The 57,671-nt window shown below is 34.0% G+C and carries 46 protein-coding genes and 3 pseudogenes (1 of these 49 only partly in view); 26 read left to right on the top strand and 23 right to left on the bottom strand.

Annotated elements, in window-relative coordinates; translation table 11 throughout:
- Position 1 precedes the first annotated feature (1 nt).
- From SB773_RS15315 to SB773_RS15295, 5 genes are all read left to right on the top strand, one after another.
- A complete protein-coding gene (locus SB773_RS15315; protein ID WP_410590722.1) occupies positions 2–841 on the top strand; it encodes a hypothetical protein in 840 nt (279 codons plus the stop codon).
- Positions 842–2,557 carry a DUF927 domain-containing protein gene (locus SB773_RS15310; protein ID WP_410590720.1) on the top strand — a complete coding sequence of 572 codons (1,716 nt, stop codon included), beginning with the start codon at positions 842–844 and terminating at the stop codon, positions 2,555–2,557.
- A gap of 136 nt (positions 2,558–2,693) precedes the next feature.
- Positions 2,694–4,394 (top strand): recombinase family protein, encoded by a 1,701-nt coding sequence (locus SB773_RS15305; protein WP_410590718.1) that lies wholly within the window; start codon positions 2,694–2,696, stop codon positions 4,392–4,394.
- Positions 4,395–4,468: 74 nt separating this feature from the next.
- The gene (locus SB773_RS15300; protein ID WP_098357644.1) at positions 4,469–4,840 is read left to right on the top strand and encodes a hypothetical protein; all 372 of its coding nucleotides are present in this window, start codon (positions 4,469–4,471) and stop codon (positions 4,838–4,840) included.
- 259 nt (positions 4,841–5,099) lie between these two features.
- On the top strand, positions 5,100–5,978 hold the full coding sequence (locus SB773_RS15295; RefSeq protein ID WP_002016446.1) for a radical SAM/SPASM domain-containing protein: 879 nt from the start codon (positions 5,100–5,102) through the stop codon (positions 5,976–5,978).
- A 36-nt stretch (positions 5,979–6,014) separates the two neighbouring features.
- Here the strand turns inward: SB773_RS15295 and pepF are convergent, their stop codons facing one another.
- Together pepF and guaC are read right to left on the bottom strand one after the other, a co-directional pair.
- Positions 6,015–7,832, bottom strand: coding sequence for an oligoendopeptidase F (pepF, locus tag SB773_RS15290; RefSeq protein ID WP_410590715.1), 1,818 nt, complete (start codon positions 7,830–7,832; stop codon positions 6,015–6,017).
- 138 nt (positions 7,833–7,970) lie between these two features.
- Positions 7,971–8,954: a GMP reductase gene (gene guaC / locus SB773_RS15285; RefSeq protein ID WP_002068771.1), complete on the bottom strand. Its 984-nt coding sequence runs from the start codon at positions 8,952–8,954 to the stop codon at positions 7,971–7,973.
- A gap of 271 nt (positions 8,955–9,225) precedes the next feature.
- Here guaC and SB773_RS15280 point away from each other — a divergent pair.
- Positions 9,226–9,846 (top strand): annotated as a pseudogene (locus SB773_RS15280) (lysozyme inhibitor LprI family protein); the annotation flags it as partial.
- A gap of 182 nt (positions 9,847–10,028) precedes the next feature.
- Positions 10,029–11,474, top strand: a complete 1,446-nt coding sequence (locus tag SB773_RS15275; protein WP_410590712.1) for a DEAD/DEAH box helicase — start codon at positions 10,029–10,031, stop codon at positions 11,472–11,474.
- A gap of 42 nt (positions 11,475–11,516) precedes the next feature.
- Here SB773_RS15275 and SB773_RS15270 read toward each other — a convergent pair whose 3' ends face one another.
- The gene (locus tag SB773_RS15270) at positions 11,517–12,077 is read right to left on the bottom strand and encodes a DUF1836 domain-containing protein (protein WP_410590710.1); all 561 of its coding nucleotides are present in this window, start codon (positions 12,075–12,077) and stop codon (positions 11,517–11,519) included.
- A 164-nt stretch (positions 12,078–12,241) separates the two neighbouring features.
- Here SB773_RS15270 and trhA point away from each other — a divergent pair, with 164 nt between their 5' ends.
- Both trhA and galE read left to right on the top strand, forming a co-directional pair.
- A complete protein-coding gene (gene trhA / locus SB773_RS15265) occupies positions 12,242–12,889 on the top strand; it encodes a PAQR family membrane homeostasis protein TrhA (RefSeq protein ID WP_410590708.1) in 648 nt (215 codons plus the stop codon).
- 182 nt (positions 12,890–13,071) lie between these two features.
- A complete protein-coding gene (gene galE, locus SB773_RS15260) occupies positions 13,072–14,088 on the top strand; it encodes a UDP-glucose 4-epimerase GalE (protein ID WP_410590706.1) in 1,017 nt (338 codons plus the stop codon).
- Between the two features lie 53 nt (positions 14,089–14,141).
- On the opposite strand, the gene pelG is transcribed toward galE, so the two are convergent.
- Genes pelG through SB773_RS15235 form a run of 5 tightly spaced genes read right to left on the bottom strand, consistent with a single transcriptional unit; the run spans position 14,142 to position 20,971 of the window.
- Positions 14,142–15,599 (bottom strand): exopolysaccharide Pel transporter PelG, encoded by a 1,458-nt coding sequence (pelG, locus tag SB773_RS15255; protein ID WP_410590704.1) that lies wholly within the window; start codon positions 15,597–15,599, stop codon positions 14,142–14,144.
- Positions 15,587–17,008, bottom strand: a complete 1,422-nt coding sequence (pelF, locus tag SB773_RS15250; protein WP_410590702.1) for a GT4 family glycosyltransferase PelF — start codon at positions 17,006–17,008, stop codon at positions 15,587–15,589. The genes pelG and pelF overlap by 13 nt, the downstream gene beginning before the upstream one ends.
- A gap of 3 nt (positions 17,009–17,011) precedes the next feature.
- Complete coding sequence (locus SB773_RS15245) at positions 17,012–18,844, bottom strand: DUF2194 domain-containing protein (protein WP_410590700.1); 1,833 nt, start codon at positions 18,842–18,844, stop codon at positions 17,012–17,014.
- Positions 18,828–19,748, bottom strand: a complete 921-nt coding sequence (locus tag SB773_RS15240; protein WP_002035014.1) for a tetratricopeptide repeat protein — start codon at positions 19,746–19,748, stop codon at positions 18,828–18,830. Before SB773_RS15240 ends, SB773_RS15245 begins: the two co-directional genes overlap by 17 nt.
- Positions 19,748–20,971 carry a GAF domain-containing protein gene (locus tag SB773_RS15235; RefSeq protein ID WP_410590698.1) on the bottom strand — a complete coding sequence of 408 codons (1,224 nt, stop codon included), beginning with the start codon at positions 20,969–20,971 and terminating at the stop codon, positions 19,748–19,750. Before SB773_RS15235 ends, SB773_RS15240 begins: the two co-directional genes overlap by 1 nt.
- A gap of 316 nt (positions 20,972–21,287) precedes the next feature.
- Here SB773_RS15235 and SB773_RS15230 point away from each other — a divergent pair, with 316 nt between their 5' ends.
- A complete protein-coding gene (locus SB773_RS15230; RefSeq protein ID WP_410590696.1) occupies positions 21,288–22,106 on the top strand; it encodes a glycoside hydrolase family 191 protein in 819 nt (272 codons plus the stop codon).
- A 115-nt stretch (positions 22,107–22,221) separates the two neighbouring features.
- Here the strand turns inward: SB773_RS15230 and SB773_RS15225 are convergent, their stop codons facing one another.
- On the bottom strand, positions 22,222–22,623 hold the full coding sequence (locus tag SB773_RS15225) for a hypothetical protein (RefSeq protein ID WP_410590694.1): 402 nt from the start codon (positions 22,621–22,623) through the stop codon (positions 22,222–22,224).
- Between the two features lie 523 nt (positions 22,624–23,146).
- On the opposite strand from SB773_RS15225, the gene SB773_RS15220 reads away from it, so the two are divergent.
- Together SB773_RS15220 and SB773_RS15215 are read left to right on the top strand one after the other, a co-directional pair.
- Positions 23,147–23,737, top strand: a complete 591-nt coding sequence (locus tag SB773_RS15220) for an AmiS/UreI family transporter (protein ID WP_002068662.1) — start codon at positions 23,147–23,149, stop codon at positions 23,735–23,737.
- A 100-nt stretch (positions 23,738–23,837) separates the two neighbouring features.
- Positions 23,838–24,725: an NAD-dependent epimerase/dehydratase family protein gene (locus SB773_RS15215; RefSeq protein ID WP_410590692.1), complete on the top strand. Its 888-nt coding sequence runs from the start codon at positions 23,838–23,840 to the stop codon at positions 24,723–24,725.
- Between the two features lie 88 nt (positions 24,726–24,813).
- On the opposite strand, the gene sodA is transcribed toward SB773_RS15215, so the two are convergent.
- Complete coding sequence (gene sodA / locus SB773_RS15210) at positions 24,814–25,440, bottom strand: superoxide dismutase [Mn] (RefSeq protein ID WP_002068665.1); 627 nt, start codon at positions 25,438–25,440, stop codon at positions 24,814–24,816.
- 217 nt (positions 25,441–25,657) lie between these two features.
- Between sodA and SB773_RS15205 the strand changes: the two genes are divergently transcribed.
- Both SB773_RS15205 and SB773_RS15200 read left to right on the top strand, forming a co-directional pair.
- Positions 25,658–26,728 (top strand): nitric oxide synthase oxygenase, encoded by a 1,071-nt coding sequence (locus SB773_RS15205; protein ID WP_410590689.1) that lies wholly within the window; start codon positions 25,658–25,660, stop codon positions 26,726–26,728.
- Positions 26,729–27,089: 361 nt separating this feature from the next.
- Positions 27,090–28,658 (top strand): BCCT family transporter, encoded by a 1,569-nt coding sequence (locus SB773_RS15200; RefSeq protein ID WP_002089904.1) that lies wholly within the window; start codon positions 27,090–27,092, stop codon positions 28,656–28,658.
- A gap of 119 nt (positions 28,659–28,777) precedes the next feature.
- On the opposite strand, the gene SB773_RS15195 is transcribed toward SB773_RS15200, so the two are convergent.
- Positions 28,778–30,076 (bottom strand): MFS transporter, encoded by a 1,299-nt coding sequence (locus SB773_RS15195; protein WP_410590687.1) that lies wholly within the window; start codon positions 30,074–30,076, stop codon positions 28,778–28,780.
- 328 nt (positions 30,077–30,404) lie between these two features.
- Between SB773_RS15195 and lytS the strand changes: the two genes are divergently transcribed.
- From lytS to msrB, 7 genes and pseudogenes are all read left to right on the top strand, one after another.
- Positions 30,405–32,174, top strand: a complete 1,770-nt coding sequence (gene lytS / locus SB773_RS15190; RefSeq protein ID WP_410590685.1) for a two-component system sensor histidine kinase LytS — start codon at positions 30,405–30,407, stop codon at positions 32,172–32,174.
- Positions 32,152–32,892 carry a LytR/AlgR family response regulator transcription factor gene (locus tag SB773_RS15185; protein ID WP_002130151.1) on the top strand — a complete coding sequence of 247 codons (741 nt, stop codon included), beginning with the start codon at positions 32,152–32,154 and terminating at the stop codon, positions 32,890–32,892. The genes lytS and SB773_RS15185 overlap by 23 nt, the downstream gene beginning before the upstream one ends.
- A 133-nt stretch (positions 32,893–33,025) precedes the next feature.
- Entirely contained in the window at positions 33,026–33,457 is a 432-nt protein-coding gene (lrgA, locus tag SB773_RS15180; protein ID WP_410590683.1) for an antiholin-like murein hydrolase modulator LrgA, read from the top strand.
- A gap of 34 nt (positions 33,458–33,491) precedes the next feature.
- Complete coding sequence (gene lrgB, locus SB773_RS15175; RefSeq protein ID WP_000168872.1) at positions 33,492–34,184, top strand: antiholin-like protein LrgB; 693 nt, start codon at positions 33,492–33,494, stop codon at positions 34,182–34,184.
- A 333-nt stretch (positions 34,185–34,517) separates the two neighbouring features.
- Positions 34,518–35,561: an AI-2E family transporter gene (locus SB773_RS15170; RefSeq protein ID WP_002089894.1), complete on the top strand. Its 1,044-nt coding sequence runs from the start codon at positions 34,518–34,520 to the stop codon at positions 35,559–35,561.
- A 91-nt stretch (positions 35,562–35,652) separates the two neighbouring features.
- Positions 35,653–36,120 (top strand): annotated as a pseudogene (gene msrA, locus SB773_RS15165) (peptide-methionine (S)-S-oxide reductase MsrA); the annotation flags it as partial.
- Between the two features lie 45 nt (positions 36,121–36,165).
- A complete protein-coding gene (gene msrB, locus SB773_RS15160) occupies positions 36,166–36,618 on the top strand; it encodes a peptide-methionine (R)-S-oxide reductase MsrB (RefSeq protein ID WP_370458379.1) in 453 nt (150 codons plus the stop codon).
- A gap of 25 nt (positions 36,619–36,643) precedes the next feature.
- On the opposite strand, the gene SB773_RS15155 is transcribed toward msrB, so the two are convergent.
- Positions 36,644–39,760 carry an efflux RND transporter permease subunit gene (locus SB773_RS15155; protein ID WP_410590680.1) on the bottom strand — a complete coding sequence of 1,039 codons (3,117 nt, stop codon included), beginning with the start codon at positions 39,758–39,760 and terminating at the stop codon, positions 36,644–36,646.
- A gap of 299 nt (positions 39,761–40,059) precedes the next feature.
- Here SB773_RS15155 and SB773_RS15150 point away from each other — a divergent pair, with 299 nt between their 5' ends.
- A complete protein-coding gene (locus SB773_RS15150; protein WP_410590678.1) occupies positions 40,060–40,932 on the top strand; it encodes a TetR/AcrR family transcriptional regulator in 873 nt (290 codons plus the stop codon).
- Between the two features lie 55 nt (positions 40,933–40,987).
- Here SB773_RS15150 and SB773_RS15145 read toward each other — a convergent pair whose 3' ends face one another.
- From SB773_RS15145 to SB773_RS15110, 8 genes are all read right to left on the bottom strand, one after another.
- Positions 40,988–42,058: a hypothetical protein gene (locus tag SB773_RS15145; RefSeq protein ID WP_410590676.1), complete on the bottom strand. Its 1,071-nt coding sequence runs from the start codon at positions 42,056–42,058 to the stop codon at positions 40,988–40,990.
- 18 nt (positions 42,059–42,076) lie between these two features.
- The gene (locus SB773_RS15140) at positions 42,077–43,561 is read right to left on the bottom strand and encodes an MBOAT family O-acyltransferase (RefSeq protein ID WP_410590674.1); all 1,485 of its coding nucleotides are present in this window, start codon (positions 43,559–43,561) and stop codon (positions 42,077–42,079) included.
- Positions 43,562–43,678: 117 nt separating this feature from the next.
- Positions 43,679–45,232, bottom strand: a complete 1,554-nt coding sequence (locus tag SB773_RS15135) for an ABC-F family ATP-binding cassette domain-containing protein (protein ID WP_410590672.1) — start codon at positions 45,230–45,232, stop codon at positions 43,679–43,681.
- A gap of 282 nt (positions 45,233–45,514) precedes the next feature.
- On the bottom strand, positions 45,515–46,936 hold the full coding sequence (locus SB773_RS15130) for an oligosaccharide flippase family protein (RefSeq protein ID WP_410590670.1): 1,422 nt from the start codon (positions 46,934–46,936) through the stop codon (positions 45,515–45,517).
- Between the two features lie 93 nt (positions 46,937–47,029).
- Complete coding sequence (locus SB773_RS15125; RefSeq protein ID WP_410590668.1) at positions 47,030–48,010, bottom strand: glycosyltransferase family 2 protein; 981 nt, start codon at positions 48,008–48,010, stop codon at positions 47,030–47,032.
- A gap of 231 nt (positions 48,011–48,241) precedes the next feature.
- On the bottom strand, positions 48,242–48,586 hold the full coding sequence (locus tag SB773_RS15120) for a DUF2304 domain-containing protein (RefSeq protein WP_002143937.1): 345 nt from the start codon (positions 48,584–48,586) through the stop codon (positions 48,242–48,244).
- 6 nt (positions 48,587–48,592) lie between these two features.
- Positions 48,593–49,321, bottom strand: coding sequence for a glycosyltransferase family 2 protein (locus tag SB773_RS15115; RefSeq protein WP_000021472.1), 729 nt, complete (start codon positions 49,319–49,321; stop codon positions 48,593–48,595).
- 218 nt (positions 49,322–49,539) lie between these two features.
- Positions 49,540–50,052 carry an acyl-CoA thioesterase gene (locus SB773_RS15110; RefSeq protein WP_000412118.1) on the bottom strand — a complete coding sequence of 171 codons (513 nt, stop codon included), beginning with the start codon at positions 50,050–50,052 and terminating at the stop codon, positions 49,540–49,542.
- A gap of 366 nt (positions 50,053–50,418) precedes the next feature.
- Between SB773_RS15110 and SB773_RS15105 the strand changes: the two genes are divergently transcribed.
- On the top strand, positions 50,419–51,732 hold the full coding sequence (locus SB773_RS15105; RefSeq protein WP_410590665.1) for an ArnT family glycosyltransferase: 1,314 nt from the start codon (positions 50,419–50,421) through the stop codon (positions 51,730–51,732).
- Positions 51,733–51,823: 91 nt separating this feature from the next.
- Here SB773_RS15105 and SB773_RS15100 read toward each other — a convergent pair whose 3' ends face one another.
- The 3 genes and pseudogenes from SB773_RS15100 to SB773_RS15090 all read right to left on the bottom strand — a co-directional run bounded on the left by SB773_RS15100 (position 51,824) and on the right by SB773_RS15090 (position 53,879).
- A complete protein-coding gene (locus tag SB773_RS15100) occupies positions 51,824–52,630 on the bottom strand; it encodes a methyl-accepting chemotaxis protein (protein WP_410590764.1) in 807 nt (268 codons plus the stop codon).
- A pseudogene (locus tag SB773_RS15095) lies at positions 52,628–53,005 on the bottom strand (protoglobin family protein); the annotation flags it as partial. The gene SB773_RS15100 and the pseudogene SB773_RS15095, both read right to left, overlap by 3 nt.
- A gap of 241 nt (positions 53,006–53,246) precedes the next feature.
- Positions 53,247–53,879, bottom strand: coding sequence for a trimeric intracellular cation channel family protein (locus SB773_RS15090; RefSeq protein ID WP_002016412.1), 633 nt, complete (start codon positions 53,877–53,879; stop codon positions 53,247–53,249).
- Between the two features lie 495 nt (positions 53,880–54,374).
- On the opposite strand from SB773_RS15090, the gene SB773_RS15085 reads away from it, so the two are divergent.
- The 3 genes from SB773_RS15085 to SB773_RS15075 form a co-directional block, all read left to right on the top strand.
- Positions 54,375–55,826, top strand: coding sequence for an O-antigen ligase family protein (locus SB773_RS15085; protein ID WP_044438376.1), 1,452 nt, complete (start codon positions 54,375–54,377; stop codon positions 55,824–55,826).
- Between the two features lie 95 nt (positions 55,827–55,921).
- The gene (locus SB773_RS15080) at positions 55,922–57,031 is read left to right on the top strand and encodes a glycosyltransferase family 4 protein (RefSeq protein ID WP_113733709.1); all 1,110 of its coding nucleotides are present in this window, start codon (positions 55,922–55,924) and stop codon (positions 57,029–57,031) included.
- Between the two features lie 21 nt (positions 57,032–57,052).
- Positions 57,053–57,671, top strand: partial view of a WecB/TagA/CpsF family glycosyltransferase gene (locus tag SB773_RS15075; protein WP_002016406.1) — the 5' portion only. The gene runs 122 nt beyond the window's last position; the window shows 619 of its 741 coding nt (coding positions 1–619); the start codon lies at positions 57,053–57,055; the stop codon falls past the right edge of the window.

The following is a 57,671-nucleotide window of genomic DNA, read 5'->3' as shown; positions in this document are numbered from 1 at the left end:
GATGAAACAAATAAAGAAATATAATCAAAGAAAACTTACAAAAAAATGGGTTGCGAACGATGAGGAAATTCTTTTTGAAGAAGAGAATGGTCTGGGCTTAGAAGATGAAGACCTCGAAGAAGAGAATGACCTTGGGCCAGAAGATGAAGACCTCGAAGAAGAGAACGACCTTGGGCCAGAAGATGAAGACCTCGAAGAAGAGAACGACCTTGGGCCAGAAGATGAAGACCTCGAAGAAGAGGATGACCTAGGGCTAGAAGATGAGGAACTCGAAGAAGAGGATGACCTTGGGCTAGAGGATGAAGAACTCGAAGAAGAAGATGACCTTGGGCTAGAGGATGAAGAACTCGAAGAAGAAGATGCCTATGAGTCAAAGTCAACAAAACAGGTACTTAAAAATGTTGGTCTTACTGTTAGCTCTACAGCCCAAAAGGAATTAGATGAACAGTTAGAAGAATTTTTATCTACAAAAGTAACGTCATTCCCTGATATTGGTAATAAGGGGTCATCTTTTTTAAGCATCGTTAAAGCTGATACGGGTACCAGCATCAGACTTACAAAGGATGCCACTGCAAAATTAAATAATCCAACTCGACTTTCTGTTGGCTTCACAGGAAAAAATTTAGTGCTATGTAATGCAGATGAACTAAATGTTTCCAGTTATAAGGGGAGCTTTAAAAATGGCCGTACAATTGTTTATAATACGGGTCTTGTAGAAGCTATAATTAAACAATTTAATTTGGATTTCTCTAATAAAACTAGTATTTCATTTAGCGAGGGCTACTATAAACAACAAGGTCGAGTAATTCTATATGTCAAATTAGGCCAGAAGGTGGACTAGATGACATTAAACATCGTAACTAAAAACTACCAATGTGATTCGACAGGTGTATACAAGTGGTTTGAAGATAAAAAGGCATGGGTTTGGATAGGTAGAGCAATCTACTTATCCAAATCATACCGAAAAATTGATACAGGTGAGATTTTGTGGGAATTAACATTTTACTGTAATGATGGCTGGCAAAGTGACGTTATAAGTCGAAAAGATGTAACGGAACAAAAATTCAATGTACTTATGGCTAAAGGTGCTGATGTAGCAACTTGGAAAACAAAAGTCATTATTTCTTACTTAATTGAACAAGAATACGAATTATCCATTGATAAAATGCATGAGCAAGTTGGTTGGATGTTAGATGGGAAAAATCATTATTTTAGTCAAAATCAATTAATATCTTCACAAAATCAACCATCCAAGTATGTAGGAGAATATAACGTTTTTCCAAAAGGGACACTTGATGAATGGTTGTTAACGATTAAAAAGTATGTTGTTGGGAATCCATCATTAGAATTAGCGTTAAGCATGGGATTTTCAGCAGTACTGGTTGGGTATATTAATAAATTTTTGAATATTCATTCGGATTCGTTGATTTTTCACATTTGCGGTAATAGCACAACAGGTAAAACAACGGCGGCGATGGTAGCAGTTTCTGGATTTGGTGATCCTAAAGAAGGTCCTAGATCCCTTATCCAAAGCTTCAATGGTACAAATAATGCCTTAACTAAAGTAATTGCGAATAATAATGGTATGCCTATCGTTTGTGATGAAACCTCATTAACAACAATGGGTGCAAAAAAGCTTGTAAATGTCCTTTACACATGGGCAAAAAATTTAGAAAAGGCACGTTTAAATAAAGATAGCGTCCAGAGAGAGAGAGCATCATGGGCAACTACAATTATTACAACTGGAGAAGGTTCTTTAATTGATCAAATCAATCAGAATGAAGGAATTCGTGCGAGAGTGTTTGAATTCCAAAACATTCAGTGGACAAATGATGCAGCTCAAGCCAAAGCTATTAATCATGGCTTATCTAATAACTATGGACAGGCATCAGAAATATTTGTGAAAAAACTTTTAGGTTATACAAAAACATTTATTCAAAAATCATGGGAATATGAAACAGAGCAAATGTCATTAATTTTACCTAGTTCTAAGTTTAATGATCGAATTGGTAAAAAGTTTGCATTGATTATTATGGCTGCTAAATTAATTAACGAAGTATTTGAAATTAACTTAGACATTGAAGCAATTCGTGAGCTATTAGTTCTTCAAGAAAAAGAATCTCTAGAAGAACGTTTAATTGGTCCAAAGGCTCATGAGATGATGCGAGAGTGGTTATTAAAAAATCAAAAGCACTTCTATATTAATAAAGAGGGAAATCCCGAAAACCAAACAATTTGGGGACGAATTGATATTGATAAGAAAAATAAGAAAACACAAGCCTACATTTTGTCCAGTGATTTTAAAAGGATGCTAGTTGAAAATGGTTTTAGTGATGTAAAGGTTGTATTAAGGGAACTCGATGCAATGGGTGTGCTTATTAAAGAAAAAGATTCAAAACAAAATAAGTATCATACCCGTAGAGTAATCAAAGGTGAAGAAAACACTAAAAATGGTGTGCAAGTATATGGTATTGAATTTGATGGTTGGTTTATTTATCAAACATCAACACCCTTTGAAGTTTCTAAAATATCACGGAAAGGTATAAAGAATCCGTGAGTGAACACTAGATAATTAATATTTACTAAGGACAGTTAGCAGAAATTGTGAGGTATGAATATGACATTCATTGAAATATTAGCAGAGATGTGTGAGTGCTACATTACTAAGGAACTTACAGAAGGAGTAGGAGAAGATGATAAACCAACAGACACTAGAAACAACGAAAAATGATGTAGTTCAAAATGCAATGATTTCCTCAACCGTCCAAATTAAAAAAGTAGCAATTTATGCTCGTGTATCAACAACAGAACAAGCAGAAGAAGGTTATTCAATAGATGAACAAGAGCGATTGTTGTCTGATTGGTGCACGAATAATGGATACATCATTCATCAAGTGTATGCTGATCGTGGAATTAGTGGTAAGTCGATTGAGAAGAGACCAGCATTAAAGCAAATGTTGAATGATGCAAGAAACCAGCTTTTTGATATTGTGTTGGTTTGGAAAACTAATCGATTAGCCAGAAATATTTTAGACTTACTAAAAATCGTTGAAGTGTTCAATCAAAATTACATTAGTTTCCGATCATTTACAGAAAATCATGAAACGGAAACGTCATCAGGTAAACTTCAATTTCATATGATGGCGGCTATTGCAGAATTTGAACGTAACACAATTTCTGAAAATGTAAAAATGGGTATGTTAGCAAGGGCAAGAGAAGGTAAGTGGAATGGTGGACAAGTTCTAGGTTACAATTTAGAAGAAACAGCAGACCATGGTAATAAGCGAAAACATACAAAATTAGTTATTAATGAAAAAGAGGCACAAACAGTCCGGCAAATTTTCGAACTATATATAAGTGGAAATGGTTACAAAGCAATTGCTAACCGTATTAACAAAGAAGGGCATCGTGGTAAAAAAGGTAAGCCCTTCTCAATTAATACCATTAAGACTATTTTAGAAAACCCAGTATATATTGGAGTAATTCGATACAATGTTAGACGTAACTGGACTGATAAACGTAGAGGTGATATTAACCCTAATCCCGTTTTTCAAAAAGGTGAACACGATGCTATCATTTCGCAGGTGACTTGGGAGAAGGCGCAACAAATCCTAAAGCAAAGATCACACAAACCAAATCGTGTCCATGGGGGGGCGTTCCCCTTTACAGGTGTACTACGATGCCCAAAATGTGGAGCTGGGATGGTTGTGAGTCGCACGGTCAATAAGCTGAAGGACGGAACAAGGAAAACTATTGAGTATTATGCTTGTGGTGCATGGAAGAACAAAGGGATATCAGTTTGCAATTCTAATACCATTCGTGTAGATAAGGCAGAGGCATACATTTTTGAGCGACTACAGCAACTTGCTACAAATGAGCAACTGATTCAAGACATTGTTGAGACTGTAAATGGTAAAAGGTCTAATAACGATGAACCGATAAAGCGCGAATTTGCAACACTAGCCAAAGAACTCGAACAGCTTCAACGCAAGAAAGAAAGAGCCATGGAGATGTTTGAAGATGATCTCATTACAAAAGTAGAGTTGCAGCAACGCTTGAATAAAACCAATGAATTAATCGACCAAGTAGAACTTCGCTTACAACCAATTAAACTACAAATGCAATCGTTAAAGACACATACAATTGATGAAACATTGATTAAAGAAGTTATGGGCAATTTTCATAAAGCATTTAAACAGTCAATTACGCAAGAACAGCAAAAGCATTTGGTAACATTGCTAATAAAGGAAATAACAATTAATGAAGAACGAGAGATTGATAGTATCCAAATTCAATTTAATAATGCGGTACTGAACTACTTTACTGAAAAAGGTGCGGATAAGTCATTAGGTGATGACTTATCTGCGCCTTTTTTAATTACATTTACTATATAATAAGTAAAGGTGCTTTAAAATAAGGGTGGATTAATTGTAATATGATGGAATGATGCATTTTAGGAGGAATGAAGATGAAAAAGAAAGAATTTAAAGCGAATTTTAAGGATCTTTTTTCCGAGGAAGTTGAAGATTATACAAATTCGGAGAAAATTTCTTTAATCAAATCATATTTAGTAGAGATTGAAAAAGAACAAAAGTATGATGAAATTAATAAAGGTAAACCATGGTCTGATGAAGAATTACGAGTAATTTTCTCATTTGCACCTAATAAGGAAAATATCATAAAATTAGCAAAAGCATTTAAACGTGGTTCTGGAAGTATTGAGCAAATTTATCGTTGGGCCGCTACACCTTATAAGAAACTAGAAGAAAAAGGTAAACAAGATAATGAATTCATTTTACAACTAAAAAGGATTTCTAAGGAATGTGGTTGGATAGTATAGTGAAATATAATTAATAAGACGATATATTTTAATCATAAACCGCACTTAGACATACTACGGTGAACCGTATCATAAATAAATTTTTCATTTGTATATAAAGAGTAAAAAAGACCATTGGACAAAAATCACCGATGGTCTTTTAAACATTAATAGATGGTATGTAGATTTCCTAAAATAAGTATGTTTCTATTTCTAAAAAAATATGCTGTAATATGAAGAGGGAAAAAGTATAAGTAGTCATAGAAGTGAGGAATTAAAGGTGAAGAAGTTTAAGAAGTTTTACTTGGAGATTACGAGTGTATGTAATCTTGCGTGCAGCTTTTGTCCGCCGACGGAAAGGCAGAAGCAATTCATTTCTGTAGAGGATTTTGCTAAAAGATTAGACCAAATTAAACCTCACACAGACTACATTTATTTGCACGTGAAGGGTGAGCCGTTGCTCCATCCGAAAATAGATCAACTATTAGATTTAAGCCATGAAAAAGGGTTTAAAGTTAATATTACAACGAACGGAACGTTAATTAATAAGAGAAGGCATAGACTGTTAAATAAGCCTGCGTTAAGACAAATGAATTTTTCACTGCACAGTTTTGATGGACACCCAGGTTCGCAAGATAAAGAGGGCTATGTAAGGAGTATACTTTCTTTCATTAGAGAGGCAACAAGTCAATCGGACTTAATCGTTTCACTAAGATTATGGAATTTAACTCAGGATAATAAAACAAATGCTGAAATCCAAAAAAATAGGGATTTATTATCTATAATTGAAAATGAGTTTGATCTATCTTATCAAATTGAAGAGAAGCTTACACCGGGAAAAGGTATAAAAATTGCGGAACGTGTCTTTATTAATCAAGACTATGAATTCCAGTGGCCGGCATTGCATGAAGAAGAGGATGATGGAAAAGGGTTCTGTCATGGTCTTCGAAATCAGGCTGGAATCTTAGCGAACGGAACGGTTATTCCTTGTTGTCTAGATGGTGAGGGAATTATTAATCTTGGAAATATTAATAATGATTCATTCTCTAATATTATTGAAGGTGAAAGAGCGAACAATATTGTGGATGGATTTTCAAAAAGGGTTGCAGTAGAAGAACTATGCAGAAAGTGCGGATACCGCAAAAGATTTGGAAAGTAAATATAGAATAAGCCCTCATAAAGCGAGGGCTTATTTTTATTCTTGATAAGAACGTCCTAATTCATCAATTAAGGAACCGACGTAAGAAACGGCTTTACGGATTGCATCTGGTTTTGACATGTCTACTCCAGCGTGTTTCATTAATTCAAGTGGTTTCATTGTACCGCCTGCACGGAGTACATCAAGCCAGCGATCAACAGCAGGTTGACCCTCTTCTTTAATCATTTGAGCTACAGCGGTAGAAGCAGTTAGTCCCGCAGAATATGTGTAAGAATATAAGCCCATATAATAGTGAGGTTGACGCATCCATGTTAAACCGGCGCCTTCATCAATTTCTACGGAATCTCCCCAGAATGTCGAAAGGACCTTCGTTTTTATTTCAGTTAAAGTTGTAGCTGTGAGTGCTTGCCCTTCTTCTGCTAGAGCGTATACTCTTCTTTGATATTCTCCCTCAAGTAGATGGGTAACGAAGTTGTGGTAATATGTGCCGAGTAGTTGCAGAATAACCCATCTGCGCATTCTCTTATCTTCAGTAGTCGCAAGTAAATGCTGGGCTAATAGTAATTCATTCATCGTTGATGGAGCTTCAACGAAGTACATAGATGGACGCACATTCATAATACGCTGATTTTTATTAGCTAAATAAAAATGACCAGCATGTCCAAATTCATGAGCTAATGTGAAACACCCGCGCATCGTACCCTGCCATGTAATTAAAATATAAGGGTGAGAACCGTATGGGCTAGAGCAGAAGGCACCTGTTGATTTTCCTACGTTATCTGCAAGGTCTACCCATCTTTCTTTGAAGCCCTTTTCGATAATGGAACTATATTCATTTCCTAATACTTTTAAAGAATCTTGAATGAGTTTGCCAGCTTCTTCGTAAGTGATTGTTGGATTAAATTCAGGATCTAACGGTGCATGTAAGTCACAGAAAAGCATTTGATCAAGCCCTAATACATTCTTTTTTAAATCTGCAAAACGGCGCATATGAGGCGCTAATTCGTTATAAATAATATCTAGTTGGTTGTTATACATTTCAAGTGGAACTTTTTGAGGTTCTAAAAGCATATGGGTAACGGACTCGTACTTGCGCAAACGAGAAAGCGCCACTTGTTTTTTTACTTCAGTAGCATATGTTGTTGCAACTGTATTTTTATATCGTTTCAATGTGGAAACAAATGATGAATATGCTTTTTTACGTATATATGCGCTTGGAGAAAACTCATATTTGCTTTCGAATAATGCAAACGATACAGGCAAATCATTTCCCTGTTCATCTTGTATAGAAGGGAAATCCATATCGGCTAATTTAGTCATGCCGTAAATTTTGTAGGGTGAACTATGAACTTCGCCGAGTGCAGCAAGAGCTTCTTCTGTTTCAGGAGAGAGAGTGTGCTGCCTCTTTTTGAGTATCTCTAGTAATGATTTACGGAAAGGTTCAAGTTTTATTTCCTCAGTTAAATATTTTTCAATTGTTCCCTCCTCAAATGAGAGAATTTCGTTATGAATAAAGGATAGTGCGGTATGTACATTCGTTCCTAGAGCGGAAATTTTGGAAGAGTTCGCTTGAATAACTGAATCTGTACGATCAGCGGATTCTTTTAAATTTGCATATGCGCCGAGTTTTGTTAGCTTCATTAAAAGCTCTTCTTCTAAAAGTAGGCAATTTAATAAGGTAGCGGGGCTAGTGTGTAATTGTCCTTTAAATGCATCAAGTTTTTTTATATCGTCTGTTAATACATGTAATGCAGTTTCCCACTCTTTATCAGATTCGTATAAATCAGAAAGGTCCCATGTCAATTCAGTAGAGACTTCCGCGCGAATAAGGCGTTTCTCAATTACATTTTTCATTTGTTATATCCCCCTTATTATAAGTATCTAAAAACATGATACTAGAAAATTCAGTGAAATTAAAATATTTTACATTTTTATACATGAAAAAGAAGGACAAGCATAAAAAATGCTTGTCCTTCTAGTTAAATTTATAAATTAATATACTTTGTCACCGTTGAAAATAGAGTTTTTCACGACTACATAATCTACAGTACGAATTGCGTCTAATTTTGTTCCACCAGCGTAAGAGATAGAAGATTGAAGATCTTGTTCCATTTCGATTAAAGTGTCTTCTAAAGAACCTTTATGCTCAACGAACATTTTCTTACCTTCAACGTTTTTCTTCTCACCTTTTTGGAATTCAGAAGCTGAACCGAAGTACTCTTTATAAAGTTTGCCATCTTTTTCGATTGTTTCCCCTGGAGACTCTTCATGACCTGCGAATAGAGAACCGACCATAACCATAGTTGCTCCAAATCGAATTGATTTAGCTACGTCGCCATGTGTACGAATACCACCGTCAGCGATAATTGGCTTACTTGCAGCTTTTGCACACCAGCGAAGTGCAGCTAGCTGCCAACCGCCAGTTCCAAAGCCTGTTTTAATTTTAGTAATACAAACTTTACCAGGTCCAATGCCAACTTTTGTTGCATCAGCACCAGCGTTTTCTAATTCTCTTACCGCTTCTGGAGTTCCAACGTTTCCAGCGATAACGAAGCTTTCTGGTAAATGTTTTTTAATATGTTGAATCATATTGATCACAGCGTTAGAGTGACCATGTGCGATATCGATTGTAATGTATTCAGGTGAAAGTTGCTCAGCAGCTAATTGTTGTACGAATTCGTACTCGTCTTCTTTAACACCAACGCTGATTGAAGCAATTAATCCACGTGATTGCATATCTCTAATGAATGAAATTCGTTTCTCTGGTTGGAAACGATGCATGATATAGAAGTAATTATTTTCAGCTAAATAAGTTGCGATTCTTTCATCAATAATCGTTTGCATATTTGCAGGTACGACAGGTAATTTAAATTTATGTTTTCCTAAAGTGACAGTTGTATCACATTCAGATCGGCTATTTACAATGCATTTTGCAGGAATTAATTGAATATCTTCATAGTCAAATACGTTTTCCATCATTTACACCCCTAAAATACGAATATTTTATTTTTATTGATTGAAAATGTTCGTCCATAGGATAATTTACATCATTTTCAGTAAGAAGTCAAAGATTTTCTTAACGTTTTTTTGAAAAGAAGCCAATATATTTTAAAAATAACGTTAAAAACGAATTTAAATAGATTTCTTATGAATAATGTTCGTTTATAAAAAAGTAAGGGAAGTTGCGATAATTGCATAAGATTGTATGTATGCCTCTTATTTTGAGCGAGGGGGCTGAGGAAATACTATGAAAAAGTTAATACTAATAATAGGAATAAATTTTTTGGTTACTGCCGGATGTAGCAATAATGATGCATTTGATAAGGCAGAGAAACAAGGAGATTTAGCATTGGAAAATAAAGAATACGATAGAGCAGTCGCATCTTTTGAATTAGCATTAAAAGAAAAGAAGGATGATCGGGAAATAAGGCTGAAGGTGAATCAAACAAATAAAATGATTGAAGCATTACAGGAAAGTAATATAGACCGAGCAATTTCGTTATTGAGGGAAATTGAAAATGATTCTGCTAGTTCAGTTATATTAGCCAAACAAGCAAAAGAAAAACGAGAAGTTTTAGCTAATCAAAAAGATGAGGAAGAAAAATATAAGCAAATGCTAGTTAAAGTAGAGGAGGTGAAAAACGAGCAGAAGTTTGCGGATGTAAAAGAGCAACTTAACGTAATTATTAGGGAAACGAAAGGGAAAGAACAGTTTAAAATATATTATCAAAATGCGAATGAACAAATTATACAGAGTGTGCCGAGGGCAGTAGATGTAGATAAAACAAAAGATGAGAACCGTAAGGAAGAAAAAGTAATAGAAGAGAAGCCGAAGAAAGAAAGTTTTATTACCGGTCAGAAGGCAGAATAATATTTTCAAAAAGTTTTTAAAATAGAAGATCCTTTTGTTTAGTCAGGCGAATCACGAATGATTCGCCTTTTTATGTGAGCTTTCAAGTATAATGAATAAGGTGATAATAAGGTATATGATGATTCATTGATAGAAAAAGCGAAAAAAGAAAATAATACAGAATAAAAAGAGGTTAATATATGAGTAAAAAAAGTTTTGCTGATTATGCATTAAGTAAAGAAATTGTAAGAGCACTTACTGGTTTAGGATATGAACATCCAACGGAAGTGCAAGGAGAGGTTATTCCAGTTGCCTTGCAAAAGAAAGACCTTGTCGTGAAATCACAGACTGGAAGTGGAAAAACCGCTTCATTTGGCATACCACTTTGTGAAGTGGTGGAGTGGGAAGAGAATAAGCCACAAGCTTTAGTTTTAACACCGACGAGAGAGCTTGCGGTGCAAGTAAAAGAAGACATTACGAATATAGGTCGTTTCAAAAGAATTAAGGCCGCTGCAGTTTATGGTAAATCTCCATTTGCACGTCAAAAATTAGAGTTAAAGCAAAAAACACATATTGTAGTTGGGACTCCTGGCCGTGTGTTAGATCATATTGAAAAAGGTACCCTTTCTTTAGGGTGTTTGAAGTATTTAGTTATTGATGAAGCGGATGAAATGCTGAATATGGGTTTTATCGATCAAGTAGAGGCAATTATTGACGAATTACCTAAAAAACGAATGACAATGCTATTTTCAGCAACACTTCCAAAAGATGTTGAAAAGTTATCTCGTACGTATATGGATTCGCCAACGCATATTGAAATTAAGGCTACCGGGATTACAACAGATAAAATTGAACATACACTTTTTGAGATGAGAGAAGAGGAGAAGCTTTCACTTCTTAAAGATGTAACAACGATTGAGAATCCAGATAGTTGTATTATTTTTTGCCGTACGCAAGAAAATGTAGATCACGTATTTCAGCAGTTAAAGCGGGTTAACTATCCTTGTGACAAAATACATGGTGGTATGGTACAAGAAGATCGTTTTGAAGTTATGGACGATTTTAGAAAAGGAAAGTTCCGTTATTTAGTAGCGACAGACGTAGCTGCTAGAGGAATTGATATTGATAATATTACACATGTTATTAACTATGATATTCCATTAGAAAAAGAAAGTTATGTACATCGTACGGGAAGAACGGGACGAGCTGGTAATAACGGGAAAGCTATTACATTCATGACGCCGTATGAAAATAGATTTTTAGAAGAGATTGAGGAGTACATTGGCTTTGAAATTCCAAAGGCACTTGCACCTTCAAAAGAAGAAGTTATGAAAGGGAAAGCAGTATTTGAGGAAAAGATACATGCTAAACCAATTATAAAGAAAGATAAAAATGCAGACCTAAACAAAGGAATTATGAAATTGTACTTTAATGGCGGGAAGAAAAAGAAAATTAGGGCGGTAGATTTCGTCGGTACAATTGCTAAAATTAAAGGTGTTACAGCAGAAGATATAGGAATTATTACAATACAAGACAATGTTTCTTACGTTGAAATATTAAATGGAAAAGGACCACTTGTTTTAAAAATCATGAAAAACACAACGATTAAAGGGAAACAATTAAAGGTTCATGAAGCAATTAAATAAACAAAAAAACTATCCACTTCAAAGAGGTGGATAGTTTTTTGTTTAAGATTTTTTGAGATCATCAACTAATTTTTCTGCTAAACGTCTATACATATTACTCATAGTCACGAAGGATGTTAGCAATAAAAACTTTTCTAGTGTTGGATCTTCTAAGGAAGAAACTGCGTTTACTTCCGTAACACGCTTACTTACGTCTTGTTTAAAGCTTTCCACATTGGTGTCAGTAAGAGAAAGATAATCTTTATATAGAGTATTTAATTCGAATGTATCATCGTTTATTAACGGTTCATTTATATTTTCTAAGGAGCTTTTTATATCATTAATGGAAAGGGCCCCTTTTAATTGATAAATTAAGCTGATTAAAATCATATGCTCTTTTGAGTACTTTTTATTTTTGATAGGGATGAATAATTTCCCTTTTGCGTAATTGTTGATCATTGTTTTTGTTAGTACTTTTTCATCATCAGTTCTCGTTGTATCCGCATAAGTATTCTCAAATAGTTGGACGACTTGGTCTACATATAAGTCGACATTTGGGATATCCTCAAGTTTAATATTTTTTTCTAAATGTAATGATTCAAGTAATTTATTTATATTTTCCACGTAGAACCCCTCACTTTTATAACTTAGTGGAACTTAATGTTTAGTATATCTTTAAATATGGTATTACGAAACAAATGAAATGTAAATGTTGACCCGTATGAATAATATATATATAATTACAAGTAGTTATTAAAACTACATGTAATTATATGAGGGGTGTTTATATGAATACTTATGTAAGAGAACCGGTTAATGCATTTACTCACTTAGGAGGAGCTGTATTATCATTTATTGCATTATTAGCTATGATTGTGAAAGTTTCTGTTAAGATGCCATCTTTTGCTGCAATTACAGCTGTTATTTTATTTGGTATCGGGATGATGGTCCTTTATATGGCGTCAGCTGTGTATCATAGTGTCGTAGCCAGTGAACGTGTTATTTATTTCTTTAGGAAGCTAGATCATTCTATGATTTTTATATTAATTGCAGGTACATATGCACCCTTTTGCTTAATTACATTAAATTCGGCAAATGGTTTACTATTATTTTGTTTAGTTTATGCAACGGCAATTTGTGGTATTGTTTTTAAAATGTTTTGGTTTAATTGTCCAAGATGGTTATCGACAGCAATTTATCTTCTGATGGGTTGGTTAATTGTTCTATTCTTTGCACCGCTAGCTGATAATTTAAGTACAGGAGGTATTATTTTCTTAGTACTTGGAGGCATTTTTTATACAATTGGTGGGTTTATTTACGGCGCGAAGCCAAAATGGTTGGAGTTTAAATATATGGGACACCATGAAATTTTTCATGTTTTTGTATTGTTAGGTAGTCTTGCGCATTTTCTAAGTGTATATTGTTACGTAATTTGATAAAAAAACGCCACGCGATGCTGTTATGTGGCGTTTTTTTATTACCTGATTGGAATCTTGTATTGTACAAAAAATCATGGGATAAAATGTAAGTTTCTGTGTTCACATAATAAACATATGATAAGAAATATGTGCTATACTTTGAGAAGTTTATAATGAATGAAATATGGAGGACTATAATTATGGCAATACTTGTAACAGGTGGAGCAGGATATATTGGTAGTCATACATGCGTAGAATTACTAAAAAACGGTTACGAAATTATAGTAGTAGATAATCTTTCGAATAGCTCAGTAGAGTCTATAAATCGAGTGACAGAGATAACAGGAAAACAGTTTAAATTTTATAAAGAAGATATTTTAAATCGAGAAGCACTTGATACGATTTTTGAAGAAAATACAATTGAAGCTGTTATTCACTTTGCAGGCTTTAAGGCTGTAGGGGAATCAGTAGAAATTCCGTTAACGTATTATCATAACAACATTACAAGCACATTAGTGCTATGTGAAGTGATGCAGAAGCATGATGTGAAGAAGATGATCTTCAGTTCGTCTGCAACAGTGTATGGTATTCCAGAAACATCACCAATTACGGAGGAGTTTCCATTAAGTGCAACGAATCCATATGGTCAAACGAAATTAATGATTGAACAAATTATGCGTGACGTAGCATTTGCGGATGCAGAATGGAGTATCGCATTACTTCGTTACTTCAACCCATTTGGTGCACATGAAAGTGGACGTATTGGAGAAGATCCAAACGGAATTCCAAATAACTTAATGCCATATGTAACACAAGTAGCAGTAGGGAAGTTAAAGGAATTAAGTGTATTTGGAAATGATTATCCAACAAAAGATGGCACGGGTGTCCGTGATTATATTCATGTTGTAGATTTAGCAAATGGCCATGTAAAGGCGCTTGAAAAGGTACTTGGCACTACTGGGATAGATGCATACAATCTCGGTACAGGTATTGGTTATAGTGTGTTGGAAATGGTTGAAGCATTTGAAAAGGTTTCGGGCAAAGAAGTTCCTTATAAAATTACGGAGCGTCGACCTGGTGATGTGGCAGTATGTTTTGCAGATGCATCGAAAGCGAAGCGTGAATTAGGATGGGAAGCAAAACGCGGATTAGAAGAGATGTGTGCAGACTCTTGGAGATGGCAATCAAATAACAAAAATGGCTATCTAGAAGTTTAATAAACAGATAAAAAAATGACCTTTTGCGGGAGCAAAAGGTCATTTTTATTTATTTATTTATTTCCATTAAGTTTATTAGCAAATTTAGTAAAGAAAGTTCGCCATTTTATAGGAGTATTTGACTGACAAAACGTATAGTAATCAATATCTTTAATGTAAGTAAAGAGTCTAGAAATAGCATATAAGAATGTAATAGAAGATCCAAGTACAAAACTAATACCGTAACCATTGAACCCAAATGGAAGTAGAAGAAGACTTAATAACAAATTTGCAGAAAAGAACAGGGCTGATGTTCGAAATGCCCCTTTACGATCTTCAAAATATAAGAGTAGTAACGTGATAACAAGGACCATCCCGTTTGCATAAGCACCAATTATAGTCAGCTGCAAAATAGAGTATTCAAGTGTTACGTTCCCAGATTGTGAACTAAACATCCATATTATAAAAATAATAAGTAAAGAAAAAATACCTTGATTACGAAGTATTCGTTCCATTTCTTGCTTTAGGACAAAGTTCATTGATTCTTTTAATTGTAAAATTGTATTTAATGTCGCCCCATTGTTAACTGAACCGAAGAACTTCTTATACCGTTCATAAAACCTTGTTTCAATGGATACTACGAAGAAAATATAGGTTGGGATAATGCTTAAATAAGCCCAGAAAACAGATGTATCATAAATTTGATGATAAATAAACGTGTTTTCAATATTTCCTCGCCCTTCTCCGAACCAAATAACAAAGTTACATACCCAAATGCCAATATTGTAAAGTAAGCTTGACCAAAATAGTTCTGGATATTTATCTAAATAAGAAAGAAAGGTAAATTGTTCAGTAGCATCACTATTTGGAAACATTCGTACAATAACTATACTTAACCACACTAATGTAATGAAAGTCCCGATTGTAAAAGAAATTAAAAGTAATAGGGCCAATCCGTGTTCTATTCCAAGTGTTGGATGCCAGTAAGCGATAAGCGCAATTCCAGATAAGGAGAAAATGGAACCAATTAAAAATGCAAGAGCGATGGACTGATAATCTTTAGCTGCTGTTAAATAAATGGATTGAATCCAAATGATGTTTAAAGCTAAAAATAAAAATAGCATCACGATTTTATAATACAAGGCTAATGGCGTAAAAATTGCAAACAAAAGCCATAAGATAATAGCTAAAAAAAGTGTGATTTTCGTCATTCCTAAAAAGGAAGAAAATACTTTATCAGCTTTTTGCTCGTATAAAAGGTCGGCCACATATCTAGTTACGATGGGCTGCAAGGCACCATATATGATTTGAGAAAAAATGAAGCAGTATGAAATTGAAATTGTAAAAAGGCGCTGTTCCTCAATTGAAATAGAATGGAACAAACTTAAAATGTATCGAATAGCTGTTACTGCTAAAATAACGACTAACCAAGGACCAGCTGTAACAAATAATGAAAATCCGTACGCTTTTATTCTGGAAGAATAGTAGTCTTCTTGGAATAATTTTTGTAAACGAAATCCTATCCCTGCCATGTTTTTTTACCTCTTTCTAAGTAAAGCTTACGATAACTATCAACGACACCTGATAATTGATAGTGCGCTTCAATACGATTGCGCCCGTTATCCCCAAATTGTTGAATGGATTCAGGGTGACGATAATACCACTCTAAATGAATGGCAACTTGTTCAGGAGATACAGGTGGTACAACAAATCCACATTGTCCGTAAGGATCTTCATCTTGTCCGTAAATTAATTCCTTACAAGAGCCGACATCTGTAACAACCCATGGTAATCCTGCTGCCATTCCTTCTAACATAGCTAATGGTTGTCCTTCAGATATACTTGTTAATACGAGAATATCTGTTTGTTTTAAGTAATCTTTAATATTTACTTTGCCGGTCATTATTACATGCTCTTCTAATCCTAATTGTTGAATTAAATCACGACATTCCTGAGCATATTCTGCTTCTTCTGTATCAGGACCTAGTAAGTAAAATATAAATGGAATATCTTTTTCTAATAATAATTTAGCTGCATAAATCATTGTTTTTACATCTTTAATTGGCACAACTCGTATAATAGCGGAAATGATGAGTTTATCCGAATTGTATTTTGGTTTACGTAACCCTTTATAGTCAGATAAAGTAACGCCATTTGGAACGATTTTTAGTTTATGGGCCGGAGCACCTAATTCTTTTTGATATGCACTATTTCGGCCGAACAACGTAATTACATCAGCGGCTTGTTCATATGCTTGATGAGACAAGTGATGAAAGAAAGAAACCCATCTTTTTTTATATTCAATTGGTATCCAAGTAGATTGTAGTATTTCTTCTTCGCGCTCCCGAGAATAAATACCGTGTTCAGTTAGAATAAATGGTATATCGGACTTGGCACTAATTGCAGCACCAAGCAATCCACCATACCCTGTCGATACAGAATGAATAAGATCTAATTCAGGAAAATCAATTTGTAAAATTTGAATGATTGGTGTGAACATAGATCTCCACATCCAAAAGTAATTTAAGAAGGATCCACTACTTTCTTCATATAAATAGCTTTCTTTAACAATTGCATAAAACTCACGGCTTTCGAAGAAGGAATGGAGTGTTCCTAGCTTTTGTTTATTTCCTAATATTTGTAATGCTGTTGTATCGTTAGCTTGAAATGTAAACCATTTTTGAAGTGTCTGTACTTCTTGTTTAGTTAAATTAGTTTTTATATGTTTTGCTTCATTTTCTGATTGCAAAGGAATCAGAATGATGTCTTTTACATTGCTTGGAATTTCATATTGATATTCATCTTCTGTTTTTACTTGAGGGACTATCGCGAAAATCTTAAATTCATGTTCTTTAAACTGCTGGATAATCATTTGAACCCAGCTTGCTACCCCTCCACTTACAAAGGGATAGCTGCCTTCAACGACCAAACCTATTCTCATCTGTTATGCTCCTTTAATTGGAATCGTAGCGCTGGCTTTCGTTAACGTAACGCTATAAATTTGGGAATCAAGCTTTTTAACCGTACCGTAAGAGAATGAGCCAGGTTGTATTTTCTTACCTTCTTCTACATGTATAATTGTTGAAGTATGGTTTGGTAACCCTTTATATGCAATGTGAACAGCATCATCTTCATAAGAAACATCTAGGTCACCAGTTTGATAAATTTTCATAGAAGCAGTTGCTTCACTTTGGGTCATACTTTTCATATAAGGATATCTTTCTCGTATTTCTTTAATTGTCTTTTTATAAGCTTTAAATAATTCTTCCCATGTTAAATTACCTGAGCGTTTTTCATCAAGGATATCATCTGGATGGACGAAATGTGAGATAACCCCTAAATTTGCGGTAACATCAGTTAAGATAAATTGCTCTTCATCTGTGATAGCATAGCCGCTCGTAATGCGCGGGAAGTGATAAATGTTTTTATTATGTTCATCTGGTCCAAATTCTTGAATTAAACTACCGTTACTTTTACTTCCCACATATAGAGAAGCAACTGTTTCCATAGTTGGAACCGCGTCGTTTAATGCACTTAATCCAGCTGTATTTATAATATTGGATGGTGGTACATAGGTTTTTAATTTTTCGTTTGGAAAGAAGTTATACACGAGTTTTTGCAGAGCATCTAAGGAGCTTTCCATATCCTCTTTTGAATTCCATGGAACATATTCAAGTGCTTTATCTACTGGATCTGGTGGTAATAATAAAGGTTGATGGTTATAGCCATGAATGCCTATTTCCCCGCCGTGACTTAATAATTCTCTCCCAAATAATAAATAGGTATTTCTATTTTTACCTGTGAAATCTTCAAAGGGTGGCGTTACTTTATTTTGGTACGTCCCAATTGCAACACCCGTATATTTAATATCAAGATCTTCAGAGATATCCTTCATATTTTTCCACCAATGTTTTTTATAAAATTCTTCAACAGAAATTTTTTCTGTTGTTAAGTTTTTTAGTTCTCCACTTGGAATCGGAGATGGGAAGTCATCGATATACATAATCTCCGCTCCAAGTTGTGCTGAAGCGAAAGTCGGGAAAATAGTACCCAGTGATTGAACGAACATACCTCTACCTAATTTATCGTTCAATGCTGTTGTATTCCAATATAAGACTTTTCCTTCACCGTAGTCATTGGTCCAAAGGATGGGAGTATCCTCCGCTGTAATCCAAGTATTAGTTGTATTCTCATCTAGCGTAATATTCATTGAGCTATGAGTAAACAATGGAGAAGAACTTGAGAGATCTGGATAACCAGGGAATAAAACTTCTTCAAAGGTTAATCCTTTCGCATCTTTGAAACCTTCTTTTTGGGTAATACCAAATAATGTGTTCCAGGAAGGATCTGAATCAAGTCGGTTTGCGATAATAATTCTTCCGCCCATTTGTACAAAATTTTGAATATCAGCTTGTGGAAGTTGCTCCATTATTTCACCTGTAATAATAATCCCTGTATAGGGAGAGGGAGTAAGTCCCTTAATTTCATTAGCTGTAATATCTTTATAGTGTAGGTGTGCGTAATCCATTGCCTTCTTCGTATTAAATTCGACTTGTTGCCCTAATGTATTATCCGTTTTTAAAACGTATAATTGCATTTTTTGTCCATTTTGAGCTACATCTTTTGCTTTGAGCGTTTTAACAGTATCTGTTTCTTTAGTTTTAGGAACAGAAAACTTTTGATAAAAATTTTCTGTTCGATATATAAGGATGGATAAAATTAAGAGAAATAAAATGATACTAATAATCCCGATATATATATTAATCCCCTTTTTCAATGTGTGCGCCTCCAAACTGCCTTACAAATAATTGATATTTACGCGGTAATATATGAACTCTTTTTGCATCTGTTAGATTATTGATTAAGTTATAGAGCTCGTCCCATAACTGTTGCTCATAATATATTTCAAGTAAACCAACGTAACCGTAATATGATTCAGGATAGAAATGAATAAGATTTAAAAATTGTTCTTCAGACTTTGCATATTGTTTTGTGTGTAGAAACAGATTTCCAAGATGGAAAGGGTAAAGAGGTTCGTTAGGGAATAGTTCTACACCTTGTGTAATAAAATTCATAAATTCAGCGATTATTTTTTCTTTTTGCTGATTAGAAAGAAGACCACTGTTTATATATCTTAAATAGTTAGAAACCAATTCTTTTGCAATTTCATTTTGTGGATTTTGTAGAAATTGCTTATTTAAGTATTCGATTTGTTTTTCGTACCGTTCATTTAGTAAATTAATAGTAGTTGCTGCGTAATGCACAGTTTCAGGATCTTTATGGTGAATGGCTTCTTTCAATAAGCCTCCTTCATTAGCAATAGAGGAGGAGCTTAACTGTACAATGAGTTGTTTATGTAATTCAGGCTTATCTAGTTCTAATCCAGAAGAAAATGAAATTAAGTCCATATCTTGTTTTGCTGATTCCAAAATATCCTCGTAATTATCAACGTGAAAGGCAACATAATCAGAGTATTGCTGTAACCACTCGGTTTTGGAACGTCTTATATTAAGTAATAACATGATTGCTGATACAATAAGTCCGATAAGCGGGAAAAGAAGAGATAGAATCAAGCAAAATTCAATAATTCCTTTTTTATCTTTAGTAATCAAACTTTTCGTAAATCGAAATAAAAGAAAAACCAAAATAACATAAATAAAATAAAGAAGGAGTAAAATCATTAGACTATCACTCCTTTAGAAGAAAGAGCGTTTTGTATACGAGTTTGAACTTGTATACAAAACTGTTCTTCAGTGCCAGGTAATAAAATCATGATTTTCTGCTCGGTCGCACTATAACCGAATATATCGATATCTCGCAAATGGTCTTTTAAAATAGAATTTATCATTCCTAAATAATCTTGTGGAGCATTGAACTCAAAATAGGAATATGGATAAGATAGTGTTTCGTAACGTTTCTTTTCTATTTTTAGTAAATGTTTAAATTCATCTTCATAATAAATGCTTGTTTTAGGGAATGTGCGATCCTCTTGACTGGATAGCCAAAGATTAGAAGCGTTTTGTAAACGATCACCCATCCAGCGTAAATACCATGTGAAAAGTTCGAATTGCTCAGAAGTTACTTTTGAAAATTCGATTTCGTCTAATATAATGACGTATTGTACATCATCTTGGAATAGGACGGGACCAACTAAAAGTGGAGCGTCTTGAAAATCCTCATCTGTACGGAAAAAAGGTCGATTATGCGCTAGCGCATTTTTGATGACTAAGGAAGCGTTTTTAACGAAAATAGATTGAGATAATGTATTTTTACCAGTTTCAGCTCTTAATTTAATACGAAGCGATTGTTTATTGTTATCAACGTGATAGATACCAATTTTTTTTGCTCCAAAATACATTTTTAATACATTCATTCCTTCATCGAGTACAATTTCAGGATGTGTATGATTTAAAGCTTTAAACATATGATACATTTTAGATAAGTGGTTATTTGACTCAAGTACACGAGAACGTAGTGTAATACGTGTTTCATCCAATTGTTTCACGACATATTTTAATTCTTTATTTTCAGCTTTCAACTCATTATTTATCATATGTACATCTTCATAACGTTCTTTTTGTGCAGTGCTCATCAGTCCACAGCATAAACTAATAACAAGTAAGAAAATCCAACTTATCCAGTAATCTAATGAATAAAAGTACAGTAATACATCATTTTCTTTATATATACCGCTTATGCAAATATAAATCATTGCTTCCAGAAAGGCGAAAAGGGCAATAGATATGCCATACCGGCTAGAAATAATTAATGTAATAAATAAGAGTAGGAAGTATTCATACGTTGGTGTAAGAAAATCAGTTAGTATTGATAGAAAAAATAGTGCAATAAAGAGAATCGTAGGTTCAATCATCTTTTGGAATATATTAGATTGTCTATAGTGCATAAAAAACCCCTTCTTTCGTTTGCAAATTTAATTTTGAGGAATAGTACACTGAAATAACATACATAATTTAAAAGAATTATTTTAAGATATATAATATATAAGCCCCAATCATTTTATCAACAGAACAGGGATGTAGTAAATTCAAGTGAAATAAATTCTAATTTCTGTTAATCTATTGAATTTATTGGGATTTTTATAAAATATTGAGTTTGAAAAAATGTAAAATGTTATGGAATTACTATATTTGTATTAATATTTAAAGGTGTTAAAATTTAAAACGATAGAAAATTACAGTTGTATAGGAGGTAATATTATTATGACGTGGAAACGTTCCATATGCTTTTTAGCTATATTTTCTTTTATTTTTTCCTCAAGTACATCCGCACAAGCAAATGTTGTGGAACCAGTTTTAAAAAATGTACGAAGTTATAAAATTTATTATGGTGAAGCAAATGAGCAAGTGATTGAGAAACTTTCACAGTATGACATGGTTATTATAGAGCCATATGCATTTACGAAAGAACAAATTCAACAATTAAAAAAATCAGGAACAGTGGTTCTTGGGTATGTAAGTGTTTTAGAGTTAGAAGCATGGCATAAACCACAAGTAGTGGAATCTGATTATTATTATAGAGACGGCAAGAAAATGAAAATAGAGCAGTGGGATACATATATTATGAATTTAGCTGACGACCATTACCGAGGTATTGTTGTTAATAAAGTAAAACAGCAAATTATTGGAAAAGGTATAGATGGGGTGTTTTTAGATACAGTTGGTGATATTGATGACTATTTTTATGATCAGCCAGCTACACAAGGAAAATTTCGAGAAGCATATGTAAATTTATTAAAAGAAATTAAAAGTGTTGATTCCAACCTGCTTCTTATACAGAATTGGGGATTTGACACAATCAAAAATACATCCTTGAATTTTATACATGGTGTATTGTGGGAAGACTTCAATAAACAAGTTATTGCGAAAGATGAATGGAGTCAAAATTGGATGCGTTATTTTAAACAACAAAGCAATAAAATTGTAACGTTTACCGTGACCCCAGATAATGTATCTAAAAAATATAGTTCTATAAATGGATTTATTCCTACAATTAATCCGAATGATATTTATGATAAATAGCAATTGTTTGGAATAAGAGACTATCAAGATTGACTATGACAGTTTAGGTCAGTAATCCGATTATCTTATAAAGATGAATGTATTACTGACCGACCTTTTTATATAATAGGGGGACTTAATGAATTCGAACGAGCTGTTTATGGTATACTGTGTTACCTTCTTGGCTTGAATATGGCGGGATACTTCGCCCAAAACAATTTGCAACAATATTGGAGTGGCCAGGATAAGAAATACGGATTTCATACAAATCAATAGAGTCATCTAAATCAGCATAAAAAACTGCTAAGTGGTTGCCTTGTAAAATATATGGGAATGCTACTTCCGTATTTTCACCAAGTAGTACAGGTAATTTTACAGGATTAGAATAGTTAGACCAATCCCAAACCTCTATAGTTACATGGTGTGTGTAATATGCATCTAAATTTACAATGTTTACTACTGCTGAAACAGTTGCAGGCTCTCTTGTTAATACACCTGTGGAGTGAAAAACAAAATGATTTGGATAATGAAGAGGCATAAATATCAAACCTTTCTAAATTAATATGAGTGTACGATATTTTATGCAAATAATTAATAGAATGAGATAGGGAAAATGTATCATTCTACTAATTTTTTATAGAAATTCAAAACGTAGTATTGAAAAGTATTCCAACACTTGTATCATTGTTAGAGTACGTTTATAATCAAGGAATCCTATTTCATGTTTTGATAGGGTTATTTATTATTGAAAGCGTTTTAAATTTGTTATTTTTTAAGGTAGGAAGTCTAACTTATTCAGATTAAAAATTATGTATGTAGTTTTAAATAGGAAGAAAAATAATAAAGTGAAACTTTAATCAGTGGGTGGGGGTTGTTCATCCCCACTGATTATTAGCCTTCACTAATCGGGCTTTACGGGCAGTTGATCTCCCACTTAACTTCTTTGCTCTAGCTGAATTTTGAGGTGGGAGTTTTACTGCTCGTTAATGCGGGATAAAGTATCACTTTATATTGTGGGGAGGTTAAAAGTGTGAAAGGGAAAGATTTTCACACGAATATATATGGGTTACGTAGGATTATTACTTTCAGGTGCAGCATTATTTTTAAATAGTCTTGTCATATTAGGCAAAGTAGAGATGAAAAGTGCAGGTGTCTTTAATTTATTTGTGGGGGCATTACAAATTATCATTCCGTTCTATTTGATTATGATTTCTGATCAAAGTAATTGGACGGTATATTCATATGCGGCTACTTTTTTATTTGGTTTAACTTATTTATATGTAGGCGTTACTTTTATTAAAGGAATGGATAGTAGTGGACTAGGCTGGTTCTGTATTTGGGTAGCAATTATTGCTTTATTCTATATGATTGTTTCATTTGTTCAATTCCACGATGTTGTTAATGCGTTAACATGGTTTATGTGGGCATTACTTTGGTATTTATTCTTTGTATTAAATGCACAAAAAAAGAATATCAATCAATATCTTGGCAGAATTGCCTTTGTACAATCATGGGTAACATTGACGTTGCCTTCACTCTTTTATTTTATGGGAGTATGGGGCGAGGGATTCATATATGAACTATGGGTTTATGTATCAGTAATTTCTATTTTATATTGCTGCTATTGTATTTTTAAATATCGAGTACGTTAATGTATCGTGTGTAGAAAAAACATGGAATCGTTAAACTGATTCCATGTTTTTTTATTTTAGCGTTTATAATAATAGAGGTAGTATTTTACAATTTGTAAAAATGGGGATGATGAAGGTGAAAAAAGTATTGGTGCTAGGGGGAACAAGATTTTTTGGTAAACATTTAGTAGAAGTACTGTTGCAAGCTGGACATGATGTAACGATTGCGACGAGGGGAGTTACTGAAGATTCCTTTGGAAGTGCAGTAAAAAGACTGATTGTAGATAGAGAAGATGAGAGGCTACTAGAAGAGCGTTTTGAAGGTAAAAGTTATGATATCGTATACGATAATTTATGCTATAGCTCGAATGCAGCGAAGATAATATGTGAAGTGCTAAAAGGAAAAACGAAGAAATACATTATGACATCTTCAATGGCTGTCTATGAGCCTGCGTTAGGCCTATTAGAAGACAATTTCAATCCGTACGAGTATACAATTACGTATGGAGGTAGGAATGATTTCAATTATAGTGAAGGCAAGCGATTAGCTGAAGCAGTTTTATTTCAACATGCAACATTCCCAGTCGTTGCGGTAAGATTTCCCGTCGTCATTGGAGAAAACGATTATACGAAAAGATTACAATTTTACGTTGAACATGTTGTGAAACAAGAGTCTATCGTTGTGGATCATGTAGATGGAGAGTTGTCATTTATACATGAAAAGGAAGCAGGACAGTTTTTAGCTTGGTGCGGGATGGAAAACATAGAAGGGCCAATTAATGCTTGTAGTAACGGGGTGGTTTCTACCAGAGAAGTTATTCGTTTCATAGAAGAGAATACCGGGATAAAAGCGCTCATTCAAGAAGTAGGAGATAATATAGCTCCTTATAATGGAGTGATTAATTGTACGTTACATAATGGAAAGGCTCGTAAATTAGGATTCCCGTTCCGAGAGTTGAAATTAGAGACGGAAAAAGTTTTACGTTATTACATAAATACAATGAAATAATCATAAATCCCCCGGTGGCAATCCGGGGGATTCTGGAGGATTTCGACAATACTAATTTTACATTACCAAATTTACCTTATACGCACGACTAATGTGTTTGTGATTGAATTGCTTGTAAATACTTTTCATTTACCCGGTCCCAGTTCACCGTATGCCACCAGTTGGTAACAAATTCTGGACGCCGATTTTGATACTTTAAATAATAGGCGTGTTCCCATACATCGATGACGAGTAATGGAATTTTACCTTCTTGCAAAGGTGTATCTTGATTGGGTGTACTCATAACGGAAAGTTCCTCACCGTCCAGAACAAGCCATCCATAGCCACTTCCAAAACGACTAATAGCTGCTTTGGAAAGTTGATCTTTTAAGTTGTCAAAGGTATTGAAATAATAATCAATTACTTTTGCAACGTCTCCATTAGGCTCACCGCCACCTCGCGGGCTCATTAATTCCCAAAAAAGACTATGACAATAATGTCCACCACCGTTATTTCTGACAGCTGTAACAATTTCTTTTGGTAAAGTTTCTAAATTACATAGTAACTCTTCTAAAGATTTATTATGTAATTCCGTATAGTTTTCTAAAGCGGCATTCAAGTTATTTACGTATGTCGCATGGTGCTTTCCGTGATGAATAGAAAGCGTGTTGCTATCGATATATGGCTCTAGTTCATCATAGTCATATGAAAGCTTTGGCAATTGAAATGAAGACATAACGTTCCCTCCTTTCTTATTAAAAAGTTGGTCTAGGTAAAAATAATTTACCTGAGTCAAAAATACACCTATTTTTTATACAAGTCAATAGTAATCTCTTTAATTTTCTGAAAAATATTACAATAAAAGTAACACTTCGACTTTCATTTGTGACTCTTATTCTTTTTGCTTATACTGTAAAGTAGTAACGTTTTGTTGAAATAGAAGGAGATCATTTATGAGTAAAACGAAACAATTAATAGAGGAAGCGAGTCATTTTATTACGGTTTGCTATAAAGAGCTTAATAAAGAACAATTCATAGAAGAGAGAATAAAAGAAATTCAAGTTGAGATAGAGAAGACGGGGACGTATGAGCATACATTTGAAGAACTTGTTCATGGATCACGAATGGCATGGCGCAATAGTAATCGATGTATCGGAAGACTATTTTGGAGTAAGATGCACATATTAGATGCACGTGAAGTAAATGATGAGGAAGGTGTATACAATGCATTAATTCATCATATTAAATATGCAACGAACGATGGGAAAGTTAAACCGACAATTACAATTTTTAAGCAATATCAAGGTGAAGAAAATAATATACGAATTTATAATCACCAATTGATTCGGTATGCAGGATATAAAACAGAAATGGGAGTGATTGGTGACTCTCATTCTACTGCGTTTACAGATTTTTGTCAGGAACTTGGCTGGCAAGGAGAAGGTACGAATTTCGATGTATTGCCACTTGTGTTTTCTATAAACGGGAAGGCACCTATATATAAAGAAATTCCGAGAGAAGAAGTAAAAGAAGTGCCAATTGAACACCCAGAATACCCGATTTCGTCACTTGGAGCAAAATGGTATGGGGTTCCAATGATTTCAGATATGTACTTAGAAATTGGCGGTATTTCTTATACGGCAGCCCCGTTCAATGGATGGTATATGGGAACGGAGATTGGGGCTCGTAACTTAGCGGATCATGATCGCTATAATTTACTTCCGGCTGTTGCGGAGATGATGAAGCTCGATACATCGAGAAACGGTACGTTATGGAAAGACAAGGCGCTAATTGAATTAAACGTGGCTGTTTTACATTCTTTTAAAAAACAAGGAGTTAGTATTGTGGATCACCATACAGCTGCACAACAATTTCAACAATTTGAGAAGCTGGAAGCGGCATGTGGACGGGTTGTAACAGGTAATTGGGTGTGGCTCATTCCACCGTTGTCGCCAGCTACCACTCATATTTATCATAAACCGTATCCAAATGAAATTTTGAAGCCGAATTTCTTTCATAAATAATAGCTAGTATAGTTTTTTTCTGCAAAATATAATTTTTTTTAATTACTGTTACGTAGCAAATGGAAGCCTTTACTATCGGCTATTTTTGGAAAGGGCTTTTTGAACCAAGGAGTTCCTTATGTTATAATCAAATTTCTGTTTCGAAGACCTTATAGAAATATAAGGTCTTTTGTTTTGCTTTTTTATGTAATAGGAATAGAAATTTTCTTTTAAATAAGGGATTTAGCATATTTTTAGGGACAACATAAGTGTGTAGGAAATCGATGAATTATTATGCTTATATAATCATTGTGTTTTGGGTGTAAACAAGAAAACATAATAAAGTTGTTTTTTTAGATTGCTGAGGAAGGAGGAAGTGTAAATGAGGATGAAGAGTCGAAAAACGGATTGGCCTGTATTTCTTATTAGTGGTGGCTCACTTTTATTATTTGTAATTGCAGTTATTTTAAATAAAAGTTACGTAGAGGGAGCCATTAATAGCAGTTTTGCAGCTTCAATTAAATATTTTGGTGCCTTTTGGCAGGTTTTATTAATTGGTACATTTGTTGTTGCAATGTGTATGGCGTTTTCAAAATATGGGAGAGTTAAACTTGGGGGACTAGAAAAACCTGAGATTAGTACGACAAAATGGCTCGCTATTATTATGTCTACATTACTTGCCGGAGGTGGCGTTTTTTGGGCAGCCGCAGAGCCGATGTACCATTTGATGACGGTGCCACCAATACATGAAGGTATAACTGCTGGAACGAAAGAAGCGGTAATGCCTGCTTTAGCACAAAGTTATATGCACTGGGGTTTCCTGGCTTGGACGATTTTAGGTACAATTAGTGCGGTAGTTATGATGTACGGGCATTATCATAAAGATATGCCTTTAAAACCTCGAACGCTTTTATATCCTATTTTTGGAGAGAAATTGCGAAAGAGTTGGCTTGGAACAATGATCGATGTATTTGCCATTATTGCGGTAGCTGCAGGGACGATTGGTCCAATCGGATTTTTAGGACTACAAGCAAGTTATGGGTTACAAGCATTGTTTAACATTCCTGATGTGTTTACTACTCAATTAGCCATTATTGTTTGTGTAGTAGCTGTTTCTACTATATCTGCGGTAACAGGAATTGATAAAGGGATTCAAATTATAAGTAATTTAAATGTTAGGTTAGCAGTTCTATTAATGGTATTTGTATTACTATTTGGACCAGGTGGATTTATTATCGATTCATTTGTTTCTTCGTTTGGATTTTATATAAATGAATTTATTCCAATGAGCACATATCGTGGTGATACAGCTTGGTTAGGATCGTGGACAATCTTTTTCTGGGGATGGTTTATTGGATATGGACCGATGATGGCAATTTTAGTGAGCCGAATTTCAAGAGGAAGAACAATCCGAGAAATCATCGTTGCAATTGGAATTATTGCACCTATTATTACAACGTTTTGGTTTACTATACTAGGGGGATCAGGTGTATTTTATGAGTTAATGAATCCTGGTTCTATCTCGACCGCATTAAGTGAATCTGGTATGCCAGCGGCTATGATTGCAATTACAGAGCAACTGCCACTATCTAATATTATTGGACCTGCATTTCTTTTATTAACAATTTTATTTGTAGTGACAACAGGAGATTCAATGGCTTATTCGATTTCAATGGCAGTGACTGGAGATGGAGATCCTAGAATTAGTTTGCGAGTTTTTTGGTCGCTTATTATGGGCGCAGTTGCGGCGATTCTTTTATATATGGGTGAGGGAAGTATTAACGCCTTACAATCCTTCATTGTAGTGACGGCTGTTCCGGTATCTATTCTGTTATTCCCAATGCTATGGCTAGCGCCTAAAGTCGCAGGGGAATTAGCGTTAAAACAAGGTATTGTAAAAGAAGAAGATAAAACTAGCTTCTTGTTCCAAAAAGCTAGTAAATCAAAATAAATAATTGTATTTATATAAGAAGAGGAAGCATTTCATTTGAGATGCTTCCTCTTTGCTATTTATCCAAATACTTTTCCTGAGGGGACAGTATTTGGATAAACATTTCGTATAGTTTCAATCTATTCTAATACTTTATCTTTCGTCTCTGGGACACATAATAGCATTGTAACTAAACCGATTGGATAGATAATGAAGATGAGAGATAATGCTCCCATTAAATTACCACCTGCAGCAAGTAAGCCGATAATAACAGGTGCAAATCCAGCTAACCCACGTCCTGTACCGAAAATAAAGTTCTCTGCTGTCGAGCGAGCTTCAGCAGGATAGTTTTCAGCTAAAACTGCTCCGAATCCCCCCATCATGCCATTGGCAAAGAATCCAAGCAATGCACTTCCCCATAACAATGATGTTGAGTCTGTGAATAAGAAGAAGTAAATGAGACAGTATATAGTACCACCGACATAATAGATTGTAAAAGTTTTACGGCGACCAATTTTATCGGCTAGAATACCAAAAGTTGCAATTCCAATTAGCATGCCGATTGTAGAGATGAACATCCAACCGCTCGCTTTTGCTAACGTGTAATTATATTTATTTGCTAAAATAGTTGGCATCCAAGTGAAAATTCCATAATATCCGAAGTTCTGGATAAATGACATAATAATAAGACCAATGGTTGTTATCGTTACTTTTTTATTGGCAAATAACTTTCGAAGTGGGAACTTTTTTATTTGCTTTAGTTGTTCTGCTTCAGTGGTTGTTAAATTACCTTCAGCTTCTTTTTGTAACAATTCTTTTTTGTATCGTTGTTTTTGTTCCCATATTTTCGGTTCACTTAAACTTTTGCGGACGTAAACAGCTAATAGAGCGGGAATGAGTCCAAATAAGAAAACAGCTCTCCATCCAAAATGCGGGACGATAAATGCCGGAAGGAGTGAAGCGACTAGTACGCCAAATTGCCATCCAAGTGCAACAACGGATGTCGCCTTAGCGCGCATTTCTTTAGACCATGTTTCAGTTACGATGGCCATTCCAATTCCGAATTCACCACCAACCCCCATTCCAACTAAAAAGCGAAGAATTAATAATTGCCAATAATCTGTTGCAAAATAAATAAGTGCTGTTGCTAGTGAGAATAGTAAGATTGTGAAGGCCATCGTACGGATACGCCCAAATAAATCAGCAATAAATCCAAATAAATAAGACCCGGTTAGCATTCCTATTGTGGTAGCTAATGTTAAGTTTCCACCTTCAACAGGGCTTAAATGAAATTCTTTTAAAATGTAGACGAGTACGAAAGATAAGAGCAACATATCTAAACCTTCTGCTGCATATCCTAGCGCAGAACCAAACAATGTTTTATATCTTTTCTCCTTCGTTTCCTCTGTTGTTGATTGTACATCAGTAGTGACGTTCATCATTACTCCTCCTTATTTTCTTCTACAGTCGCTATGGAAGAATAACAAAAGGCCTTCTCACCTGATATGATGAGAAGGCCAAAAAAGCATACGTATCTCTAAAAAAGACCATACGTATAGTATATTCCGACTTCCTTCTCAACCTCACGGGGTTGGGTTAAAGGACTGTATTATATTACTTTATTTTTAGCACTCTTCTGTTAGATTGTCAAATAAAGAGGGGATAGTTATGTGTAAAATATTTCAAAAGATATTGCATTCTTCTTGACGCCCACTTCATTATTTTCCCATAATAAAACTAACTCATATAAAAAGGAATGAATCACAGATGCTAAATTTAGTACTTATGATGATTGAACGCGTCGGACTTATTGTTATTTTAGGATTTTTACTCTCTCATATTAAAACGTTCAGGCGCCTTCTTCATAGACAAGATGGGTATGTAGATAAGTTTAAGCTTATTTGTATTTTTTCAGTGTTTACAATTGTCAGCAATTACACAGGAATTGAAATTGCCGGGAATACAATTATGAAAGAAAATTGGCTACAAGGTGTTTCGTCATCTAGTACAATTGCGAATACACGTATTATGGGTGTTGGAATTAGTGGATTGCTTGGTGGTCCTATCGTCGGTATTGGAGTGGGATCGATTGCGGGTATTCACCGTTATATGCTTGGCGGGACGACAGCGCTCAGTTGTGCCATCTCATCAATTTTAGCAGGTGTTATAACGGGGTATATTGGATACATTTTCAAAAAATATAATCGTGTAATTACGCCTAAATTTTCTGCGATTTTAAGTGTTTTTATCGTTACTTTAGAAATGCTTATGATTCTATTAATTATAGAAGATGGACTTAGTGTTGTAAAAACAATTGCGCTACCGATGATTCTTGTAAATAGTTTTGGCAGTTTCATTTTACTTTCGATGATACTAGCTATTTTACGACAAGAAGAAAACGCAAAAGCTTTGCAAACGCATAAAGTATTACGAATTGCTGATAAGACGTTACCATATTTCCGCCAAGGGTTAACAGAAGAGTCTTGTAAACATGTGGCACAAATTATTCACCGCTTTACGGGAACAGATGCGGTATCCTTAACAGATACAGAGGAAATCTTAGCTCACGTTGGATTAGCATCAGATCATCATATTCCTTCACACAGTTTAATAACAGGTTTATCAAAAGAAGTATTAAAAACAGGGAAAATAATGAAGGCAAAATCACGTGAGATTATTAATTGTCAACATGAAGGGTGTCCATTACAAGCGGCAGTTGTTATTCCATTAACTTCACATGGAAATACGATAGGAACATTAAAACTTTATTTTAAAAACCCTAATCAATTAAGTCGTGTTGAAGAAGAGTTAGCGGAAGGGCTAGCGAAAATATTCTCCACACAGCTTGAGTTAGGTGAAGCTGAGTTACAAAGTAAGTTATTGCAAGATGCCGAAATAAAAGCGTTGCAAGCACAAATCAATCCGCATTTTTTATTTAATGCAATTAATACAGTATCAGCTTTATGCCGAACAGATGTAGAGAAAGCGAGAAAATTATTATTGCAGCTTAGCGTTTATTTTCGTTGTAATTTGCAAGGGGCACGACAATTACTTATTCCATTAGAACAAGAGTTGAATCATGTACATGCATATTTATCGTTAGAGCAAGCGAGGTTTCCGAATAAGTATGAAGTGAAGATGTACATTGAAAAGGCACTAAAGGTGACTTTAGTTCCACCATTTGTGCTTCAGCTATTAGTTGAAAATGCATTGCGCCATGCTTTTCCGAAAAAGCAGCCAGTGTGCCAAGTCGAGGTACATGTGTTTGAAAAAGAAGGGATGGTTCACTTTGAAGTAAAGGATAATGGACAAGGGATTGAGAGTGAACGTCTAGAGCAATTAGGAAAAATGGTAGTTCCATCAAAGAAAGGGACGGGAACAGCCTTATATAATATTAATGAACGACTTATCGGGTTATTTGGGAAAGAGACAATGCTTCAAATTGAAAGTGAATTAGAGCAAGGGACAAAGATCCTCTTTGTGATTCCGAAAAAAGTAGAGGAGGAAAAACGGAGTGTTAAAAGTATTAGTAGTTGATGATGAAATGTTAGCACGGGATGAATTGAAATATTTATTAGAGAAAACAAAAGAAGTAGAGATAATTGGTGAGGCGGATTGTGTAGAGGATGCATTAGAAGAATTAATGAAAAACAAACCAGATATTGTTTTTCTAGATATTCAATTATCTGATGATAATGGATTTGAAATCGCAAATATATTAAAGAAAATGAAAAACCCACCTTCAATTGTGTTTGCTACTGCATATGATCAATATGCGTTGCAAGCATTTGAAGTAGATGCGTTAGATTACATTTTAAAGCCATTTGATGAAGAACGTATCGTACAGACATTAAAGAAATATAAAAAACAAAAGCAAATAAAGTTAGAAACAAAGCAAGATGTAAAGAGTGTAGATGTAACGGCCGAGATGCATAAATTAGCATTACCAATTGAGGAATCAATTGTACTTGTTAACATTGAAGATATTATTTATGTAGGGCTTGTAGATGGGAAAGTAACTGTAAAAACAATGAAAGAAACATATGTAACACATGATACGCTTGTCATTTTGGAAAAGAAATTACCACAAACAATTTTTATGCGTGTTCATCGTAGTTTTGTTGCTAATATTAATCATATTTCTGAGATACAGCCGTGGTTTAATTCGACTTATAACTTAATTATGAAAGAGGGATCCAAAGTCCCGGTTAGCCGTACATATGCAAAAGAACTTAAAAAGCTGCTTCGTATTTAAGAAGCAGCTTTTTGTATTTCGTCTGCCTATTTTTGTAACTAATTTTGTATATTTGACGTTCTGTTATGTAAACGCTTACAGTTCTATTTTTATCTTATACAATAAAGGTACCAAATCGAAAGAGGTGGCCAAAATGAGTACGAAAAAAGTATATAGTTTCTTATCACAAGCATTCATATTTTCAGCTATTATGTTAGTTTCTAATATTATTGCAACGCATTTACCAATTCCGATGCCTTCATCGGTGATCGGATTAGTTATTTTATTTAGCCTATTATGTTTAAAAGTTATTAAATTGGAACAAGTTGAATCACTCGGAACGGCTTTAACAGGTATTATCGGATTCCTTTTCGTTCCATCAGGTATTTCGGTTATTAATTCTCTCGGTGTAATGGGACAATATTCTGTACAAATTTTAACTGTAATTGTTGTCGCAACAATTATTTTACTCGCTGTAACAGGATTATTTGCACAATTTATTTTAGGAAAAGACGATAAAGAAATAGAAGATACGAAAGAATTGAAAGTAGTAAATAAAGGACGCAAGCACGGAAAAGTTGCGTAACCAATTTAGTATATATTGTTAGGAGGGAATGAACATGGCAAGCACAATGACTCCATATTTCGGAATCGTCGTTTCATTAATCGCATACGGAATCGGAACATTATTATTTAAGCATTCAAAAGGATTCTTCTTATTCACACCATTATTCGTAGCGATGGTATTAGGGATTGTCTTTCTAAAAGTAGGTAACTTTACTTTTGAAGAATATAATACTGGCGGAAAAATGATTAGCTTCTTCTTAGAACCAGCAACAATCGCATTTGCAATTCCATTATATAAACAAGTTGATAAGTTAAAAAAATATTGGTGGCAAATTTTATCGGCTATTGTGGTTGGATCTATTTGTTCAGTGGTTGTTGTGTTCATTGTCGCAAAAGCAATTGGTCTAGATACAGCTGTAATGAACTCAATGTTACCGCAGGCAGCAACAACAGCAATTGCATTACCAATCTCTGAAAGTATCGGTGGTATTCCAGCAATTACATCATTTGCAGTTATCTTTAATGCTGTTATCGTATACGCATTAGGAGCTTTATTCTTAAAAACATTTAGAGTTAAACATCCGATTGCTAAAGGTTTAGCGCTTGGAACAGCAGGACATGCGTTAGGGGTTGCAGTAGGTATCGAAATGGGTGAAGTAGAAGCAGCTATGGCCAGTATCGCTGTGACAGTGGTTGGTGTCGTAACAGTGGTGGTTATTCCAATGTTCATGCCGTTTATTGGATGATAAAACTTACTAAAAAAATATAAAAGCAAGTTATTTGTAGGACGGATTTCTACTGATAGCTTGCTTTTTATGTTACAGTAGTGGTAAGACCTATTGAAGGATAAAAGTTTCCTTAAATCTTCATTAATACTACGTATAATGCGTTCTGAAATAGGTCATTGTATTGTAAAATAAGAAGTAACATAATATATAGCACAATTAACGGGTGGTTAGGGTTGAATATAAATTGCTCGCAATGGCTTTAATATTAAAGGATAATTATAAGTAGAGGATAGAGAGAGATCTACTTGTTAACGTTTTACTTTATAGGACAGGAGAGAGTACTCGTCGATTATGCAAATAAAAAACCTGTTTCAAAGCAAAGGATTTCAGAGGTTAATCGTATTAGTATTACTTGCTCTCATATTGTATGGGATGCAAAGTATGTTAAATTTAATTTTAATTACGTTTATGTTGACGTATTTAATGGATCGATTCCAAAAGTTTATTTCTCGTAAATTAGATCATTTCATGCCAATTAATCGAAAAATTATTATAGCGCTTTTATATGTAATGTTGGTGGCAGGAATTGCCATTACGCTATTTAAATATTTACCGGTATTAACAATACAAATTTCACAATTGATTTATCAATTTAATGTATTTTTAAGAAATCCACCTGATAGTGAATTAATTAAGTATGCAGTTAATGCTGTTAATCATATGGAGCTTTCTAAATATGTGGGGCAAGGCGTAGACATTTTGTATAAATCTATTACGAATGTTGGGAAATTTGGCCTTCAAGTTTTACTTTCTGTAATTTTAAGCTTATTTTTCTTACTTGAAAAAGCACGTATCGTTGCTTTTACTTCGAAATTTAAAGAAAGCCGACTTGCAATTTTCTATAACGAAATAGAGTATTTCGGAAAGAAATTTGCACGTTCATTCGGAAAAGTAATCGAAGCACAATTTTTAATTGCAATTGTTAACTGTGTTTTATCTGTTATTGCATTATGGATATTAGGATTCCCGCAATTACTAGGTTTAGCGTTAATGATTTTCTTGCTTGGCTTAATTCCAGTGGCGGGTGTTATTATCTCGTTATTCCCACTCTGTATGATTGCTTACAATATTGGCGGTATTATGTATGTCGTTTATATTGTAGTTATCGTAACAGTAATTCATGCACTTGAGAGCTATGTATTAAATCCGAAGTTTATGTCTCAAAAAACAAACTTACCAATCTTCTACACATTTATGGTATTAATTTTCTCTGAGCATTTCTTAGGTGTGTGGGGACTTATTATCGGTATTCCAATCTTCATTTTCTTATTAGATGTCTTAGATGTGACAAGTGATGAAATGGAGAAGGACGTTGAAAAAAATAAAGTGAAGTAAAGAAAAAGCATCGATGTTCGATGCTTTTTCTTTTATAACATGACGTTCCTTATGCCATACTGTAAGGAGAAGATAGAATAGGGGTGAAATAATGGCTGTAAATGAAAAGATAGAGTTAGCTACGTTTGCCGGAGGGTGTTTCTGGTGTATGGTTTCGCCATTTGAAGAGATGGAAGGGATTATACAGGTTGTTTCAGGCTATACAGGTGGCCATAAAGAGGATCCAACGTATAAAGAAGTGTGCTCGGAAACAACTGGGCATTATGAAGTAGTACAAATTACATTTGATGCAAATAAAATGCCGTATGAAGAGTTGTTAAATATATATTGGAGACAAATTGACCCGACTGATATAGGGGGACAATTCCACGACCGCGGGCAGTCTTATGAAACGGTGATTTTTTATCATAATGAAGAACAACATAAAAAGGCAGAGGCTTCAAAAGAAGAGCTTGAGAAAAGTGGGCATTTTTCGAAGCCGATTGCGACAAAAATATTGCCAGCTGCTACGTTTTATCCAGCTGAAGAATATCACCAAGGATATTATAAGAAGAATACATTTCGCTATGAGTTATATCGTAAAGGCTCAGGTCGAGATGCTTTTATTAAACAACATTGGCCAAAGAATAATGCTCATTTAAAAGAAAGATTAAACGAGATGCAGTTTTATGTAACACAGGAAAATGGGACAGAACCGCCTTTTCAAAATGAGTATTGGAATCATAAAGAAGAAGGGCTTTATGTAGATATTGTTTCGGGGGAACCATTATTTACTTCTTTCGATAAGTTTGATAGCGGCTGTGGATGGCCGAGTTTTACGAAACCAGTTATGTCAGCTAGTGTGAAAGAAAAAATGGATGTTAGCCATAATATGACGCGTACGGAAGTGAGAAGTAAAGAAGGAGATTCACATCTTGGGCATGTATTTCCAGACGGCCCAGGACAAAACGGCCTTCGTTATTGTATTAATTCGGCAGCGCTACGCTTTATTCAAAAAGAAGATTTAGAAAAAGAAGGATATGGTGATTTCCTAATCTTGTTTGGGAATAAAAAATAACCTCGCAGTCAGCGAGGTTATTTTTTTATTTTACTTTTTTCTTTTTAAATTTGCTTAATGCTTCATAAACGATTGGAACAATAAGAAGTGTTAATAACGTTGAACTTGTTAATCCACCAATTACTGTTACGCCAAGTCCTTTAGAAATTAAGCCGCTACCTTCAAATCCTAATGCAAGCGGGATAAGAGCCCCGATTGTTGCAATTGCAGTCATTAAGATAGGACGCAGGCGTGTTGTACCAGCTTCTAATAATGCTTCACGTGTTGATAGGCCGTCATTTTCTTTATGAATAACACGGTCAATGAGCACGATTGCGTTCGTTACAACGATACCAATTAGCATAAGAGCCCCAATCATCGCAGATACGCTTAACGTTTCGCCAGAGATTAATAAGGCAACGAGTGCACCAATGATTGTGAATGGTAGCGAGAATAAAATTGCGAATGGTGCAAGGGCACCGCCAAATGTAACAACAAGAACGAAGTATACAATGGCAATCGCAGCTAACATCGCTAAGCCAAGTTGTTTGAATGATTCTTGAATATCTTGTGTAACACCACCCATAGAAACATCTATACCAGAAGGAAGATCCATTTTATCTACTTCTTTTTGAACAGCGGCAGATGCTTTTGAAACGTCATCAGATGTTAGTTTTGCACTAACTTCCGCATAAACACGGCCATCACGATGTGTTACTGTGTTAGAAGTTTCACCTTCTTTTACAGTCATAACATCTTTAACAGCAACTTCATTACCAAGTGGTGTTGTAATTTTACGATTTGTTAAGTCATCGATCGTTTCATAGTTTTGTTTTTCAGTTTCTACATATACATTTATATCTTTATTATCTTTTTTAATTGTTGTAAGAACAGGGCGGTCATGTTGATTAGAAAGTCCCATTCCAATTTGAGCAGCAGTTAGCCCCATTTTACTTAACTTTTCTTGATCAGCGACTAAAGTATATTCTGCATATGTTTTTGCAACACTAGAGTCTATGTCTTTTAAATCTTTATTTTTCTTCATGATATTTTGAATGTCTTTCACGACAGGCTTAATTTCTTCAGAGCTATCTCCATAAACGTATAGCTTAATTTCGTTACTACCGCCACCTGCTCCGAAATCTTGGTTTTTCCATTCACCTTTTCCAGACATCTTTTGTAAATCTTTAACGACTTGTTCTTTTTCTTTTTCAAAGTTTTTCGTATCGTTATCATATTGAACGAAGAACATCGCTTGATTTGTTTGACCAGGGCTCATTGGGTTTTCGCCGCCTAATGAGAATTGAATCGTTTTGACGTCTTTTTTATCTTGGAAATGCTTTTCAGCTTTCGTTGCAATTTTTTCAACGTCGTCTAACGTTTGACCTGGCTCAGGTTTGTACGTTGCGATAATCATTTTTTCTTCTTCAGATGGTAAGAAACTGACACCGATGATTGGTACAAGTGCAAGGCTGCCTACTAATAGGAGGACTGTGATACTTGATGTAATAATTTTATGGTTTAACGCCCATTCAAGTATACGTTTATAGCCGTTTGCTAATTTGCTTGGTTTTTCTTCATGATGTACTTCTTTTTCTCTCATGCTTTCCTTCTTAAATAAGGAATGTGCTAGCATCGGCACAATTGTAACTGCCACAAGTAAGGAAGCAAGTAGGGCAAAAACAATTGTTAAAGCAAATGGTAAGAACATTTCACCAATCATACCCTTTACAAGCCCAAGAGGTAAGAATACAGCGATTGTTACAATTGTAGAAGACATAATCGGGATAAACATTTCTTTCGTAGCTTCACGAATTAAATCTTTCCCACGTAATTTCTCTTCTGATAAAGACATACGTCGGTAAATATTTTCAATAACAACAATTGAGTCATCAACAACGCGTCCAATAGCAACTGTCATTGCTCCAAGTGTCATAATGTTAAGGGTAATATCCATTTGTTTTATTACTAAAACTGCAATTAATAAAGAAAGTGGTATAGAAACGACAGAGATTAGTGTTGTTCGAATGTTTCGCAGGAACAACATAATAATAACAATCGCAAAAATAGCACCGAAAATAGCTTTGCTAAGCATTGTTTCGACTGATTTTTCAATAGGCGCACCTTGATCGAATGTTGAAATAATCTCTAAGTCTTTATATTTTTTCTCAAGGTCCTTCACTTTATCTTTAACTGCATTTACAACATCAACTGTATTCGCATCAGCAGCCTTCACAATTTGAATACCGATTGCTTCTTTTCCATTCGTTCGAGAAATGGATTCTGCTTTTCCAACTTCTTTAATATCAGCAATCTCTTCCAATGTAACCGTTGGTATGCCATTCATAGCGGCCGGATTCATCTGTGGTGCTTGTGTTCCAGCACCAGCGTTTTGGCTACCTTGACCATTCGGTGATGAAGGGATAGCTGGAATTTTTAATTCTTTTAATGCTTTAATTGTTGTAATGTTACCATCGATAACAACTGATTTTTCCGTATCTTTAAATGTATATAAGCCAAGTGGTAACGATACGTCCGAACCTTTAATCATATTTTTTACAGTATCTTCACTTAAACCTAATTCTTTCATCTTATCTTTTTTGAAGACAAGCTGTACTTCGTCTACTTGTTGACCTGCGATTTGAACAGATGCGACACCATCAAGTCCTTTTAATCCAGGAACAACATTTTTTTCTACATTTTCTGTTAAGGCAGCTAAAGATTCATTTTTACTCGCTACGCTTAATGAAATAACAGGAAAGGCATTAAAGTTTACTCGTGAGACTTTCGGGTCTTTCACACCTTCTGGCAGTTTCACGTTTGCGAGCGATTCTTTAATTTCCGTTTCGGCTTTTTCCATATTTTTATCAAAATCATATTCTACCTGAATAGAAGATGCATTTTGATAAGATGATGAACTAACAACGTTTACACCGCTTAAATTTTGGAGTTGCTCTTCCATTGGTTTTGAAATTTTATCAGCTACTTCTTCTGGTGTAGCACCAGGATAAACCGTGGTTACTGTTACAATCGGTGTTGTAATATCAGGAATTGTCTCCAGCTTCATATTGAGTCCAGAATAAATACCCGCAATAGTAACAATAATGGTTAGTAGCCAAACTGCGAACTTATTTTTTAACGTGAAATTGATGATTTTGTTCATGTTTGCGCTCCCTTTTTATTATATTGACCGATCGGTCAGTCTAATACATAATATAACTGACCGATTGGTCAGTCGTCAATGAAAAGAGATGGTATAATAAAATCAAACTGCAAGTAGTCGGTTTCCTATTCTTTTTCTGATCATTGGCTTTTACTAACCGGATTTTATAGATGGAAAGGCTTCTATATAAACCATTTACTCGATTAAATTTTAGATGGGGAGTTTTATTTTCAGTTAATGTGGAATAAAATCAAGTTTGAATTTACATAAGATGCGAGATTAAATTTAGGAGAGAGAATATGAAAGAAAAAGAGCGCTTAATTATAGAGATGGCTATGAGGTTATTTGCAACTAAGGGTGTAAATGCAACGTCAGTACAAGAAATCGTAACCGCATGTGGTATATCAAAAGGAGCCTTTTATTTATATTTCAAATCAAAAGATGAGTTATTATTGGCCACACTTCGATATTATTATGACAAGATTCAGAAGAAAATGCTGGATATTGAAAAAGAATCTTTATTACCACGTGAAAAATTTGAAAAACAATTATATTGTCAGTTTACTGATGTGCAAAAACATAAAGAATTTATTATTATGCATGCAAGAGAAAATGCAATTCCATGTAATAAAGAAGTAGAAGAGTTTATGATGAGGATGAAATTAGAGTCTCATGCATTTTATCGGAATAGCTTACTGTCCATTTATGGTGAAAAGGTTATTCCATACTTGTTAGATCTAGTAATTATGGTGGAAGGGATATGCCGTGGGTATTTAGAATTAATTATTTTAAATGCACCAGAAATTGATCTATCCTATGTTTCGACCTTTATTTTACAGAGGATAGATAATTTAGTAGAGGGGCTTCTAGAATCTTCGGAGGAACCTGTCCTACATGAAGAGAGACTAGGAGAATTTCTTTGTAGTTCCGAGCTTATTAAGGAACAGGTGAAGGAACATTTTCTAAGTGAAATTATTGTATTTAAACGAGCATTAGCTGATCAATTAGGAAATGATGAATTGCTTGTTACGCTAGATGTTTTAGAGGCTGAAATACGGTTATCAAATCCAAGGATTCCAGTCATTAGAGGGATGTTAGCTAATTTAAAAAGTTACGACGAACTAACAGATTTTAGGTTAAGGTTGACTGAGTATTACAATGCGCGAAATTAAAACAGAAATAAATTACCAAGATAAAAAGGGCACCATTTGTAATGGGCCCTTTTTATTATTTAGGTCTTTCATCTGAATTTATTAGTTTAGAAGTATCGAAATTCTTTATTTCATTAGAGAAATCAGTTAGCCTTTGGTCATAATCATTTTTATTAGTAATAGGCTCAATTGTCGCTAATTGTTTTACAATCCAATCATTTATATATCTGTAATAGTGCGTTTGATCGGACATATAATTAGAAAGATTATACGTAACTTCTTTTTGATCTTGGAAATCATAGAGTTTTACATTTTTTAGTTCTTTTAATTTATTGTATACTTCTTTCTTAAATAACATATTTTCTTCTGTATGCTTTGGATCGTTTTTATCCATAACTACGTGATATGTTACTGGATACGGTGCATAGAAAAATGTAAACTGTACTTCCGGGTTTTGTTTTACAAGTTCAATAATATTAGAATCAAAAGATTTAAGCATTTGTTCATGATACCAACCCTCAATGATTGGTTGATGCGGTGTTCCATCGACAACCTTTTTGGCTATATCTACTGAGAAATTTGGCTCGTCATCTCCAAATTTATATAGCCAATGAGGATCCTGTGGAGATTTTGTTGGGTCTAAATTTAATTTCATGTTCTGTAATGCCGTTTTTCGAGAATATGGGCTAAGAAAATATTGGATATCATTCAATTTATTTGTATCATACATGTAAGTTGGGAACGGTGAAGTTCCTTCTGATACCCATTCAGATTTTCCAGAGAATGAATATAAATTAAGCTCCCAAATAATGTTTTTAACAGTTTTTGAATGCGTAGCTAACTGAGCTGTCATATTTTGTTCCCTTGCTGTTGAACCTGGAAGAGAGCCGTTAAAGCTTGTAGTATGAAGTAATTTATCAACATCAGGTTCAAGGAAATTTCTACCCATAGAAGTTCCTACAAATAAAGTATCATAATCCATATTTTTAACAAGTCCAGGCATTTGATAGCGTTCAGTAGCATAAAAATAATCATTTTTCTTAAATTTATATACGTACAATGGATCAAGCTTATAGACAATAGAGCAAACTATTCCAGATAAAATGAATAGGAATATAATAAACCAACATATAAAACGCTTATACATATTTTTCACCTACGGTTATTAGAAATTAAAGTATAAGAATGAACTTACACGATTTAAATACATTAAAGACAGTATAAACATGCTAGCTAATGCAAGAGCATAAATCGGTTTTGGACGAAAAGATTCTAATTTTTCTATAGAATTCTTCGTAAATAATACAATAGCCATTCCAATCGCTAGGTATAAGATAGTTTGGAAGTTAAATTGATTACCAGTTACTTGGAATGGGAATAAATTAGCGATTGAATAAATTAAATTATCTAATGTAGAAACACCGGTTAATGTTTCTGGACGGAATTGGATAAGTGCTGTTTGGATGTGCAAGTAATTTACATTGAACATGCGATTTAACATAGTTAATGCATCTTCTACTGAAGTTGCCCTGAAAAATACCCACGTTACATGCACAAATCCCATTGTTAAGATCCATGCGAATACTTTAGGCATTTTTCCACCTAAGTTTTTAAATAATCGGTGTATTACAATAGCCAATCCGTGTAAAACGCCCCAAATAACAAATGTCCATCCAGCGCCATGCCAAATACCACTAATAAGGAAGATTGTAAATAAATTTACATAAGTTCGAACTTGTCCCTTACGACTGCCCCCTAGTGGAATATATACATATTGAGTGAAAAATCGCCCTAATGTCATATGCCAGCGTCTCCAAAAATCTTGAATACTTAAAGATTTATAAGGAGAGAAGAAGTTAGTTGGTAATGTAATATTGAATAACAGCGCGGCACCTATTGCCATATCACAATATCCACTAAAATCAAAATACAGTTGTAATGTATATGCAAGCGATGAAATCCATGCATCAGTCGTAGATAGTTGATTTACGTTGCTAAAGCCAAAATCAGCCCATTGTGCTAGTGAGTCAGCAATTACTACTTTTTTAGTAAGACCGATTCCGAATATATAGAGGCCTTTTGCAATATTCTCAACGTTCAACTTTCTCTTGGATTCATCCTGGAATTGAGGTAGAACCTTACTATGATGGACAATTGGTCCTGCAATAAGTTGCGGGAAAAACGTTACGAATAAGCAAAAATCAATAAAGTTAAACTTTGTTAATTCTCTCTTATAACAATCTACTAAAAAACCTATCTTTTGGAAGGTGATAAAACTAATTCCTAAAGGCAATAGCAGCTTTAATAAAGGTATATCAGTTCCAAATATAGTATTTATATTGTCCAAGAAGAAATCAGAATATTTGAAATACCCTAGCAATGAAATGTTAAATATTAAGCCAACTGTCAATAATATTTTTCGAGTTTTTTTATTCGTTTTGTGTATGATTTGTTGGCCTATAAAGGCGTTTGTAAATAATGAAACTCCTATCAGTAATAGATATTTCGCTTCAAAATATGCGTAAAAGTAGAGGGACATGCCCACTAAGAAAATTTTCGCAATGTTTTGATTGAATTTTTGCAATATAAAATATCCAATTACTGCTACAGGTAAGAAATAAAGCATGAATTCATAAGAATTAAAAAGCATATTATTGCCTCCAGCGTAAATAAAATCTTGCCTCTATAAAAAGCGTGACAACAGAATAAGATGTCGTCACGCAAAGTATAGTATATCATAAAATCATGGTTAATTATCCCATGTATATTATTTTTTGTTTTGTGCCCATTCTTCTATGTTCCAAACTTTTGTTACCCAGTTTTCATAAAAGTCTGGTTCGTGACATACAAGAAGGATTGTCCCTTTATATGCTTTCAGAGCTTTTTGAAGTTCTTCCTTTGCTGTAACATCAAGATGGTTTGTTGGCTCATCGAATAAGATCCAGTTACTTTCTTCACCCATTAGCTTACATAAACGAACTTTTGCTTGTTCGCCACCACTTAATTGATTTAGCGGGCGAGAGATATGCTCATTTTTTAATCCGCATTTCGCTAACATTGCACGAATTTGATGTTGGTCCATGCTAGGGAATGTGTTCCAAACATCATCAATTGGTGTTATATTATCCGCTTTTACTTCTTGCTCAAAGTATGCAGGCTCTAAGAAGTCACCAAGGCTTGTTTTCCCACTCAATGGTTTGATTTTTCCTAGAATTGTTTTTAGTAATGTTGATTTACCAACACCATTACATCCAACGATAGCAATTTTTTCACCGCGTTCAATTGTCATTGTTAGTTTTGGCAATAAGGGATGTGTATATCCGATTTCTACATCTTCACCTTCAAAGACGAAACGACTACTTGCACGACATTCTTTAAATGAGAATTCGGGCTTAATTGCTGTTTCAGGACGATCAATACGCTCCATGCGATCAAGTTGTTTTTGACGACTCTTTGCACGGCCTGTCGTTGAATAACGAGCCTTGTTCTTCGCAATAAAGTCTTCTTGCTTTTTAATAAACTCTTTCTGTTTTTCATAAGCATTTATATGTTGATTTTTATTAATTTCGGCTAACTCTAGAAATTTTTCGTATGTCGCTGTATAGCGCGTCATTTTCGTGAATTCTAGATGGAAAATAACATCAACACATTTATTCATAAATTCCGTATCATGGGAAATTAATAAGAATGCATGCGGGTATTCTTTTAAATAATTCGATAACCAATTAATGTGTTCAACGTCTAGATAGTTGGTAGGCTCATCGAGTAATAACACTTCTGGTTGTTCAAGTAATAGCTTTGCAAGTAATACTTTTGTACGTTGTCCACCACTTAGTGCTGAAACATCACGATCTAAACCGATTGCATCAATTCCAAGACCTCTTGCTGCTTCTTCAATTTTCATATCTAGTAAATAGAAACCACCTGCTTCGAGAGCATCTTGGATTTCTGCCATCTGCTCAAGAAGTGCCTCTAATTCTTCTGGTGTTGCAGTTCCCATTTTTTCTGCAACTTCATTTAAAGCTTTTTCTTTTTCAAATAAAGGTAAAAACGCGTCAGCTAATACATCACGAATTGTGCGACCAGGTGTTAAAATTGTATGCTGGTCTAAGTAACTGTAATTTGTACCAGGTGTCCATTCTACACGGCCTTCATCATGGATAAGTTGACCAGTAATAATATTCATAAATGTTGATTTACCAACACCGTTTGCACCGACTAATCCGACATGTTCTCCTGCTAGTAAACGCATGGATACATCTTTAAATAATGTGCGATCGCCAAATGTATGGCCTAGTTTTTCTACTGTTAATAAGCTCATAGTATCCTCCGTCCAACTTGAAATAGTACCTTGAATCATGATACTAAATTCTTGAGTATAATGCTATCCTTTCAAAATGTATATTTTTGCAAGATTAACATTGCATTGTTTCTGGGAAAATATAGAGTGTAATTGACAGATGTTTAATTACATTGTGGGATATGAAAAATGTCGTCGAGAAGAGCTGGTGTTATGAAGGAACAAAAGAAACGATTTTATATGTAGAGGGTAATAAATAAAAAGCCAAGTTCTTTTTCATAAAGATGAAAAAGAACTTGGCTTTTATGCTATTTTCTTACCTAGCTTTTTATTTACAAATCCTAAAATCAACCCGCGTATTTGTGGATCAATTGCAAGGCCAATAATACCGTACAATATACCAGTAAGTGTTAGAGCTAACAGTGGTGGTAAGTTAATTAATACTGTGCGGTATAGGGCGTAACTGATTATAAATGCTAGTGTATTAAATACAATCCCTTTGAATAGTAATGTAAATCCTTTACGAACGAATAAAGTAAATCCGATTAATAAAGTAACCTCAGTAATGATAGCAGCTACCGCAGCTCCCATCATTCCAAATTGGCTACCTAATACGATGTAACTTACGATAGCGACAGCTAATCCAATTCCCATCGTTGTCGCACGCTTCCACTGTTGACCAATAGTTGTTAAATTATCAGCAAGTGGATAGTTGATAGATTGTAAAATAACCATAAAGGCTAAAATTGCAAGAGCATCACCGGCTGGTGCATATTGTTCACCTAATAAAGTAACAATCCAAAAGCTTGGATCAGCGATAAATGGAATGGAGATTCCCATTCCTAAGAAAGACATAAGTTTTAATTCGAACTGTGATAGTTTTCTATGTTCATCAATATTCTTTTCATTTCCAAAAGCAAATAACTTTGGATAAAAGGCTGCTGCAATTACGCCCGGTATTTGATAAAGTACAGCAGGTATTTTCGATGCAGCGCCAAAGAATCCAACTTGCTCATATGTTGAGACTTTTTCTAATATAATAGGCCCTAACTGTGGTAAGAGCATAATGATAATGCCATTGATTGTGAAAATGAGCAATTGATCTAAAATGCCTTTATCCCAGCCCTTATGAACTGTTGTATGGCGAATTACCATTATAAAGGCGATAAGTCCTGTTACAAGACTAGATATCCCGTACATGGCAGCAACCATCATAAGTGACCATTTAAAGGACATTCCTAGTAGAAGAGCAGCTGCGGCTGTTACACCTTGTATTACAGAAATAATCGCTGTAAATTGCATGCGTTCTGTTACTTGGAAGTAAGCCATCCCAACACCTTGTAAAGTGGCTCCAAACATTGTCGGCAGTACAACCCAATATACCATCGCACGTAAGTAAGCATCAGGATAGAAGAACTGAGCGAAAATAGCGAAGAGCACAGAAATTACGATAGCTAATACTAAACGAATACGTAAATAACTACTAATTAGTACGCTAATGTTAGCGTTGCTTCTCGTTCCTTCACGCATAAATGTATGTGTCAAACCTGCATCTGTAAAATAACAAATAACAGCGGAAACTGCTAAAGCAGTTGTAAACATCCCATACTCCTTTGGTGAAACATATCTTGCAAAGAAAATGGTCGCAATAGCAAGTACAAATCGAACAGTAATATTTCCTACAAATAGGTAGGAGGCGTTTTTAAGGATTTTATTTGTTTTCATGGAACAAGACCTTTCTATTTTTCAGGACGCACTTCGTCCTATTTGTAAATTTGATTTGTTTACGGAAAGTATGTTTAAAAGCGTATTCTTTATTTAAGAAAACATAAACTTTATTCGTACAAACCAAAGCATTGCGTATAGCTTTTTGCTTCGTTTTCCATTTTTCGAATAAATTTTGCGACAATATTTATTTATATCGCCCTTGATTAATTGAACTTGTGATTTATCTAACTTAGAGCTTCCTTTAATGTATATACAAGCATTGTTAATGACTGTATATGGGAATAGATAAGTTTCAAGGATTTCAATAAGTTCTGTAGAATCATTCACGATTAAGTCTTTTGATTTATTATGAACCCAATCCTTCATTCGATTAAACACTTCTAATTCTTTTGCTGTTTTTAATTCATAATCTTTATACTTTGAAGAAAGATTTCCTTCGGATAAGATTCGATAATATGTTAAATATTCATCTACATAGCATACATTTGTAACGCTCATTAATTTAAATAGAAATTCTAAATCTTCTCCCCAGCTACACCCTGGTGTGAAACGAATATTATGATCCATCACGATAGATCTTTTGAAAATCCAAGTGCTCGTCTGAGCAACAACTTGATGCGTTAAGAAAGCTTTTGTCATATCACCTTTAATAAAGTTTGTCGTGTGCTCAACTTTTTCACCAGTCTCTTCGTAAAAGTTCATATAGCCACAATAACAAGCGTTCATGTTGTTTTTATGCATGCTTTCAACTTGTTTTTCGATTTTTGTTGGATGCCATAAATCATCACTATCAAGAAAAGCAACATATTCTCCGCTAGCATTTTCAATTCCTGTATTACGAGCAACTGAAACGCCTTGATTTTCTTGTGGGAAGTATTTTATTTGTCCGGGGTACTTTTGTACAAGGTTTTTTACGATGGAAGGTGATTGATCTTTGCTTCCATCATCTACAATTACAATTTCAATGTTTTTATATGTTTGATCTAGTATTGATTGCATCGTTTCTTCAATATATTTTTCCGTATTATACAGAGGTATGACAACGGAAACGAGTTGTTTTTGTTCCATCATAGAGTTTTTATCTCCTCAAATTTTTTATGTTTTGTACCATATATACAAGTCTTTTGAAAGGAAGAAGACTACAAGAACATCTGTATAAGTTTAACGCATATAAACTTTGTAAATCAACTTTCTATTGTGGTACCTCGTATAATTAGAAAGAAATAATTTGAAATGATAAAAGCTCCTGAATTTTTCAAGCAAAATTCAGGAGCTTTAGTATATTAGTATTTAGTTAGGAAGTTATTCCTTATCTGTTATCTTTAATTTTTGTTTTAATAATGCATAATCTTGCGTTAATGTTACAAGTTGATGGTGTAATTTGGAGATTTTTCTCGTCAGGTCAAAAATTAAGATAAAACAGAATAATAGTCCGAATAAGAATAAAATGGACGGAGGATATTCTACGTTTAATAGTTTTCCAATCCAATTTATAATTTTATCCGTAGAACTTAAAATAGCCATTGTAATACAAACGAAAATCCATAAAATAGCATATTTTGTTTCTAAAGTCCCACGACGAATGGAATTAATAATTGAGAAGAATAGTAATAAAATAAAGATGAATGAAAAGGTAATTATATGCATTCATTATCAACCTTTCACGATTTTTTGCATCAATATAGCAAGACTTACCTTAACCATGTAATATGCAGATTTAAGGGGAGTGATGGAAGATTGTCCACCTTGTCGCTCTTGCATATTTACAGATATTTCATTAATGCGGAGTTTTTTCTTTTTTAAATGAATAAGGACTTCTGGCTCCGGATAATCTTTTGGATAATTGTGTGCAAAAATCTTAATTACTTCTCGATTGATAGCACGATACCCAGAAGTTGGATCCATAAATGTTTGTTTTGTTAGTACTTTCAATAGAGCGGTAAAATAAAAAATACCGATTCTTCGGGAGATACTACCTTTATATGCTGTTTTTTCTGTAAAACGTGAACCAAGCACCATATCGCATTGATCCTCGGCAATAGGCTGTATGATTTTGTATAAATCATCAGGATTATGTTGTCCATCAGCATCGAACTGAATCGCAATATCATATCCGTTCTCATAAGCGTATTTATATCCAGTTTGTACAGCTGAACCGATACCTAGATTGTATGGTAAATTAACAAGATGAACAGGGAAATCTTTTACGATTTGAGCTGTTTTATCTTTTGATCCATCATTAATAACGCAAATGCTTAATGCTGTAAAATGCTGTTTTAGTTCTAATAATCTTGTTAATGTATCTGCAATTGCTTCTTCCTCGTTATACGCTGGAATAATAATTAACGTTTTTGGTATTGAAATTGGTACCTCAATAGACATTACCGCACCATCCCTTATATACTTAATCATATTATGGTTATTTTTAAACGAACATTATTTAATATACCATTAATAGCATAACAAAATAAAGGAAAAGCTGATGGGTGATTTTAGGAAACAGGCATCGAATAAAAATGCTAAGGCGTAATACTTTATTATAATAAAAAATACATGCAAGGAAGAAAAAACCTGTGCATGTATAAGATAAAATCCTAATGTTACATATTCCAAGGCTTACTTAAAGTTAACACTTCAGCCATTTCTTTACTTTTTAAACGTCCTTTTTTTCTATTTTCTGCACGCTCTGAACCAGTTGTATGTAGCCAATGTTCTTCCTCTGTTTCAGGAATTACTTGTGGTACAGATGAAGGTTTTCCGTCTTTTAATGCGACAAATGTAATGAAACACGTTGCGGCCATTCTACGCTCGCCTGCTAGTAGATCCTCTGCAATTACTTTTACGAAAACTTCCATTGAAGATTTTCCTGTATAACATACGAATGCTTCATAACAAACAGAATCTGCTTGGTGAATTGGAGTTAAAAAATCAACGGAATCGATAGATGCTGTTACGCAATGTTTGCGGCTGTGTCTCGCAGCTGCAATTGAAGCTATACTATCAATTTCTGCTAATAATTTCCCCCCGAAAAGTGTTTGGTGATTATTTAAATCGTTAGGAAAAACACGTGTTGTTTTAATTGCTTTTGATTCTCGCATGAATTTCTTTTCCATATATTCATCCCCTATTTTCTGTTTTCAATCAGAGTGACATGTGTAAGTGGAGTACCCATATTAGATATTTAATGAAGTAAAGTGTTCCAAAAGAGGATTATCCCACTATTTGCGGGCTAATAGTCAGTGGGGGATGAACAAAACCCCCGTGGATTAAAGTTTCACTTTATTGAAATTTCTGTATTTGTATTCATGTAACTGAAAGAAAATTTATCATATATAAAATGTAGTGTAAAAGAGGATTCGCTTACATTGCAAGTGAAAAAGTAATGACTATGTATTTGTCATAGAAATTCCCTATTAACCTTGTGCTTATTCATGATAGAATCGTTTTGTTATGAATGGGAATAGAGGTGCAATGGACATATGAATCATATAAGAACAAATTTTTCGTCTTTCTTCAGTAAAATAATGATTGGTGCGATGCTCGCATTTTTTGTCTATAGTTGTTGGTCGGCTTTTGAAACAAGTAAGCAATTTTTTGGAGGAAGTACAACAAGTATAACAATTGTATTAGTGATTTTTGTTATTCTTATTTTGTTAGTAGCATCAATTTTGCAATATCGTTTTACAGATAAACAATTTCTTGTTTTTCTTATAAGCATATCTATAGTTGTAAGACTTATCACAGTTCTATTTGTAGATGTTCCAATGATAGGTGATATGAAGGCTATGTATGAGTCTGCAAAGCAGATTGCAATTGGCAATAATATAGAAAATATAGCACAGTTACCTTTTATTATTTATGAATCGATCATCATTCGCATATTTGGTGATACGGTATTCGCTTTACAATTATTTAATATTTTATTTTGTACAGGAACTGCATTTTTCATTTATCGCATTGCTTCAATGGTCTTTGGAGAAGAGTGTGGTCGTATTGCATCAATGTTTTACGCTTTATATATTCCAAATATATTTATGAGTTCTGTATTAACGGCGGAATCACTCGCAATATTTTTATTTTATTGTGCTTGTTACATATTTTTATATAAGGGATTAGACCATCCTTATATATGGGTAATTTCAGCCATTTTATTTGCGCTTAGCAATATGATTTTCCCAATGGGGTTATTTTTACCTATTTTTATAGTTGTATATGTGCTGTTAATTGAATTATTTCAATCAGCAACGAAACAAAAAATACTATTAAAAATGATGGGAATACTTATTCTGTTTTATAGTACTCATTTTGGTGTGAGCTATGGTATCAAGATGATGGGAATGTCACAGTATACGATTTCTAATCAGACTTATGTTCAATCTGTTTTAATTGGAAAAAGTCAAAATGAAGAAAAAACATCCAAAAATAAAAGTGTAAAAGAGCACATTGATCAAGAGTTAAAAGAAATGGAAGTAGAAAGATTTAAACTGTTAAAACCAGTTATTAACCAGCTTTCAGACGAGGGAATAAATTCTATTATTTTTAAATGTGAAAAGCTTATATATATAGTGGTGACATTATTTATGGCCATAGCTTTATTACATTTTCTAATTAAGAAACAGCAAAATGAAGGATATATGTTGTTTGTATTATTAATTACCGGATACGTGTCGTTAAGGCTCTTCCGAGTAGATATGGCATATTATAATATTATTATGCCAGCTTTGTTTATTTTACAAAGCTTTGGTGTTTATATGAGTTATTTTTATTGCCAAAAAATATTTTTCAGAAAATAAAAGAATCCATTTTGGATTCTTTTTTGGTAGATGGATGATAAGGATGAATGCAAAGCGGAGATGACGAATCTCCACTTTGTATCGATTCATCTTATCGGTTTAGTTCTAGTTGTAAATTATCCGCTGTTAAGGCCATTGTTGAGGAATCGTCTTGAATACTCTTCATTACTTGTGAGATAGTCTCTAATTCATTTTCAATTTTTTTATTTTGTTCTTTAGAGTTAGACATATCTTTTACGATTTCTTGGAAATATTGATCTGTCGCATGCATACTATCTGTCCCTTCAGATACGAGAGAGCTTATTTGTTCCACGGAAGAAGAGACGTGTATAATTTGTTCATTAGTTTTTTCAACGAGTTTTGTAACGTTGGAAATTGATTCTTTCGTTTGCTCTGATAACTTTCGGATTTCTCCCGCTACGACTGAAAAACCTTTACCAAATTCGCCAGCACGTGCAGATTCAATAGCAGCATTTAATGCTAGTAAATTTGTTTGCTCGGCGATTGATTTTACAATATCAATGATTTCGTTAATTTTGTTAGAAATATCAAGAAGTTCATGAGTATCAGTAATGATAGTTTCCATATTCGTTTGGATGCTTTCCATTCGTTTGTTTTGCAGATTTAATTGTTCTTTTCCTTTATTGGCCTTTTCTTCTGATGTCGTAGCTAATGATGTACCTGTTTTTGCAATTCCTACGATACTTTCTGATTTAGATGTTAACTGTTGAATAGAAGAGCTTGTTTTTTCAGATACTGCCGCTAGTTCTGTTGCAATATGTGTAATCGTCATAGTTGTCAGTTCTTTTTCTTTTTCATGTTCTTTTTGGATTCTCTCATATTCGGATTCATAAGATGCAATAACAAGTTCTTGTTCTAATGTGAATAATTTATTTATTACGTTTATAGAATAAGAAAAATCGTCTATCGTTGAAATTTTCGTTTGCAAAATCTTTATGACGGAGCGGAATAATTCTTGATAAGCAGCGGTATACCATTTTCTATGTAAACCAATTTGTACGTGCCTTTTTGCAATTCTAACACGTTGTTCAATAAAATCTTCATTCATATTCCCGCTGAACAATTCTTTAATATGTGTCTTTAAAGTTTGTTTTAATTTGGGAATAGAGCTGTAGCGTTCAATAACAGCAATTAAATTAGGTTGTTTTGTGATGTTGGTGTAGAATTTTTCTGTTATCCAATCTATTTCCTCATAAATAAATGGCTGTAATACTTTAACAATTTGTAAATCTTCCTTTGAAATATGTAGCATATCCATTTGAGTTTTTAGTTCAGAATTAGCAGGCACGTTAAATATGATTTGTTGGCCTTTGCTTAATTCAATTATACTGGTGTTTGTTTTATTTTTTTTAAAAACCCCAAGCATCATTCTTCCCCCTGTTTATAAAGCGTTTTCATTTTTTTATTCTAATGTAATTATATATTTTTATATACAATTACTCTATAGTATATGGAATTGTATATAAATTAAGAGAATTCTATGTAGAATTCTCTTAATGGCCTTTATTAATTTTTGCATGTGTTTTAAAGAAAACTGGGAAATGTACATTATATATTACGGTGACTACACGAATAACGAATGTTATTAATAAACAGACATAGAAAGCTAATATGTGTGCCCCCATTGCATGTGTAATTAAGAAACTAACTGCTCCTAGAATAGAAGCAATTGCATATATCTCTTTTCGGAATACATACGGGATATCTTGAGCGCAAATGTCACGTAAAATACCGCCCCCAATACCTGTAATAACTCCCATTGAAACGACTAAAAACGAGGCGTCAACGTGATGTGACATTGCTGCATTTGCACCAATAGCTGTAAATACCCCTAAACCAACAGCATCAGAAAGCATAATAACAACTTGAAGTTTATTAATGCGCTCAAAAAACATACATGTGAATAATGCTGATAGTACACTTACGAAAAAGTAAATGGGTTTTACAAATGCGACAGGAGGCAGGTTACCAATCATAATATCACGAATAATACCGCCGCCGAGCGCAGTAGCTACAGCTAAACAAAGGACACCAAATAAATCTAGATCTTTTTTTAAACCAACTAATGTACCAGAAATGGCAGCGGCGATAATGCCAAGAAACGTAAATATATCGATTAATAACATGGCTTTAATTCCTTCCTCTTAAAGATGTTCCAGAGAAAAAATATACACTAAAGTTTTGGAAATAACAATTACTTTTCGCTACATGTAGAAAAATGGATGAAATAGCTAAAGAAAGCGTTTGAAAATGCTTGATAAGTAGCAATAAAGTAAAGCGAAAAAGTGTGGAAAGATTAATAGTATAGTTTTTTGATGTAGCTTAGTTGGAGGGATGGTACAATAAGATAAGTCCGTTTTGTACATTTGTATAAAATGATAAAAAAATATTTTTGTACGGTCGAAAATAAGTGCATATGTGTTAGATAGTTTTTATAGGGACAGGGAAGGATAGCTAAAGGACAATGTTTTCGGTTACTAATAATGCTGGATTTGACTAGTTTCGGCATGAAAAATAGTTCTCAATTTAAATATGAGTTATGTTATAATTGCTGGGTGTGTTTAAACAGTAGAAAACTATGATTAAAAGATAATGTAAAGATTTTGTATGGAGGTCTTGGAATGTTAGCAAATCAAGCTAGGGTTAGATTTGAGCATTTTTTGCTCTTTTTTATTATTTTACAGCCTGTTTTAGATTTATTAACGTCTCTTAGCATCGTTTTATTAAAGTCAAATGCCACTGTTGGAATTTTGGTAAGATTTCTTATTATGGCTGTTGGTGGTATTTACATTTTAATTCAGGCAAAAGAGAAGGAAAATAGGAAGTTTTTAATTTACTTAATATTATTAGCAGTAGTTTTAGGGATAGGGTTTATTAATAATAAACTAGTTAAGAATCCTATTGTACTTAGTGAAGAAGTTAAGTTTGTTGCGAAGGCATTATATATATATATCATGCTAGGATCATACATTTTAGCTTTAAAATCATTGAAAAAGAAAGTAAATATTAGTGACAAAGTCAGAAATAGTATTGTGTATTCAACATTAATCATTAACGCTATTATGGTTATTTCTATTTCGACATCTACAGACTTTGGTAGTTATCAATGGATGAAGGTTGGTTCCCGAGGATGGTTCTATGCAGGTAATGAACTAGGGTCAATCTTAGCTATTATTTTCCCTATTGTGGTACTATATTCTATTCAAAAAACAAAGAGCGTGAAACACGTTTTATATTGGATTCCATCGCTTTTAATGATTTACTCGTTAATTCAAGTTGGTACGAAAGTAGGGATGGGCTCAATTGGTGCTACGTTAGCAGCAGCAATCGGGATTATCGTACTACAATTATTATTTGATAGAAGAAATCCAAACAAAAGGTCTCTTGTACTTAATGGATTAATTGCTATTATCCTATTAGCTGGTGTTGTTGGAACGTTTAAAATGACGCCATTAGCACAAAATATGGGTATTCATAACAACTATTTATCAGAACAAAATGTAGCGCAGCAAGATCAAAAAGAAAAAGAAATTAAAGAGAAAATTAAAAAAGAAGAAAAACAACATAAAGTTGAGAAACCAGAAGAAAAGGCGAAGGTAGAAGCGGAAGTTAAGAAAGAGCTTGAGAAAGAGCAAAAGAAAGAAAATCAAGAAAATCTTATTTTCAGTGGACGTCAAGTATATGAAGAGAGACATAAGCAGTTCTTTAAAGAAGCGCCAATGTCACAAAAATTATTTGGAATGGGTTACGCAGGTAACTTTAAGTATAATGAACAAAAAGAGCCAGATCCGAAGTTAATTGAAATGGACTTCCATGATTGGTTTTATGATTTCGGAATTATTGGTTTTGCGTTAATGATGATTCCATTTATTTATTACGGCTTAAGAATCTTAATAGCATTTGTTACAAGATTTAAGGAAATATTCAATGTGAAATATGGAATGATTTCAGCAAGCTTAGTATTAGCACTAGGTATTGCGTATATTGCAGGACATATTTTGACAGCACCAGGAGTCGGGATTTACTTTGTAGTGGTGTTAGCTTGTCTAATTGTAGATTTAGAAATTGAATGATAAAAATAAAAGCTAACTTTTGTTAGCTTTTATTTTTTAGTACAGTAAAATAAAGATAGATGGAAATGTAGCGAGGATTTAAAGGAGGAAAAAATATGAGGATATTGCATATGAATGCAGGGGCAGAAGATGGTGGAGGAAAAACACATATTATTTCACTGCTCGATCAGTTTCCGGATGGTGAAGTAGAATTAGCAGTATTTGAAGATGGAATTGTTGCGAAAGAAGCAAGAGAGCTAGGAATAAAAGTTCATGTGTTTTCACAAAAATCTCGCTATGATTTATCCATTTTAAAGAACATAAGTGAATTCATTAATAAAGAAAAATTTGATGTAGTTCATACACACGGTCCTAGGGCGAATTTCTTTGTTTCTCTAATGAAGAAGAAATTCGCGGCAAAATGGGTTACGACAATTCATAGTGATCCATTTCAAGACTTTACTAAACAAGGCTTAAAAGGCTGGATCTTTACTAAATTAAATTTGAAAGCTTTAAAAAATATAGATTTATTTTTTGTTGTAACGAATAGGTTGAAAAAAAGCTTAGCCGCATTAGGTATTTCAAATGAAAAGATGCATGTTATCTATAACGGGATTGAATATGATCAGGAAAAAGCAGATGGCTATAATAAAAAGGAAATGTTTAATATTGATGAAGATGTGTTTACGGCAATCCAAGTAGCGCGTTTGCATCCTGTTAAAGGACATGAAGTTTTATTCGATGCGTTACAACAAACAAAATTGGAGAAAATTAAAGTGTTATTAGTTGGTGACGGGCCGTTAGAAAGAGAACTAAAGGCGTTAGCTACTGAAAAAGGGATTAATGATAAAGTTGAATTTTTAGGGCATCGTCAAGATGTGAAACAATTATTTGCTTCATCACATGTCAATTTGTTAACTTCCCATAGCGAAGGATTTCCATTAGTTTTATTAGAAGCGGCAAATCAACGTGTACCATCAATTGTGACTAGAGCTGGAGAAATCGAACCGTTAATTGCAGATGAAACTTATGGGTGGATTGTACCAACTGGTGATGGAAAAGCATTGGCATCGGCATTAGAAGAGGCGTATGATAAGTGGAAAACTGGAGAGTTATCAGTAATGGGCAAGCATATTTATGAGCATGCTACTATGAACTTCTCACTTCAAAAATTATATGAAGATACGAAAGAAACATATAAGCAATTAATAGCGAAAAACTTTTAATGATAGAGAGGATAGTTAAATATGGCAGTACAAACGGTTGATATTCTAGGTGTTCCTTTCTCTACAATGACAATGGATGAAACGGTCCAATATTTAAAGGAACAACTAGAATTGGAGCAAACTCATACTTTTCAGGTAGTAACAGCAAATCCTGAAATTGTTATGTGTGCAAAAAAGGATGAAGAGTTCCATAAAACATTACTAAATACCGATTTAATTACACCTGATGGTATTGGGGTTGTAAAAGCAAGTGGTATGCTTGGTACACCTGTAAAAGAACGTGTAGCAGGTTTTGATTTAATGTGTAATTTATTTGCGAAGTTATCAGAAGAGAATAAACCAGTATCTGTTTTCTTATTAGGTGCAAAACCACATGTTGTACAAGCCGCGGCTGATCATTTAACGAAGACATATTCGGCTGCATCTATCGTGGGGATACAAGATGGATATTTTAAACAAGAAGAAGAAGAGAATATTGTTTCACGTATTCAAGAGGCAAAACCAGATCTATTACTTGTTGCACTTGGCTTTCCAAGACAAGAAAACTTTATCCAAAACAATAAGCATCGTTTAGAAACGAAAATGGCTGTTGGAGTAGGCGGTAGTTTAGATGTGTGGGCTGGAGAGGTAAAGCGTGCGC

Origin of the sequence: Bacillus sp. SIMBA_074, assembly GCF_046534555.1 — a bacterium.
In the GTDB taxonomy this organism is placed as follows: domain Bacteria; phylum Bacillota; class Bacilli; order Bacillales; family Bacillaceae_G; genus Bacillus_A; species Bacillus_A mycoides.
Note: the sequence above shows the minus strand (reverse complement) of the source record. Positions and strands in the feature narration are given on the sequence as shown.

Bases quoted from the DNA above. Each gene is read 5' to 3' on its own strand.
- SB773_RS15315 (WP_410590722.1), top strand. From the start codon at position 2: ATGAAACAAATAAAGAAATATAATCAAAGAAAACTTACAAAAAAATGG.
- SB773_RS15310 (WP_410590720.1), top strand. From the start codon at position 842: ATGACATTAAACATCGTAACTAAAAACTACCAATGTGATTCGACAGGT.
- SB773_RS15305 (WP_410590718.1), top strand. From the start codon at position 2,694: ATGATAAACCAACAGACACTAGAAACAACGAAAAATGATGTAGTTCAA.
- SB773_RS15300 (WP_098357644.1), top strand. From the start codon at position 4,469: ATGAAAAAGAAAGAATTTAAAGCGAATTTTAAGGATCTTTTTTCCGAG.
- pepF (WP_410590715.1), bottom strand. From the start codon at position 7,832: ATGAAAAATGTAATTGAGAAACGCCTTATTCGCGCGGAAGTCTCTACT.
- guaC (WP_002068771.1), bottom strand. From the start codon at position 8,954: ATGGAAAACGTATTTGACTATGAAGATATTCAATTAATTCCTGCAAAA.
- SB773_RS15275 (WP_410590712.1), top strand. From the start codon at position 10,029: ATGAGTAAAAAAAGTTTTGCTGATTATGCATTAAGTAAAGAAATTGTA.
- trhA (WP_410590708.1), top strand. From the start codon at position 12,242: ATGAATACTTATGTAAGAGAACCGGTTAATGCATTTACTCACTTAGGA.
- galE (WP_410590706.1), top strand. From the start codon at position 13,072: ATGGCAATACTTGTAACAGGTGGAGCAGGATATATTGGTAGTCATACA.
- pelG (WP_410590704.1), bottom strand. From the start codon at position 15,599: ATGGCAGGGATAGGATTTCGTTTACAAAAATTATTCCAAGAAGACTAC.
- pelF (WP_410590702.1), bottom strand. From the start codon at position 17,008: ATGAGAATAGGTTTGGTCGTTGAAGGCAGCTATCCCTTTGTAAGTGGA.
- SB773_RS15240 (WP_002035014.1), bottom strand. From the start codon at position 19,748: ATGATTTTACTCCTTCTTTATTTTATTTATGTTATTTTGGTTTTTCTT.
- SB773_RS15235 (WP_410590698.1), bottom strand. From the start codon at position 20,971: ATGCACTATAGACAATCTAATATATTCCAAAAGATGATTGAACCTACG.
- SB773_RS15230 (WP_410590696.1), top strand. From the start codon at position 21,288: ATGACGTGGAAACGTTCCATATGCTTTTTAGCTATATTTTCTTTTATT.
- SB773_RS15225 (WP_410590694.1), bottom strand. From the start codon at position 22,623: ATGCCTCTTCATTATCCAAATCATTTTGTTTTTCACTCCACAGGTGTA.
- SB773_RS15220 (WP_002068662.1), top strand. From the start codon at position 23,147: ATGGGTTACGTAGGATTATTACTTTCAGGTGCAGCATTATTTTTAAAT.
- SB773_RS15215 (WP_410590692.1), top strand. From the start codon at position 23,838: ATGGGGATGATGAAGGTGAAAAAAGTATTGGTGCTAGGGGGAACAAGA.
- sodA (WP_002068665.1), bottom strand. From the start codon at position 25,440: ATGTCTTCATTTCAATTGCCAAAGCTTTCATATGACTATGATGAACTA.
- SB773_RS15205 (WP_410590689.1), top strand. From the start codon at position 25,658: ATGAGTAAAACGAAACAATTAATAGAGGAAGCGAGTCATTTTATTACG.
- SB773_RS15200 (WP_002089904.1), top strand. From the start codon at position 27,090: ATGAGGATGAAGAGTCGAAAAACGGATTGGCCTGTATTTCTTATTAGT.
- SB773_RS15195 (WP_410590687.1), bottom strand. From the start codon at position 30,076: ATGAACGTCACTACTGATGTACAATCAACAACAGAGGAAACGAAGGAG.
- lytS (WP_410590685.1), top strand. From the start codon at position 30,405: ATGCTAAATTTAGTACTTATGATGATTGAACGCGTCGGACTTATTGTT.
- lrgA (WP_410590683.1), top strand. From the start codon at position 33,026: ATGAGTACGAAAAAAGTATATAGTTTCTTATCACAAGCATTCATATTT.
- lrgB (WP_000168872.1), top strand. From the start codon at position 33,492: ATGGCAAGCACAATGACTCCATATTTCGGAATCGTCGTTTCATTAATC.
- SB773_RS15170 (WP_002089894.1), top strand. From the start codon at position 34,518: ATGCAAATAAAAAACCTGTTTCAAAGCAAAGGATTTCAGAGGTTAATC.
- SB773_RS15155 (WP_410590680.1), bottom strand. From the start codon at position 39,760: ATGAACAAAATCATCAATTTCACGTTAAAAAATAAGTTCGCAGTTTGG.
- SB773_RS15150 (WP_410590678.1), top strand. From the start codon at position 40,060: ATGAAAGAAAAAGAGCGCTTAATTATAGAGATGGCTATGAGGTTATTT.
- SB773_RS15145 (WP_410590676.1), bottom strand. From the start codon at position 42,058: ATGTATAAGCGTTTTATATGTTGGTTTATTATATTCCTATTCATTTTA.
- SB773_RS15140 (WP_410590674.1), bottom strand. From the start codon at position 43,561: ATGCTTTTTAATTCTTATGAATTCATGCTTTATTTCTTACCTGTAGCA.
- SB773_RS15135 (WP_410590672.1), bottom strand. From the start codon at position 45,232: ATGAGCTTATTAACAGTAGAAAAACTAGGCCATACATTTGGCGATCGC.
- SB773_RS15130 (WP_410590670.1), bottom strand. From the start codon at position 46,936: ATGAAAACAAATAAAATCCTTAAAAACGCCTCCTACCTATTTGTAGGA.
- SB773_RS15125 (WP_410590668.1), bottom strand. From the start codon at position 48,010: ATGATGGAACAAAAACAACTCGTTTCCGTTGTCATACCTCTGTATAAT.
- SB773_RS15120 (WP_002143937.1), bottom strand. From the start codon at position 48,586: ATGCATATAATTACCTTTTCATTCATCTTTATTTTATTACTATTCTTC.
- SB773_RS15115 (WP_000021472.1), bottom strand. From the start codon at position 49,321: ATGTCTATTGAGGTACCAATTTCAATACCAAAAACGTTAATTATTATT.
- SB773_RS15110 (WP_000412118.1), bottom strand. From the start codon at position 50,052: ATGGAAAAGAAATTCATGCGAGAATCAAAAGCAATTAAAACAACACGT.
- SB773_RS15105 (WP_410590665.1), top strand. From the start codon at position 50,419: ATGAATCATATAAGAACAAATTTTTCGTCTTTCTTCAGTAAAATAATG.
- SB773_RS15090 (WP_002016412.1), bottom strand. From the start codon at position 53,879: ATGTTATTAATCGATATATTTACGTTTCTTGGCATTATCGCCGCTGCC.
- SB773_RS15085 (WP_044438376.1), top strand. From the start codon at position 54,375: ATGTTAGCAAATCAAGCTAGGGTTAGATTTGAGCATTTTTTGCTCTTT.
- SB773_RS15080 (WP_113733709.1), top strand. From the start codon at position 55,922: ATGAGGATATTGCATATGAATGCAGGGGCAGAAGATGGTGGAGGAAAA.